The organism is Bradyrhizobium sp. 132 (assembly GCF_023074185.1).
Classification (GTDB): Bacteria; Pseudomonadota; Alphaproteobacteria; order Rhizobiales; family Xanthobacteraceae; genus Bradyrhizobium.
The window spans coordinates 1-56,234 of the sequence record NZ_JADPKY010000146.1; the positions used below are offsets into that span (position 1 = coordinate 1).

At 60.4% G+C, this 56,234-nt stretch carries 55 protein-coding genes and 6 pseudogenes (1 of these 61 running past the window's edge); 31 read left to right on the forward strand and 30 right to left on the reverse strand.

Annotated features, from left to right (window positions below; translation table 11 throughout):
• A partial coding sequence (locus IVA74_RS31850; RefSeq protein ID WP_346730991.1) for a Ku protein occupies positions 1–336 on the reverse strand: 336 nt, incomplete at its 3' end.
• 170 nt (positions 337–506) lie between these two features.
• Here IVA74_RS31850 and IVA74_RS31855 point away from each other — a divergent pair.
• The 4 genes from IVA74_RS31855 to IVA74_RS31870 all read left to right on the forward strand — a co-directional run bounded on the left by IVA74_RS31855 (position 507) and on the right by IVA74_RS31870 (position 1,463).
• Positions 507–719, forward strand: a complete 213-nt coding sequence (locus tag IVA74_RS31855) for a hypothetical protein (protein WP_247350898.1) — start codon at positions 507–509, stop codon at positions 717–719.
• A gap of 5 nt (positions 720–724) precedes the next feature.
• Positions 725–973, forward strand: coding sequence for a hypothetical protein (locus IVA74_RS31860; RefSeq protein ID WP_247350899.1), 249 nt, complete (start codon positions 725–727; stop codon positions 971–973).
• Positions 974–1,005: 32 nt separating this feature from the next.
• Complete coding sequence (locus tag IVA74_RS31865; RefSeq protein ID WP_247350901.1) at positions 1,006–1,164, forward strand: hypothetical protein; 159 nt, start codon at positions 1,006–1,008, stop codon at positions 1,162–1,164.
• Positions 1,165–1,253: 89 nt separating this feature from the next.
• Positions 1,254–1,463: a hypothetical protein gene (locus IVA74_RS31870; protein ID WP_247350903.1), complete on the forward strand. Its 210-nt coding sequence runs from the start codon at positions 1,254–1,256 to the stop codon at positions 1,461–1,463.
• Between the two features lie 33 nt (positions 1,464–1,496).
• Here the strand turns inward: IVA74_RS31870 and IVA74_RS31875 are convergent, their stop codons facing one another.
• The 9 genes and pseudogenes from IVA74_RS31875 to IVA74_RS31915 all read right to left on the reverse strand — a co-directional run.
• Entirely contained in the window at positions 1,497–2,039 is a 543-nt protein-coding gene (locus IVA74_RS31875; RefSeq protein ID WP_247350905.1) for a DUF4863 family protein, read from the reverse strand.
• 25 nt (positions 2,040–2,064) lie between these two features.
• Positions 2,065–2,811 (reverse strand): nitroreductase, encoded by a 747-nt coding sequence (locus IVA74_RS31880; protein ID WP_247350907.1) that lies wholly within the window; start codon positions 2,809–2,811, stop codon positions 2,065–2,067.
• Positions 2,812–2,840: 29 nt separating this feature from the next.
• Positions 2,841–3,482, reverse strand: coding sequence for an HD domain-containing protein (locus tag IVA74_RS31885; protein ID WP_247350909.1), 642 nt, complete (start codon positions 3,480–3,482; stop codon positions 2,841–2,843).
• A 177-nt stretch (positions 3,483–3,659) separates the two neighbouring features.
• On the reverse strand, positions 3,660–4,634 hold the full coding sequence (locus IVA74_RS31890; protein WP_247350910.1) for a GlxA family transcriptional regulator: 975 nt from the start codon (positions 4,632–4,634) through the stop codon (positions 3,660–3,662).
• Between the two features lie 94 nt (positions 4,635–4,728).
• Positions 4,729–5,139, reverse strand: a complete 411-nt coding sequence (locus tag IVA74_RS31895) for a cupin domain-containing protein (protein WP_247351016.1) — start codon at positions 5,137–5,139, stop codon at positions 4,729–4,731.
• Between the two features lie 104 nt (positions 5,140–5,243).
• Positions 5,244–5,888 carry an HD domain-containing protein gene (locus IVA74_RS31900; RefSeq protein ID WP_247350913.1) on the reverse strand — a complete coding sequence of 215 codons (645 nt, stop codon included), beginning with the start codon at positions 5,886–5,888 and terminating at the stop codon, positions 5,244–5,246.
• 77 nt (positions 5,889–5,965) lie between these two features.
• Complete coding sequence (locus IVA74_RS31905) at positions 5,966–6,955, reverse strand: NADP-dependent oxidoreductase (protein ID WP_247350914.1); 990 nt, start codon at positions 6,953–6,955, stop codon at positions 5,966–5,968.
• A gap of 262 nt (positions 6,956–7,217) precedes the next feature.
• Complete coding sequence (locus IVA74_RS31910) at positions 7,218–8,252, reverse strand: hypothetical protein (RefSeq protein WP_247350915.1); 1,035 nt, start codon at positions 8,250–8,252, stop codon at positions 7,218–7,220.
• Between the two features lie 202 nt (positions 8,253–8,454).
• Positions 8,455–8,722: pseudogene (locus tag IVA74_RS31915) on the reverse strand (helix-turn-helix domain-containing protein); the annotation flags it as partial.
• A gap of 383 nt (positions 8,723–9,105) precedes the next feature.
• Between IVA74_RS31915 and IVA74_RS31920 the strand changes: the two are divergent.
• The 4 genes from IVA74_RS31920 (at position 9,106) to IVA74_RS31935 (ending at position 12,335) form a co-directional block, all read left to right on the forward strand.
• Entirely contained in the window at positions 9,106–9,297 is a 192-nt protein-coding gene (locus IVA74_RS31920; protein ID WP_247350916.1) for a hypothetical protein, read from the forward strand.
• A 72-nt stretch (positions 9,298–9,369) separates the two neighbouring features.
• Positions 9,370–10,458: an AI-2E family transporter gene (locus tag IVA74_RS31925; protein WP_247350917.1), complete on the forward strand. Its 1,089-nt coding sequence runs from the start codon at positions 9,370–9,372 to the stop codon at positions 10,456–10,458.
• 200 nt (positions 10,459–10,658) lie between these two features.
• Positions 10,659–11,852, forward strand: a complete 1,194-nt coding sequence (locus IVA74_RS31930; protein ID WP_247350918.1) for an acetate kinase — start codon at positions 10,659–10,661, stop codon at positions 11,850–11,852.
• Between the two features lie 33 nt (positions 11,853–11,885).
• Entirely contained in the window at positions 11,886–12,335 is a 450-nt protein-coding gene (locus tag IVA74_RS31935; RefSeq protein WP_247350919.1) for a potassium channel family protein, read from the forward strand.
• Positions 12,336–12,448: 113 nt separating this feature from the next.
• On the opposite strand, the gene IVA74_RS31940 is transcribed toward IVA74_RS31935, so the two are convergent.
• Complete coding sequence (locus IVA74_RS31940) at positions 12,449–13,132, reverse strand: helix-turn-helix domain-containing protein (protein WP_247350921.1); 684 nt, start codon at positions 13,130–13,132, stop codon at positions 12,449–12,451.
• Positions 13,133–13,442: 310 nt separating this feature from the next.
• Between IVA74_RS31940 and IVA74_RS31945 the strand changes: the two genes are divergently transcribed.
• Together IVA74_RS31945 and IVA74_RS31950 are read left to right on the forward strand one after the other, a co-directional pair.
• The gene (locus IVA74_RS31945) at positions 13,443–14,066 is read left to right on the forward strand and encodes a response regulator (RefSeq protein ID WP_247350922.1); all 624 of its coding nucleotides are present in this window, start codon (positions 13,443–13,445) and stop codon (positions 14,064–14,066) included.
• A 187-nt stretch (positions 14,067–14,253) separates the two neighbouring features.
• Positions 14,254–14,622, forward strand: coding sequence for a response regulator (locus IVA74_RS31950; protein ID WP_247350923.1), 369 nt, complete (start codon positions 14,254–14,256; stop codon positions 14,620–14,622).
• A 14-nt stretch (positions 14,623–14,636) separates the two neighbouring features.
• On the opposite strand, the gene IVA74_RS31955 is transcribed toward IVA74_RS31950, so the two are convergent.
• Genes IVA74_RS31955 through IVA74_RS31965 form a run of 3 tightly spaced genes read right to left on the reverse strand, consistent with a single transcriptional unit; the run spans position 14,637 to position 17,832 of the window.
• Positions 14,637–15,221, reverse strand: coding sequence for an invasion associated locus B family protein (locus IVA74_RS31955; RefSeq protein ID WP_247350924.1), 585 nt, complete (start codon positions 15,219–15,221; stop codon positions 14,637–14,639).
• A gap of 22 nt (positions 15,222–15,243) precedes the next feature.
• Positions 15,244–16,131: a dienelactone hydrolase family protein gene (locus tag IVA74_RS31960; protein WP_247350926.1), complete on the reverse strand. Its 888-nt coding sequence runs from the start codon at positions 16,129–16,131 to the stop codon at positions 15,244–15,246.
• A 12-nt stretch (positions 16,132–16,143) separates the two neighbouring features.
• A complete protein-coding gene (locus IVA74_RS31965) occupies positions 16,144–17,832 on the reverse strand; it encodes a transporter (protein ID WP_247350928.1) in 1,689 nt (562 codons plus the stop codon).
• A 134-nt stretch (positions 17,833–17,966) separates the two neighbouring features.
• Between IVA74_RS31965 and IVA74_RS31970 the strand changes: the two genes are divergently transcribed.
• The 5 genes from IVA74_RS31970 to IVA74_RS31990 all read left to right on the forward strand — a co-directional run bounded on the left by IVA74_RS31970 (position 17,967) and on the right by IVA74_RS31990 (position 25,409).
• Positions 17,967–18,647, forward strand: coding sequence for a YoaK family protein (locus IVA74_RS31970; protein ID WP_247350930.1), 681 nt, complete (start codon positions 17,967–17,969; stop codon positions 18,645–18,647).
• A complete protein-coding gene (locus IVA74_RS31975; protein ID WP_247350931.1) occupies positions 18,644–20,344 on the forward strand; it encodes a SulP family inorganic anion transporter in 1,701 nt (566 codons plus the stop codon). Before IVA74_RS31970 ends, IVA74_RS31975 begins: the two co-directional genes overlap by 4 nt.
• A 133-nt stretch (positions 20,345–20,477) precedes the next feature.
• A complete protein-coding gene (locus IVA74_RS31980) occupies positions 20,478–23,231 on the forward strand; it encodes a decarboxylase (protein WP_247350933.1) in 2,754 nt (917 codons plus the stop codon).
• A gap of 11 nt (positions 23,232–23,242) precedes the next feature.
• Positions 23,243–24,943, forward strand: a complete 1,701-nt coding sequence (locus IVA74_RS31985) for a transporter (protein ID WP_247350935.1) — start codon at positions 23,243–23,245, stop codon at positions 24,941–24,943.
• A gap of 31 nt (positions 24,944–24,974) precedes the next feature.
• Complete coding sequence (locus IVA74_RS31990) at positions 24,975–25,409, forward strand: hypothetical protein (protein WP_247350937.1); 435 nt, start codon at positions 24,975–24,977, stop codon at positions 25,407–25,409.
• Between the two features lie 38 nt (positions 25,410–25,447).
• Here the strand turns inward: IVA74_RS31990 and ppk2 are convergent, their stop codons facing one another.
• A complete protein-coding gene (gene ppk2, locus IVA74_RS31995) occupies positions 25,448–26,248 on the reverse strand; it encodes a polyphosphate kinase 2 (protein WP_247350938.1) in 801 nt (266 codons plus the stop codon).
• Between the two features lie 40 nt (positions 26,249–26,288).
• Positions 26,289–26,744, reverse strand: a complete 456-nt coding sequence (locus tag IVA74_RS32000) for a hypothetical protein (protein WP_247350941.1) — start codon at positions 26,742–26,744, stop codon at positions 26,289–26,291.
• A gap of 169 nt (positions 26,745–26,913) precedes the next feature.
• On the opposite strand from IVA74_RS32000, the pseudogene IVA74_RS32005 reads away from it, so the two are divergent.
• From IVA74_RS32005 to IVA74_RS32035, 7 genes and pseudogenes are all read left to right on the forward strand, one after another.
• Positions 26,914–27,330, forward strand: a pseudogene (locus IVA74_RS32005) (hypothetical protein).
• Positions 27,323–27,465: pseudogene (locus IVA74_RS32010) on the forward strand (HlyD family secretion protein); the annotation flags it as partial. The pseudogenes IVA74_RS32005 and IVA74_RS32010, both read left to right, overlap by 8 nt.
• A 449-nt stretch (positions 27,466–27,914) precedes the next feature.
• On the forward strand, positions 27,915–29,588 hold the full coding sequence (locus IVA74_RS32015) for a DUF3300 domain-containing protein (RefSeq protein WP_247350943.1): 1,674 nt from the start codon (positions 27,915–27,917) through the stop codon (positions 29,586–29,588).
• Complete coding sequence (locus tag IVA74_RS32020) at positions 29,585–30,499, forward strand: DUF2950 domain-containing protein (protein ID WP_247350944.1); 915 nt, start codon at positions 29,585–29,587, stop codon at positions 30,497–30,499. Before IVA74_RS32015 ends, IVA74_RS32020 begins: the two co-directional genes overlap by 4 nt.
• Before the next feature lie 19 nt (positions 30,500–30,518).
• Complete coding sequence (locus IVA74_RS32025; RefSeq protein WP_346730992.1) at positions 30,519–30,950, forward strand: hypothetical protein; 432 nt, start codon at positions 30,519–30,521, stop codon at positions 30,948–30,950.
• A gap of 44 nt (positions 30,951–30,994) precedes the next feature.
• Positions 30,995–32,605 carry an MASE4 domain-containing protein gene (locus IVA74_RS32030; RefSeq protein WP_247350955.1) on the forward strand — a complete coding sequence of 537 codons (1,611 nt, stop codon included), beginning with the start codon at positions 30,995–30,997 and terminating at the stop codon, positions 32,603–32,605.
• A 34-nt stretch (positions 32,606–32,639) separates the two neighbouring features.
• Positions 32,640–33,098 (forward strand): KilA-N domain-containing protein, encoded by a 459-nt coding sequence (locus IVA74_RS32035; protein ID WP_247350957.1) that lies wholly within the window; start codon positions 32,640–32,642, stop codon positions 33,096–33,098.
• A 1,093-nt stretch (positions 33,099–34,191) separates the two neighbouring features.
• Here the strand turns inward: IVA74_RS32035 and IVA74_RS32040 are convergent.
• From IVA74_RS32040 to IVA74_RS32055, 4 genes are all read right to left on the reverse strand, one after another.
• Positions 34,192–34,683 (reverse strand): hypothetical protein, encoded by a 492-nt coding sequence (locus IVA74_RS32040; RefSeq protein WP_247350959.1) that lies wholly within the window; start codon positions 34,681–34,683, stop codon positions 34,192–34,194.
• Positions 34,684–35,220: 537 nt separating this feature from the next.
• Positions 35,221–35,757: a hypothetical protein gene (locus IVA74_RS32045; RefSeq protein WP_247350960.1), complete on the reverse strand. Its 537-nt coding sequence runs from the start codon at positions 35,755–35,757 to the stop codon at positions 35,221–35,223.
• A 469-nt stretch (positions 35,758–36,226) separates the two neighbouring features.
• On the reverse strand, positions 36,227–37,732 hold the full coding sequence (locus IVA74_RS32050) for an adenylate/guanylate cyclase domain-containing protein (protein WP_247350961.1): 1,506 nt from the start codon (positions 37,730–37,732) through the stop codon (positions 36,227–36,229).
• A gap of 1,704 nt (positions 37,733–39,436) precedes the next feature.
• Positions 39,437–39,835 carry a hypothetical protein gene (locus IVA74_RS32055; protein ID WP_247350962.1) on the reverse strand — a complete coding sequence of 133 codons (399 nt, stop codon included), beginning with the start codon at positions 39,833–39,835 and terminating at the stop codon, positions 39,437–39,439.
• A 323-nt stretch (positions 39,836–40,158) separates the two neighbouring features.
• On the opposite strand from IVA74_RS32055, the gene IVA74_RS32060 reads away from it, so the two are divergent.
• Together IVA74_RS32060 and IVA74_RS32065 are read left to right on the forward strand one after the other, a co-directional pair.
• Positions 40,159–40,782, forward strand: a complete 624-nt coding sequence (locus IVA74_RS32060) for a response regulator transcription factor (RefSeq protein WP_247350963.1) — start codon at positions 40,159–40,161, stop codon at positions 40,780–40,782.
• A 262-nt stretch (positions 40,783–41,044) separates the two neighbouring features.
• On the forward strand, positions 41,045–43,102 hold the full coding sequence (locus tag IVA74_RS32065; RefSeq protein WP_247350964.1) for a response regulator transcription factor: 2,058 nt from the start codon (positions 41,045–41,047) through the stop codon (positions 43,100–43,102).
• A gap of 980 nt (positions 43,103–44,082) precedes the next feature.
• Here IVA74_RS32065 and IVA74_RS32070 read toward each other — a convergent pair.
• Positions 44,083–44,895: a hypothetical protein gene (locus IVA74_RS32070; RefSeq protein WP_247350965.1), complete on the reverse strand. Its 813-nt coding sequence runs from the start codon at positions 44,893–44,895 to the stop codon at positions 44,083–44,085.
• 560 nt (positions 44,896–45,455) lie between these two features.
• Positions 45,456–45,635, reverse strand: a complete 180-nt coding sequence (locus tag IVA74_RS32075) for a hypothetical protein (protein ID WP_346730993.1) — start codon at positions 45,633–45,635, stop codon at positions 45,456–45,458.
• A gap of 288 nt (positions 45,636–45,923) precedes the next feature.
• Between IVA74_RS32075 and IVA74_RS32080 the strand changes: the two genes are divergently transcribed.
• Positions 45,924–46,160, forward strand: a complete 237-nt coding sequence (locus tag IVA74_RS32080) for a hypothetical protein (protein WP_247350968.1) — start codon at positions 45,924–45,926, stop codon at positions 46,158–46,160.
• 480 nt (positions 46,161–46,640) lie between these two features.
• Here IVA74_RS32080 and IVA74_RS32085 read toward each other — a convergent pair whose 3' ends face one another.
• The gene (locus IVA74_RS32085) at positions 46,641–46,967 is read right to left on the reverse strand and encodes a hypothetical protein (RefSeq protein WP_247350970.1); all 327 of its coding nucleotides are present in this window, start codon (positions 46,965–46,967) and stop codon (positions 46,641–46,643) included.
• A gap of 234 nt (positions 46,968–47,201) precedes the next feature.
• On the reverse strand, positions 47,202–47,507 hold the full coding sequence (locus IVA74_RS32090; RefSeq protein WP_247350972.1) for a hypothetical protein: 306 nt from the start codon (positions 47,505–47,507) through the stop codon (positions 47,202–47,204).
• Positions 47,508–47,827: 320 nt separating this feature from the next.
• On the opposite strand from IVA74_RS32090, the gene IVA74_RS32095 reads away from it, so the two are divergent.
• The 3 genes and pseudogenes from IVA74_RS32095 to IVA74_RS32105 form a co-directional block, all read left to right on the forward strand.
• Positions 47,828–48,028: a hypothetical protein gene (locus tag IVA74_RS32095; RefSeq protein ID WP_247350974.1), complete on the forward strand. Its 201-nt coding sequence runs from the start codon at positions 47,828–47,830 to the stop codon at positions 48,026–48,028.
• A 34-nt stretch (positions 48,029–48,062) separates the two neighbouring features.
• Positions 48,063–48,355: pseudogene (locus IVA74_RS32100) on the forward strand (hypothetical protein).
• 644 nt (positions 48,356–48,999) lie between these two features.
• Positions 49,000–49,089, forward strand: a pseudogene (locus IVA74_RS32105) (NUDIX hydrolase); the annotation flags it as partial.
• Between the two features lie 531 nt (positions 49,090–49,620).
• On the opposite strand, the gene IVA74_RS32110 reads toward IVA74_RS32105, so the two are convergent.
• The 3 genes from IVA74_RS32110 to IVA74_RS32120 all read right to left on the reverse strand — a co-directional run bounded on the left by IVA74_RS32110 (position 49,621) and on the right by IVA74_RS32120 (position 51,650).
• Positions 49,621–49,848 (reverse strand): hypothetical protein, encoded by a 228-nt coding sequence (locus IVA74_RS32110; RefSeq protein WP_247350976.1) that lies wholly within the window; start codon positions 49,846–49,848, stop codon positions 49,621–49,623.
• Positions 49,849–50,027: 179 nt separating this feature from the next.
• On the reverse strand, positions 50,028–50,465 hold the full coding sequence (locus IVA74_RS32115) for a response regulator (RefSeq protein WP_247350978.1): 438 nt from the start codon (positions 50,463–50,465) through the stop codon (positions 50,028–50,030).
• A gap of 987 nt (positions 50,466–51,452) precedes the next feature.
• Complete coding sequence (locus tag IVA74_RS32120) at positions 51,453–51,650, reverse strand: hypothetical protein (protein WP_247350979.1); 198 nt, start codon at positions 51,648–51,650, stop codon at positions 51,453–51,455.
• 193 nt (positions 51,651–51,843) lie between these two features.
• Between IVA74_RS32120 and IVA74_RS32125 the strand changes: the two genes are divergently transcribed.
• Positions 51,844–52,233, forward strand: coding sequence for a response regulator (locus IVA74_RS32125; RefSeq protein ID WP_247350981.1), 390 nt, complete (start codon positions 51,844–51,846; stop codon positions 52,231–52,233).
• 82 nt (positions 52,234–52,315) lie between these two features.
• On the opposite strand, the pseudogene IVA74_RS32130 reads toward IVA74_RS32125, so the two are convergent.
• Positions 52,316–52,461: pseudogene (locus IVA74_RS32130) on the reverse strand (SOS response-associated peptidase); the annotation flags it as partial.
• 166 nt (positions 52,462–52,627) lie between these two features.
• On the opposite strand from IVA74_RS32130, the gene IVA74_RS32135 reads away from it, so the two are divergent.
• Positions 52,628–52,864, forward strand: a complete 237-nt coding sequence (locus IVA74_RS32135; protein WP_247350983.1) for a hypothetical protein — start codon at positions 52,628–52,630, stop codon at positions 52,862–52,864.
• Between the two features lie 433 nt (positions 52,865–53,297).
• Here the strand turns inward: IVA74_RS32135 and IVA74_RS32140 are convergent, their stop codons facing one another.
• Together IVA74_RS32140 and IVA74_RS32145 are read right to left on the reverse strand one after the other, a co-directional pair.
• Positions 53,298–53,507 carry a hypothetical protein gene (locus tag IVA74_RS32140; RefSeq protein WP_247350986.1) on the reverse strand — a complete coding sequence of 70 codons (210 nt, stop codon included), beginning with the start codon at positions 53,505–53,507 and terminating at the stop codon, positions 53,298–53,300.
• A 193-nt stretch (positions 53,508–53,700) separates the two neighbouring features.
• Positions 53,701–55,098 carry an OpgC domain-containing protein gene (locus tag IVA74_RS32145; protein ID WP_247350988.1) on the reverse strand — a complete coding sequence of 466 codons (1,398 nt, stop codon included), beginning with the start codon at positions 55,096–55,098 and terminating at the stop codon, positions 53,701–53,703.
• A 499-nt stretch (positions 55,099–55,597) separates the two neighbouring features.
• On the opposite strand from IVA74_RS32145, the gene IVA74_RS32150 reads away from it, so the two are divergent.
• Positions 55,598–56,234 carry the 5' portion of a response regulator transcription factor gene (locus tag IVA74_RS32150; RefSeq protein ID WP_247350990.1) on the forward strand. 26 nt of this gene lie beyond the right edge of the window, so 637 of the gene's 663 nt are visible here — the first part of the coding sequence; the start codon lies at positions 55,598–55,600; its stop codon lies beyond the right edge, outside the window.

Consider the following 56,234-nt stretch of genomic DNA (forward strand, 5'->3'; position numbering starts at 1 on the left):
GGGGCGGATCAGGTATCGCGGGTCAATATCGGTCTTGTCGACGAACTCGTCGATCTCGATGGTCCGCGTGGACTCCAGCGCGATCTCTTCGAGCTCTTCTTTGGAAACCTCGATGAACTGGTCCTTCTCGAGCTGGTAGCCCTTGACGATATCCTCGTTCGGGACCTCCTCGCCGGTGTCGGCGTCGACCTTGAGGTACTTGATGCGGTGGCCAGTCTGGCGGTTCAGCTGGTTGAACGAGATCTTCTCGCTCTCCGAGGTCGCCGGGTAGAGCGCCACCGGGCAGGTGACGAGGGACAGACGAAGGAAGCCTTTCCAGTTCGCGCGGGGGGCCATGGGTACGCAACGCTCCAGGATACGGGGACCGGACTCAAGACGAACGGGGCGGCGCGGTTCCGACACCGCCACGGGCCGTCCACGGAATTCAAGCCTGCCCCCCGCAGCGGGCGCCAGCGAAACAGAGCGCCGACGCTTGACTCAAGCGAACAAAATGAGAACATCATTCGATGACCCCCAAGCCAACCAGATCGGCCGCCTTCGACCTGGAGGCCGCCGCCGACCAGGCCATCGCGGCCTGCGGCGGAGACGCCCGGGAGGCGCTCAGGGCACTGCTCGTCGCCATCGACTTTCTCGAGGCCGAGGCCGACGAACTCCGGACGAAGGTGTCGAGAGGCTACGCCCGGGGATGGCTCCCAAGGGGGGCGCGAACGCAAGGATGAGGCAGATGTCTGAAGTGACCTACTATGTAGCTCTGCCGTTCGTTTTCTCCGACGACCGCATGGCCGCCGGCGAGGCGGCGGAATGCCTGAGCGCCAACGCCGCGGTGATGCGGGCGGAGGCGCTCTCCCGCAAGCCGGGGCATGCCGGCGCCATCGCGTTCTCGCGGACCGGGGATCCCTCGAGCGGCGACTTCAGCGACGCCAAGCTGATCCGGAAGTTCGGGGACGTTCCGGGCGATCTCAGCACCCTGTGAAACTCCACTGGGTCCGGAACGAGATCGCCCGGATGCGCGGGCAGATTCGCGCCCAAGAGCGCGAAATCCGGATGCTTCAGCGGGCCGGCCTCGCGACCGCCTCGGCCGAGCTGCTGCTCTCGAGGATGCGCGCGAAAATCGACGATCTCTGCCTGGAGCGGGACGCACTCCGGAGAGCGTCGACCGCCTGACCACCACAGCACGGGCGCGTCCGGTGCCTTGACTCCTCGGCCTCTCACGTACTCAATTCCTGCAATCGGTGATGTTTCGGGGTTGCGTCATGGAGCAGGAATTCTATCGGGGTCTCGCCGACCGGGTCCGGACCATCGCCGAGAAGGCCGACCCTTTCACCAGACGACGCCTGCTGGATCTGGCCAAACGGTACGACACCAAAGGAGGCTCGCGCCCCGCGCACTCGGTCGAGCGCCCGCTTCCGCTGCCGCGCACGACACCGCCGGCGACGATCTTCTCCGGACCTGGCGAGGCCTGACGGCGCAACAGCCTTCGTTTGCGCTGTTTGCACCTAGCCGGCGGGAGCCTTGAAATCGTACGAGATGCGTCCAGCCGGGAGATAGAACAGCGCGATCACCGCACCGCCCCTGACCTCCGGAAAGTGCCTGCTGCCCGGTTCGGGCGCCGTCCAGCCGGGTCCCTGCCAGCCCTGCAAACCCTTCAACTCCGCGCCCGCGTCCAAGGGCACCACGAGGTTGATCTCGCCATAGGGATGACCGTGATACTGCCCGCGCAGCACGTCGTGGTCGTCCTCGTCCTTGAACCGGCGTGGAGCAGCGCTGTTCATGTAGACCGCCGTGAGGCTGAACTGGAAGGTTTCGGCAGTCGGCTCGACGATGCGGCTGCGCCGGTAGTTCAGGCCGTCCACCTCCTGGTTCGCCGCCCAGCCCTCCTCGACCCCGATCTTGATCAGACGAGACAGATCCCGATAGAGCGCGCTGCTTTCGCCGTACGCCTCGTTGAGCCAGCGCTCCATATCGGCTCCGGGCGTCATGTCCTTCACTTCGCGGAGAAAAGAAATGCTGCGCTGGATCAGTTCTTCTCGACTCGCCATGACGATCTCCTCTGTTGATTGTCTCTTACGCGTCCAATCCCAAGAACGTCGCGAACTCATCTACATGCGCCCGCGGCATCAATCGCTGCCCCTCGACTGCGGGCCTCCCAACCGAGATGCCGCACACCACTATCTGCTCCTCCGGAATCGAGAGCAGGGGGCGCAAGATCCGGTGATATCTCGAGAACGTCTCCTGCGGACACGACTGAAGTCCGCGTCCCGCTGCGGCGAGCATCACGTTCTGGACGAACATGCCGAGATCGAGCCAGCTTCCGACTTCCAGCCGGCGATCGATCGTCACGATCAGTCCCACGGGCGCTCCGAAGAACGTGTAATTCTTCGCGGTTTGCCTGCTTCTTGCCTCGGCATCGGCCTGGCGGATTCCTAGCGACCCGTAGAACAGCCGCCCGAATTCCTGTCGTCGCTTCAGGTACGGATCAGGTAACTCGCTGGCGTAATATTTGTATTCCGAGACGTGCTCGTCCCGGCATGTTTCATGCGCGTTCAGCAGCGCCGCCAAGATATTGGCCTTGGCGGCGCCACTCAGCACGTAGACATGCCAGGGTTGAATGTTCGCACCGCTTGGCGCGAAGCGCGCGACGTGGAGGATCTGCTCGATCGTCCGTCGCGGGACCGGAGCATCGCAAAAGTCACGGCACGCGATCCGGCGGGTCATGATCTCGTCGATCGGGCTCTGCGCAGCGCCGCACTCCTCGCTCGGTCCGATCACGGCTTCTTCAGGTCCGCACATCCTGGCTCGGATGACGCTCATCTGGATTTACTCCGGTCCAGCAACGAAGGTCAGTTCGGCCAGGCCGAACCGAGGATGATCGAACAGAAGTTCTGGCGGACATAGCTCATGTCCTTCAGCGCAAGGACATCAGCCTTCACGTTCCCGAACGTGGTCAGCGGCTTCTTGATGATGCCTTTGGCGAAGTGATCTATGATGTTCTCCTTGAAGTTCGTCTCGCGCGGATGATGGACGCAGACATGGTCACGCTGTTCATGCGTGAAGTCGTGATAGGCGATCCCGAGCACGTCCATCTCGACACCCGCGGTCACCAGCGAGATGGTGGGTCGCATATGTTCGGGAATACCTGGCGTGGTGTGGAGCGCGATCGCGGTCCAGACGTCCTCGATCTCACGCTCGGGCAGGCCGTAGCTTTTCATGAAATCGCGCGCGGCATTGGCACCGTCGACCTCGAAGCGCAGGTTGGGACTGGAATACTTCTCTGTGAGGCCCATGTCGTGGAACATCGCGCCGAGGTAAAGTAGCTCCGGCTCGTACTTAAGGCCGTGGCGCTCAGCGGTGAGCGCACCCCAAAAGAAGACGCGGCGACTGTGGTTGTAGAGTAGGTCGTCTTCGGTATCGCGCACGAGCTGCGTGGCGGCGCGGGCGATGGCACTGTCGGGCAGGCGGATGCCGGCGATGATCTCGGACATGGAGCGCTCTCCTTTTTTGCCTAGCGGGCTGGTTGCTTGTGCCTATTTGCCAACCGGGCACCGCTCCGCACAAGGAAGGGCATCCCGCGGATCAGGACAGCCGCACGTCTTTTCCTGACATGACGCTTTGTAGGGAAAGCAGGATCGCGAGCGTTGCCTTGGCGGGGAGCGCGCGGTCTATTCCGGTGTCGCCCGCCGGAAGCTCGCGCGATATTGGATGGGGCTGACGCCAAGGCGGGCGGTGAACACGATCCTCATCCGATCCGCCGAGCCGAACCCGCAGTCGAATGCAACCGCCTTCAGCGGCCGGTCGCTTCCCTCCAGCATCATGCGCGCCGCATCGATGCGGGCGCGCTCGATGAATTCGTGCGGCGTGATCCCGGTCGCCTGCACGAAATGCCGGGCCAGATTTCGGGCGCTCATCCCGACGACGGCGGCAAGGGACTCCAGCGAGTGGCGATCCCCGACGTTCGCCATCACATGGTCCTGGATACGGGCGATCGGCGATTCCGGATCGGCTGGCGCGGTGAGATAGGGGCTGAACTGAGACTGTCCGCCTTGGCGCTGGGCGACTACGACCAGCCGCTTGGCCACTTTGAGCGCCGTTTCCGCACCGTGGCGCTGCCCGACCAGCGCCAAACCGAGATCTATTCCCGCCGTTACACCCGCGGCGGTGATCAGCCGCCCATCGCGGACATAGATCAAATCCGGTTCGACTTTTGCCTTTGGGAACCTGGCCGCCAGCGCCTGCGCATCCTGCCAATGGGTCGTGACACGCCGATCGTCGAGCAGACCGGCATAGCCAAGGACAAAAGCCCCGGTGCAGATCGAACCATAGAGGCTCGACCGCCACGGCAGCTCCTTGACCCACTGAAGCAAGTGCGGGTCGGGCTCCGTTTCAGGTGGGGTGGGTGTGCCGGCCACCAGAACGATGTCGAACCCACCCGTCGCCTCCTCAAGCGTTAGATCGGCAATAAGCCGTATGCCGTTCGAGGCGCGCAGCGGATTGTGGTGAGCAGCAACGAGGACGGATTCATAGCGGTCGGCACTGTCGAGAAAAATGTTCGCTTCGCTGAACACGTCCATCGGCCCTGCCACGTCCAAGGCCTGGACCCCCTCGTAGACGACGATCGCGACGGCTTGTACCGGCACCTTTAATGCCTCTCCAGTCGGGCGCCTTATTATGAATGTGATTCACACAGTGCAAAGGGCGGGCGGTGTCTGGACAGGCGAGCCTGTCGCGCCATTATTTCGGTGCTGCGTCCTTGTCGGGGATCGTCAATGCCCCGTCTTTGGAATCGACCACGAAGACCGCGAGCAAGCTGGCGGGCTCCGTGTCGCTCGCGTTCTCGCTGATCCTGTGATGAGAGCCTTGGGTTTCATAAAAGCCCTCGCCTATGTGATAGACCTGCGCAGGGGCATTGCCGACCTGGCTGCGGATGGCCCCGGACAGCACATAGGCGTAGATAAAGGCCGACTCCGCGTGGCGGTGAGGCAGCGATTTGCTGCCGGGAGGATAACTCACCAGGAGGGCAGCCATTCTCTTTCCTTCGACGTTCGGCAGCGCGTGCTCGAAGACAAGCTTGACTTGCTCCCGATCCTGAGCGATGGCGGGCGAAGCTCCCGCAATGGCCGCTGCTACGATCGCCAAGAACATCGTGCGTGGCAATTCTATTCCCGGTCTGGGCGTGATCGCTGAACGGCGTAACAGCGCGGCTATTCGATTGGTGAATGCACTGATCGACATCATGACCTCCTCTTCTAGTGAGACCAGGGCGAACCCGCGATCAAGTCGCAGGCGTTGGGGCTCTCGAACCCCGGCATGAAGCGTTCGCAGACCGCGGCGTTGACGGTGCCGTACGTGGTCGCCGGCTTGTGCGCAAAACCGGCGAAATACTCCTGAACGAAGCCTTCCTTGAAATTCGTGCGGGGATATTTGGCGACGATCTCCTCGCGAAGCTCCGCGGGAAACTGGTCGAAGCCTACCCCGACGACATCGAGCAGAACACCTGAATTGAGGAGCGCGACCTCCGGACCCATGTACTTCGGGATGCCGGGAGTGGTGTGCAGCGCGATCGCTTCCCAGACCGTCTGCACCTGGTCTTCGGCGATGTTGTGCGCGCTCAGAAACTGCCGGGCGGCATTTGCACCATCGACCTCAAAGCGTTCGTCTGCGCTCGCGAATTTCTTGATCAGGCCGAGATCGTGGAACGCGGCGGCCACGTAGAGAAGCTCAGAGTCGAAGCGCAGCTTTTTCTGACGACCCTGCTCCGCCGCAAACAGGTACACGCGGATCGAGTGATTGAAGAGCAGATCGGTGGAATGCTCGCGCAGGACGTCTGTCGCCTCTTTCGCCAGCAAGGAATCGGGAATGACGAGGGCCGGGGCGGGAGTTCGGGGTGTCATTTTTTGTCCTTTCAACAAAAATCGATGGGCTTGGCTGGCGCTCCGGACGCGTGAGCGCAAGAGAGGCGCGAGATCGGTCAGTCCGCTCCAACCGCGAGCACGATCTTGCCTTTTGGCCGGGGCCGCGCGTCCTCCAGCATGAAGTGAGCCTCGCGCGCATCCGCGAGGGGCAAGACCACGCCGACGTTCGTTCGCAGTTCTCCACCATCGAGGAGGCGAGCGATTTCCGTCAGACACCGGCTCGTGACGTCGACCAAAAAGAAGGTGGCTTCCACACCGTGCTGTTTTGCGAGATCCTGATCCGGGCGGGACACTGCCGAGATCAGCTTGCCGCCTCGACGAAGGACCTGGAACGAGCGGCTTTGCGTCTCGCCGCCGACGAGATCGATGACGGCGTCCGCATCCCGCACTTCCTCCTCGAAGCGCTGGCTCCGATAGTCGATCACCGTGTTTGCGCCAAGGTTGCGCACTAAGGAAGCGTCGGCCGTCGATACCGTTGCGATGGTCTGCACACCCGCGTGACGAGCCAATTGGACCGCGTAGGATCCCACGTTGCCAGCCGCCCCGTGAATGACCACGGTTTGGCCCGCTCTGAGTTGCGCGTGGTCGAACAGCGCCTGCCATGCGGTGACGGCAATGACGGGGGCGGAGGCGGCTTCGGCGTGAGTTAGCGAGTTCGGCTTGCCTGAGACCATCTCCGCGGAAGCCAACGCGTACTCGGCGTAGCTCCCGACAAACCGCGGGTTCGTAACACCGTAGACCTGCTCTCCCGCACGTCCTTGCGAGACACCGGGCCCAACGGCGACGATTTCACCGGAAAGGTCCGAGCCCAGAGTGAGCGGGAGCGGCTGCGGCAAGGCGCTCTTTCCGGCTCTGATCCAGCCGTCCCATGGCCCTACTCCGGCAGCTGCAACTTTGACCAGGACCTCGCCGGGCCCGGGCTCCGGACGGGAGAGGGTCTCGAACTGCATGACCTGCGGCGGCCCGAACTCATGTACGCGCCACGCCATCATCGTCGATCCGGTCCGCGCTTCCGTAACTTGAGTAACCATGCTGCTCGAGGCCATCTCACTCTCCTTGCGCTCAGCTCGTCGCGAGTACCGCCGACACTCTCGGAGCCTTGCTGCGGTTTTCCCGGTTGTCTCCTCGGCCCAGACGGGATTGCCCGTATGTCGCCATGGAGCCCTGCTTTGGACAACGGACAAGATCCTACGGATCAGGACAGCCGAACGTCCTTTTCTGACAAACGGCGGCCGGAGAGTTCGCCGCAAGAGGTTTCGACACGCTGGGCTCCGAGATCGCTGGAGAGGCGGTCCGATGGAGGACCGATCAGGGCACGCCAGGCGAGCAAGAACGGGTGGCAAGATAACTCGGACCTCCGCAGGAGCGCCGCGCCTCCAGAAACTTCACCCCGCAACAGTTTGGAATTGCACGACACTCCCGAAAAGGCCGTGAATTGCCTGTCTTTCGGATACCGGCCTCCCCGGTACCCAAGGCTTCGATCTGGAAGCGAGGGTAGCGTTCGATCTCGTTGTACATCGTCTTGACCCAAGGGTCGCCGTATTCGATCCCGGCGTTGGCATCCTTGGGGCGGTGGCCGGTGATGAATGCTTCGACCTCGCGGTCCATCTTGACGTGCCGCGCCACGCTCTTGAACAGGTGGCGCCAGGCGTGATTGGGTTTGACGCCTTTCGGGATTCCGAGACCATGCACCCACTCGCCGATCCGCTCGGCGACCTTCTTGAACTGCGGATTGCCGGCCTTGCCGCCGCGGCTGCGCTCCGGGTCGTAGAACAGCGGCTTGTTGAGCTTCCTGCGCTCCTCGACGTATTCGAGGAAGCCCGGCTGTTCCAGGATGTGGGAGTGGATGGGAACGGCGCGCCACTGCTCGGTCTTTTCGAGCGACGGCTTGATCACCATGCACCGGATTCCATGGCCATGTTCCGTGATGTCGTAGGGATGGAGGCTGGTTAGCTCGTTCGCGCGGGCGCCGCTGTAGGCGCAGAGCCAGGGAGCCAGCGCTTGGCGGCCTTCATCTCCGCCGAGGTCAGATGGCTCGGCGTCGCGAGCGTGGCCGTCAGGATGATCCGAGCTTCGTTCTCGTTGAAGCCCTTCCTGGGAGGCGTTCTGGGCTCGACCTTGTTCTCCTTCGTCGCGCTCGGATCGTCCTTTCGGACTTTTATTCCTGCGAAAGGATTCACGTTCAGTTTCGTCTGTTCCACGAAATAGCCCGCCGTCGCCTTGATGGCGGCGATCCACACGTCCCTGATCGAACTTCTGCGGGTATGTCTTCCTGAGACTGTTGATCCACCGGTAAGCATCCGTGGTCTTCATCTTCGTCAGGTCGCGGTGTTGATGATTCACTTTATCATCTCGAATCGGCGGAGACGATCATGCGCGGCAGGTTTACGGATCAGGGCGGCCTGTTTTCGTACATCGCGCCGGATAAACGTGTGCCAGCGAACCATCCGCTGCGGAAGGTCCGGGAACTTGTCCGGGATGTTTTGAGTGATTTGAACCGCAGCCTTGGAAAGCTATACGCCAGCGAGGGACGTCCTTCGATCCCGCGCGCGCCCCAGTGCGGCTTCTCGCCCTTGAGCCGGACAATCAGGCTCTCGAGCTGCTCCGGCAGCTGGTTGGCGTAGCGCACCGGCCCGCCGCGAGCGATCGCTCAGGGCCTCAAGACCGTGCTCCTTGTAGCGATCGAACATCTTGTAGCCGGTCTTGCGCGAGACGCCGAAATCCCGGCACACGTCCGTCATGGCCTCCCCGTCCAACAGGCGGGCGACAAAGCGCAGGCGTTCTTCCATGACCGAACTCGCTTTCCACGGCATCCACACCTCCTGCTCGCAAAAAAGCGAAAAGTGTAACCCATGTGTCCGGTACGAAATGTCACCTATGTCTCGGGCCGCTCACCAATAACATACTGAATTTCTATCTTAATTCAGCCCAGATTGTCTTTGCCCTAGCAGGAAAAGCGGCGGGCGAGGGTGCTGAGACCTTGCTGGCACCTCGTTAGAAGGTCCGTAAATCCGAATTCAAACAACAGGATGGCTGTGCTCGTTATTCGCCGCGGGACACCGATGGTGCGCGGCACGGACTGGGATGAACGCAAAACGGGACAGCGATCGTGTTACGAATTGCGAACGATCGTTGTGCTCGAGATGCGCGCGTTCAAGCTCTTAGGCCTTTTCTCAGGACCCGGGGAGGGACGCTCATGGAAGAGATGCCGCTGAAGACCCTCGAAGAACTCGAGGCAGAATGCCTCCGGGCAAAGGTTGGTAAACGCTGCCTAGATGCGCAGTCGGCCCAAATCACTATTCGTCGGTTTTTTGGCTTAGGCATCCGCCGTCGGCGCTGCGAGCGCTTCATCATTCCATCCCGGGAGGATCGGCCCTGGCAAGCTTGATCTGAATCAAACTACCGCTCGATTAGGGCCGCATGACTCCTCGAGAGCGTCTCCTCCAGATCGGAGCGGTCCTTGAAGACACTTCGCCAGCTCCTCCCCGCCGAAGACATCATTCAGCTCGTGATCCGGCTCGGATTGTTGGCGCTGCTGATGTTCTGGTCGTTCCTGATCATCCGGCCGTTCGTGCCGATCCTGACCTGGAGCGGCGTACTTGCGGTGGCGTTCTACCCGGCCTTCAGCTGGCTCGCCAAGCGCCTCGGCGGCCGTCCTCGCTTGGCCGCAGCCCTCCTGACCCTGGTCACGCTGGGCATCATCATTGGTCCTGCGGCTTGGCTGGGCTTGAGCGCAGTCGAAGCGATCAGGGATCTCGCGGGCCAGATCGGCACCGGCGAGATCGTGCTTCAGTCCGCTCCCGAGCAGATCAAGAGCTGGCCGGTGATCGGCCCGCAGCTCTACGACCTCTGGAACCTGGCGTACACGAACATTCGCGCCATGCTGCGCGAGGTGGCGCCGTATCTCAAGCCGATTGCTGGGATGATGCTCTCATTCGCGGGCGATGCCGGCCTCGGCACGCTGCAGTTTCTTGTGTCGGTGTTCGTCACCGGCTTTCTTCTCCCATGGGGGCCGCAGCTCGTCGCCGCGGTTCGCGGCTTCCTGTTCCGCATCGTGCCGGAGCAGAGCGAGCACTTTCTGGAGCTCGCCGGCGCCACCATCCGAGCTGTGGCGCAGGGCGTAATCGGCGTCGCGATCGTGCAGTCGTTGCTGGCCGGCATCGGCTTCAAATTCGCAGGCATCCCGAGTGCCGGGTTGCTTGCCGTCATCGTCCTGTTGCTGTCGATCGTGCAGATCGGGGGGTTCCTCGTCCTCTTTCCGGTGGTCATCTGGATCTGGATGGACAAGGACGTCACCATGGCGCTGCTACTCACCGCGTTCTTCGTCGCCGTCGGCCTGCTCGACAACATCCTGAAGCCACTCGTCATGGGGCGCGGCCTGACCACGCCGACCCTCGTGATCCTGATCGGCGTGATCGGCGGAACGCTCGCGCATGGGATTATCGGTCTCTTCATCGGTCCAATCATCCTGTCGGTCGCCTGGGAGCTGGCGGCGGCCTGGGTCCGGAGCGATCGCGTCGCGGCTCAAGAGAAGACCGGCAAGCACTGAATGCCTGCGCGGCACGGCATCTGACCTACCTTTGACATAAGTCAATCGCTGGGTTTCCGGCACGCCTTGAGTACGTGAAGGTGAGGCATGACTTCGGGCACGTGGATGTCGATGGCTAATCAGACGTCGCAGGATGACTGCGCACTCGGGCAGGTGTCCGCGGTTCGCGGCCGGGTCCCGATGGCTGGTGACTGACAGCCATGGACACGATCCTTGCTATTGATGCTAACGCAGCGGGCGTGAGCTTCCAGCTCTTCTCCGTGCAAGGCGACGGGCGGCTGGAAGGGCAAATCAACGGAAGGCTCGAGGGGGTAGGCGGCTGCCCGCGCCTGAAGGCGCGCCGGATGAACGGAGATTCGTTGGCGCATCGCGCTTACCGCAACGAGGATGTAGGTGACGTCGCCGCGGCATTCGCGGCTATCGACGCATGGCTGCGCGATGAGTTGAGGGTCGGCCCGTTGGCCGTGGGCCATCGCATCGTTCAGGGCGGGCCCGAGCACGCTCGACCGATCTTGATCGATGACGCCGTGATGGTCCGGCTAGAACAGCTGGTAGCCTCGGCGCCGCTGCATCAGCTGCATAATCTCGCGCCGATCCGTGCGATCCGGGCCGATCATCCAGCGCTACCGCAGGTCGCCTGCTTCGACACTGCATTTCACCTCAGCCGCGCGGCTGCGAGTGACGGCAGCGTCAGCCCGTATCAGCATCACGCAGGCACCGTAAGACCTTCCGGATTGCACGGTCTATCCTACGAGTCAGTTGCGCGAACCCTGTCGCTCGTGGCGCCCGGCATCGCAAAACGCCGCGTGATCGTTGCGCGCCTCGGCGACAGCAGCTCGATGTGCGCGCTCCGGGACGGGCGCAGTGTCGAGTGCATCCCCGCACGCTATGCCTTTGGTCCGCTGCCGGCCGATGATTTCGCCAGCGAGATCGACCCCGATATCGCCCAGTTGCTCAGGTCGGAGAATGGCATGCCGACCGAGGCGCTACAGGACGCTTCCCGGCGCAGCTACGGGCTCAGCGGCCCCGCTGGTGCAGGGGAGGTCGCATTTGAGCTGGAGGGGGCCCGCTCTCCTCAAGTCAGACATGCCGTCGAGCGTCTGGGCTACCGGGCCGGCCTCGATGCCGGTCTCCTTGCGGCCGCGCTGGAGGGTCTCGACGCATTCGTCTTCACCGGCGAGATCGGTGAACGCTCGGCCGCCATCCGCGCGTCCATCGCCGAGAGGCTGAGCTGGCTCGGTGCGACACTGGATGCCCCTGCCAACGCGCAGCACGCACGGCTGATCTCGCGCCATGATGGTCGCATTCCGATCTATGTGCTCCCGTCGGATGACGAATTGACGATCGCGCGGCATACGTTGGCGATTTTGTTGAATGGGCCGTCGCCACACTGAGCAGGCGCCCGCCGAAAAACTGGTTGGTTCCTTATGCTGCTTCAGCTTCTCGTCGGCGCACTGGTCGGAATGACCAATATCGGAATTCATGCGCTGGTGACCGTCGTCGCCGTCTCGATTGCTCGCAGGGCCGGCCTTCGGACAACCGTGAGACCAAGATTGCACTTGATGGGCGTAATGATTGCGACGGCCGCGGTGTTGACGGTCGCCCACACGCTGGAAATCCTGGTGTGGGCCTGGACGTATGGCATCGTCCAGGCCGCGGCGCCCGGCAGCGATCTGCTCTATTTTGCTTTCGTCAACTACACCACACTCGGCTACGGCGACATCACGCCGGTGCGTGAATGGCGGCTCATCGGCCCGCTGACCGCCATGAACGGCGTGCTGTTGTTCGGCTGGTCGGCCGCCATCCTGTTCGAAGTCTTGCGCAAGACACTCGAGCATCTCGGCGTGACAGAAGCGCCGGGCTTCAAGCGGTCCTGACCGCAACCGCGACGATCTGCCACGCCGCTCAAAATGGAGCGCGATGGCTGCGCCTGTCTGAGGAAGAGGGCGCCAGCGTGGTGACCAAACTGTCAGCGTTCCTGCTCTTTGCCCTAGGACTGCAGATCGAGGTCTGCGAGCTGATGGCGGTCCAAGAGCACGATCTGGCGCTGGGTATTGCCGACGAAGCCGAGAACGCCGAGTTCATGCAGCCGCGACAGGGCGCGGGATACTGTTTCCAGTGTCAGGCCTAGATAGTCGGCGATATCGCGCCGCGACATCGGCAACGCCATGATGCCGGATGCCGTCAAGCGCTTGTCCATTTCGAGCAGGAACGCCGCCACCCGTTCCAGCGAGGTCTTGCGTCCCAGCAGGAGCATGTGATCCTCCGCGTGCTGGAGGTTGATCGTGGTCATGCTGAGCAGGTTTTTGGCGACCATTGCATCGCTTTCGGCAACCATTTCGAGGCTTTGCCGCTTGACCAGCCGCACCGTGGTATCGACTATCGCTTCCGTCGTGAAGCGGTGCTCGATGCCGTTTCCCAGACCGAAGATGTCGCCGGCGAGGTGAAAGGCCCCGATCTGCCTGCGGCCGTCCGTCAGCAGCTTATAGCTTCGCACTGCACCAGATTTGACCTGGTAGACATATTCGGCGGGTTCTCTCTCGCCGTAGATTTCGGTGCCTTTTCTGTAAAAAAAGTCAGTTAAACTGATGAGCGCGTTGGAATGGCTGGTCATTCCGATGTCACGGAGTGAATTGGGACGCAGCGCGGAATCCGTCGTGGTGCGAACGAACATAGGCCAACTCCTTAGCTCATCGCCGGATTGGTCCGTCGGACGACGCAATTTCCTAGTAGGGAATGCGCCGCGCTATTCCGCTCCCGCCCAAGTTGATTTACGATCATGGCGGTATTTCAATCCATTGCCATAAGGTTCATTGTACCAAGGGACATCAGGAGCTTTTCCTGCGCAAAATGAGAAGTCACGACAATTGCCGGAATACATCTGCAGACGCAGCGGATGTTTTCATTTTCGAACTATTTGAAGACAAGATTCGCGAGTGACGAACGTTCATTTGATCTCGGTGGCTTCTCACGAGAGGTGACGCTTGCCAGGTCTCGTTCACGTAGTTGACGATGACGAGTCGTTTCGAACGGCGGTCGCGCGCCGGCTGAAGCTCGCCGGCTATGACGTGGCGACGTATGCCTCGGCGGAGGACTTGCTGCACGCCGGGCCGGACGACGAGCAGGCGGGATGCATTTTGCTCGACGTATGCATACCCGGGCTGAGCGGCCCGGATCTCCAAGGCCGCCTGATCGAGCAAGGCTCGGCGCTGCCGATCATATTCCTGACCGGGCACGCCGACACACCGACCACGGTGCGGGCGATCAAGGCTGGTGCGGAGGATTTTCTGACCAAGCCGATTTGCTCGGAGCAGTTGATCGACGCGATCGAGCGCGCGCTGGCGCGTCAGCACGCCGGCCGCGCGCAACGCGGCAGGCTCAATTCGCTTCGTACGCTCCTTGCTACGCTGACGCACCGCGAGCGGCAGGTGTTTGATCTCATGGTGCGAGGACGGATCAACAAGCAGATTGCCCATGAGCTTGGAACGACCGAGCGCACCGTGAAAGCGCATCGTCACCAGGTCATGGAAAAGATGCAGGTTCGTTCGTTTGCGGAACTCGTTTCGATCGCGGAGCGGCTGGGAATGCTCGATGCGGATGGCGATTGACTAATTTGTCGCTACGGTTCCCGCAATGTGACTGCCCCAAGGGACAATAGAAAAAGTCATCGATGCGGTGCTGTTATTGGCGCGCAGCGGATGTGGCGTTCTGCCTTCAAAGCCGGGAGGCAGAACGCGCGTTAAAAAATGCGGGTGCAAGCTGCCATTTGTGGCGCCCGACGCGAAAGATTGTCACTTGCCGACACGCCGGTCCATTCTCGTCGTCGACGACGACCCGTCCATTCGGACGAGCATATACAGATTGCTGCGTGAGCATGGCTTCATTGCGAGTCAGTTCGCATCCGCGAGCGCCTTGCTCGACTATGGCGGCTTGGATAGGGCGGTCTGCATCGTGCTCGACATCAATCTCGACGGACAGTCCGGCATCGATTTGCGCCGGAAACTCACCGAGAGAGGTGTCACCGCGCCTGTGATCTTTATCACCGGCAATGACAGTGCGGCGAGCCGCGCTGCTGCAATGACTTCGGGCTGTGTCGCCTACTTGACCAAGCCGTTTTCGGCGCAGTCTCTCATCGAGTCAGTGACGCGTGCGTGTGCCGCGTAGCAGTGCAAAGAATTTCATTCGTCGACATATTGCTCGAGCGTCTTGACCGGTGCGCCCTTGTGGACCGACGCGAACTGCGCCAGCGGCACCATGGTCGTCAGCGCCAGCAGGCTGGAATCGACGACCTCGAGCGCCAGCGTCTTGCCCGATTCCATATCCTTGACGATGTCGTGATCCACGACGTCGGCCGCAATGCACGCGTTGGTGACGCACCAGCTATAGGGGACGCGGAAAGGTGCGCCCTGATCGACGGTCAGCTTGGCCGGCTGTTGCAGGTACATGCCGACGGGCACGAACACTTGCAGCCGTTTCGTCGCGGTGCCTTCACGTTCGATCAGGTCCACGCGCACGGCGATCTGACCGGTCGGCAATTTGCCGGTGATTGAGGTCCGGCAGAGCGTCGGTGCACCGCCGGCCTTGAAGCAGAGCTTTTGCCAATCGCCGTAGGTGATGTCCTTGGCCTCGCGCTGTCCACGCGTTGCGACTTCTGCCGGCCTGCCGGCTTGCGCCGCCTTCGATGCTGCGCGGGCGGGGAATGTTGCGGTCGCTGCGATCAAGACGACCAGAACTCCTGCGAAACAATGATGGCGACCAGACATGTTGTGCCTCCAAAGCTGAGCCCTATTTCCGCGCATCGAGGAATTTCGCTACTAGCGGCGACCAGAGCGGGATCGCGTCCGGCGAGCCGATGAAGAAGTGACCCTCGTTGCCGAACGGGGGCATCAGGTGATACTCGGCCTGGCCACCAGCAGCGGTAAACGCTGCATGCATGCGTTTCGACAGATCGGGGCCGAAGAAAGTGTCGTTCTCGATATAGATCCACAGCATCGGGACGCGCGAGGTCCGGCCGAAATCCGCGGTCGCCTCGACCAGCTTGTCGGGGGCGCAATTGTTGTTGGGCTTGCCGCCGACGCGACCGCCGCGGCCCGCGGCAAACGTGATGATGGCTTTCACCTGAGGCGGGTTTGCGCTCGATAGCGCGATCGAGGCCCAGCCCCCCGCGGATTGACCGACCACGATGACATCCTTCGGGATGATGCGCTTCTCGGCTGCCATGTAGTCGATGATCCAGAGATCGACCTGCGCGACCGCCAGGCCCGCATCGTGGAAGTTGGCGTTCGTGCATTTGCCGACCTTTGAGAAAAACGGGCCGTAGAGCGCGCGCTCGGGAATGTCGATCGCGGCTGCGCCATAGCCGCTGCCGACTGGCGCGACCACGAGATAGCCGCGCTTTGCGAACCATTTGGCGGCGTCGCGGAATTCAACCAGCGGAAAGAAGCTGCGATCGGTCGGGTTGAGCGAGACGCCATGGTTCATGATGACAAGCGGGAAGGGGCCGTCGCCGACCGGGCGCACCAGATAGGCGAACATCGGCAGCGGCAGGGGCAGCGCCCAGATCTCCTCCTGGATGCTTACGGCGTCGGTCGTGTCTGCTGAACGTGCCGGCCCGGCGACACCGATGGTGACGAGAATTGCGGCCAGCCATCGAAACAGATCAGCGGATCGCATCGGCATCTCCCGTCAACCAACATACGTGGCGGCCACGATGATCGGGCCGAGCACCGTCAGCACGACGTTACCGACGGCGTAAGGTACGGCGACCCCGAGCACCGGCGTCTGGCTCTCGGCGGCGTCGCAGGCACCGGTCACCGCGGCGTCGACCGTCATGGCACCAGCCAGCGCGCCGCAGGTGATGACCGGGTTCATGCGCAGCACGTAATGGGCAAACAGCGTCGCGACGATCAGCGGCACCAGCGTGATGACGAGACCCATGCCGACCAGCAGCATTCCATGTGCCTGGATCGCGGCCCAGGCTGCGGCGCCGTTGCCGAGCCCGATTGCCGCGATAAATCCGCCGAGACCGAGATCGCTCAGCGTCTGCTGCGCGGCGGGCGGTAGCGCGCCAATGGTCGGCCGGCGCGAGCGGAGCCAGCCGCAGGCCAGGCCCGCGATCAACGCGCCACCGCCGCCGCCGAGCGTCAGCGCGACGCCGCCGACCTTGAAGCTGACAAGGCCGGCGAGCAGGCCGGCCGCGATGCCGGCGGCCAAGAACGCGATATCGGTGCGGTCTCCGGCGCGAAGGATCTGGCCGACATTGGCAGCGGCCCGCTCGATGTGGCGGGTGCTGCCGACCAGGGTCATGACATCGCCGATATAGACCCGCGTATCAGGGCTCAGCGGCACTTCGCGGCCCATCCGCGTCAACGCGCGCAGGAACACGCCACGCGCATCGCCGCCGACGCGTTCGGCCACGTCCTTGATGGAGCGGCCGTGGAGCTGGCGATTGTCGACCAGCAGCTCGATCACGTTGCCGGGAATCGCTTTGAGGATCTCATCGGCGTCGATCTCGGTGCCGATGACTGCCCTGGCGGCAACCATGGCTGCAGTGCGCCCGGCGACGATGACGTTGTCGCCCGCCTCAAGCAAGGTATCCAGATGGGGTTCGACATCGATCCCCTGGCGAACGATGCGCTCGACGACAGCGCGGCTGCCGATGTCCTCCTCGATCGACCTGACGGAGCGGCCCGCCGCGGTTGAGACCAGATAGGCGCGCCCCTGAAATTTCCGGTAGGCGAGGTTCTCGGTCTGTGGCGCGGCATCACCCGAGAGCTCCGCCTCCAGCCTCTTCGCTTCGGCCTTCAGGTCGATCCTCATCAATTTCGGAGCCACGAATGGGACGAACAGCAGGGTCAGGATGTAGCCGAGCACGTAAGTCACGGCGTATCCGGCTGCAATGTTGGCTTCCTGCTGCTTCAAGGCGTCACTCGGCAGGCCCAGTTGCGCCAGCGCGCCCGACGCGGTGCCGATCACGGAGGATTGCGTCAGCGCACCGGCGGCGATGCCGGACGCGGTGCCGGGATCCAGCCTGAAGATGAAGGCAAACGCCAGCACGATGACGAGTCCGGTGCCGCCGAGCACGAGCGCCATGGCGACCTGCGCCAGCGTGCGCATGCTGAGCGAGGCAAAGAACTCCGGTCCGGATCGGTAGCCGATCGTGAACACGAACAGGCTGAATAGGATCACCCGCAGCAGGGACGGAAATGCGAAGGTGCCGAGCTGTCCGATCAGGACGGCGACGATCAGGATGCAGGCAGTGGTTCCGATCGCGAAGCCGCGAATCTTGATCCGACCGAGCAGCGTGCCGATCGCTATGGCCAGCAGCAAGAAGATTTCCGGTGCGGTGGTGATGATCCACCTGACGGTATCCATGGTCGACTTCCCCGCCGCTTTGCGCCGATTTGATTTGCGCCCGGCAGCGATGGCTTGATCCAAATCAAGCCTTGCCGCCGATAAGGCGCCGCCAATGACGGCATGCAGAACTCGCGGCAGCCCTCGTCGTCCTCATGAGCACTCTGGAGGTTGTCACGGAGGCGGTGCGTCCCGATGAAACGGTCGTGATCGCTTTGCTGCTCGCCTTCGCCGGCGGCTATATCGACGCTTATACCTGGATCATCCACGGCGTGATGGCGAATGCCCAGACCGCCAACCTGATCTTTCTCTGGGTCTATGCGACTGCCGGAAATTGGGTCAAGGCACTTCACTTCGTGCCTCCGATCCTCGCCTTTGCGGCCGGCATTGTCGTCGCTGCATGGCTCCGCCGCGCTGCCGGCGATCGGGCCAGTGCGATCAGCACGTTGATCGAGATCCTGCTGCTGATCACGATCGGCATTTTGCACAACCGCTTGCCGGATCTCGCCGGCACGCTCGGCATTTCGCTCGTTGCCGCCATGCAGGCGGCGGTTTTCACCAGGGTCGAGGGTGTTGTCTGCAGCACGGTGATGATCACCGGCAATATGCGCCAAGCTATCGAAAATATCTTTGCAGTCGCATCCGGAGGCGCGCAGGGCGGAACGCTGCGCCTTTCGGGCATCTTTTTCGCTTTATGTGCGGTGTTCGGCTTCGGTGCGGCGGTCGGGGCCTTCGCCACCAAAGGCATTCCCGATCTCGCGCTCGGCATTCCCGTGGTGGCGCTCCTGATCGTCTTGCTGCGTTGCGAGGTGCCGCATCAGGAGGCGGCGCGATGAGTACGCCGTCCGAGTCCAAATGGAAGCGTTTCTTTCCGCCGGCCGGCTGGCTTGCGGCCTATCGGCGTGAATGGCTCCCCTCCGACGCCGTCGCGGGCGTCACGCTCGCCGCCTACGCTATCCCGGTTTCGCTCGCCTATGCGGCGCTGGCCGGTCTGCCACCGCAAATTGGTGTCTATGGCTACATGCTCGGCGGTATCGGCTATGCCTTGCTGGGATCGTCGCGACAGCTTGCGATCGGCCCGACCTCGGCCATCTCCCTGATGATCGCTTCGACCGTCGGGGCGCTCGCCAGCGGTGATGCGGCGCGTTATGCGCAGATCGCAAGTCTCGCGGCCTTCGCCGTAGCGGTGCTGTGCTTCATCGCCTGGCTGTTCAAGCTCAGCGTGCTCGTGCGCCTCGTCAGCGACAGCATCCTGGTCGGGTTCAAGGCAGGAGCGGGACTCACCATCATCATGAGCCAGTTGCCGAGCCTGCTTGGTGTCGCCGGCGGCGGCCACAATTTCTTCGATCGGGCCATCGAGCTGACAGGGCAACTCGGCCAGATCGACCCGTTGGTGCTGGCGATCGGCACGGTCGCATTGCTGTTGCTGCTGGTCGGCGAACGCCTTCTGCCGGGCAAGCCGGTCGGCATTACCGTCGTCGCGCTGGCCATCATGTTGGCAACGCTCCTTGGCTTACCGACCATGGGTGTGCCCGTGACCGGGAAGATACCGCAGGGTTTGCCGGCCCTGGGATGGCCGACATTCGGGCTTTTGCAACTCGACGACCTTTTTCCGCTCGCCGCCGGATGTGTGCTGCTGGCCTACATAGAAGGTGTCTCGGCGGCCCGCGGCTTCGCCGCCAAGCACGGTTATCCCCTCGACGTGCGGCAGGAGTTTCTGGGGCTCGGCACCGCGAACCTTGCCGCCTCATTCGGCCATGGCTATCCCGTCGCGGGCGGCTTGTCGCAATCGGCGGTCAACGACAGCGCCGGCGCGCGGACGCAATTGGCCCTGGTGATCTGTTCGATGACGCTCGGGCTGTGCCTCTTGTACTTCACGGCGCTGCTGACCAACCTTCCCAAGGCGGTGCTGGCAGCCATCGTGTTTGCCGCCGTGTACAGGCTGGTGGATGTCCGGAAGCTGTTGCGGATGTGGCAGGTCAGCCGGATCGATTTCTACGCCGCCGCAATCGCGTTGGTATCGGTGTTGCTGCTCGGCATCCTGCAGGGGGTCCTGCTTGCGTCGATCGCATCAATCGTCCTGCTGCTGGCCCGAGCCTCCCGGCCGAACGTGGCGTTCCTCGGCCGTTTGCCTGGCGGGCGATATTCGGACCGTGCGAGGCACGTCGACGTCGAGCCGCTGGTCGGTGTCATCGCGTTTCGCCCGGAAGCCTCATTGCTCTATATCAACGCCGAGACGATCCTAGATACCGTCCTGATGGCGCTACGCACAGCACCGGATATGCGGCTGGTGGTCTGTGACCTGTCCGCGTCGCCATACATGGATCTCGCCGGCGCGCGGATGCTGCACGACCTCCATGACGAGCTCACCTCCCGGCAGATTGCCTTCTGCATCGTCGGCGCGCACGCACAATTGCGCGACCTCTTGCTTGCCGAAGGGCTGGCGGAGAAGACGGACAGCGGCCATTGGTTGCGGTCGCTCGACAGCGTCTTGGGCGACGATCAGGCCAATACAACGCAACGAACGTCCTGACGATCGCATCGCGAGGCAAAACAGCGCGGCTTCGTCGATCAGAATGAGCCCGACCGTTGACTTGGATCAATAGAGCGACCGGTGCCGCACCCACGATCCGCATCAGGTTCGCCTCAGGGGATCGGAGAGAAACATGTCCAAGGACGCCAAGCCCGCGCAGAAGCGCATCGATCAGTTCCTTTCCGGCCCCGGCGGGCGAGCGGATGATTGGCGTGATCTGGTGGAAGCGGCAAAGGTGTGGGCCCGAGGCGGAGATCGCGCGAAGTACGATGCCGCGCTGGCCGATGTCTCAGTCACGGAAGAGTTTCACGGTTATCCGGGGCTGCAACTGATGGCTGCCCTGCGGGAAACGGCCGCGACTGGCGATGCGGCCACGTCGTTCGCTCTCGCCACGCGGCTGACGCAGGCGCTGATGACGAGGTCTTTCCGCCAGCATGCCGGTGACTGGAGTCTGAATGACGAGGGCAACGGCGGGGCGTCCGACCTGGTGCCGCAGATGTTCGGACAGCACACCGCGCGTCGTCCCTATTTTGAAACCCTGATCGTCACGGGTCTCTCGTCGAGCAACTGGCCGGGGCTCGCCAGCGAATGGCGCAAGCTGCGACGTCCGGTCGATCAGTTCATCTATGAGCCGGTTATTGTCGGCAGCCTCGAGGACGCCTTCTGCGCGGCGATGCTGAACCCCAACCTCGCAGCCGTCGTCATCAACGAAGGCTTTGCGCTGCGCTCAAGGCACGATGCGCCGGTGCTCCGCACGCTGACTGCTTCGGCCGGATTGCATGACGAGTCCGACGCCTCGGCACTCCGGCTTGCCCATATCATCAATCGGGTCCGTCCCGAGCTCGACCTCTATCTCATGTCCAACCGCAATGTCGAGGAGATGGCCGGAAATCCGCAAGCAAACGTCGCCCGTCGCATCTTCTATTCCATCGAGGATCTGCTCGAGCTTCATCTCTCCATCCTCGAAGGGGTGCAGGACCGCTACGACACGCCGTTCTTCGACAATCTCAAGAAATACGCGCAGCGTCCGATCGGGACCTTCCATGCGCTGCCGATCGCCCGCGGCAAATCGGTCTTCAAGTCCGACTGGATCCGCGACATGGGCGAATTCTACGGCCTGAACCTGTTCCTGGCCGAGAGCAGCGCGACCACCGGCGGCCTCGACAGTCTGCTGGAGCCGACCGGCACCATCAAGAAGGCGCAGGACAAGGCGGCGCGCGCGCTTGGTGCGGACCGCGTGTTCTTCGTGACCAACGGCACCTCGACCTCGAACAAGATGGCCGTGCAGGCGCTGCTCGGGCCGGGTGACATCGCGATCGTCGATCGCAACTGCCACAAGTCGCACCATTACGGAATGGTGCTGGCTGGCGCCCAGCCGATCTATGTCGAAGCATTTCCGATGACGGAATATTCGATGTACGGCGCCGTGCCGCTGAAGACAGTCAAGCAGGCGCTCTTGGGCGCCAAGGCTGACGGCCGACTCGACCGCGTAAAGATGCTGGACCTGACGAACTGCACCTTCGACGGCCACATCTACAACACCCGCCGGGTGATGGAGGAATGCCTCGCGATCAAGCCCGACCTGATCTTCCTCTGGGACGAGGCCTGGTTCGGCTTTGCGCGCTTCTCGCCTTATCTGCGAAAGCGCACCGCAATGGGCGCCGCCAACGACATCGAAGCCTGGATACAAGATCCGAAATCGGTCGCGGCCTACGAGAAGCAGCAGACCGAACTCGGCAAAAACCCCTCGGACGAGATGCTGCTTAAGACCCGCCTGATTCCCGATCCGCGGCAGATCCGCTTGCGTGTCTATCAGACCAATTCGACCCACAAGTCGATGTCGGCAATCCGGCAGGGCTCGATGCTCTCGGTCAAGGACGTCGAGTTCCACACGGTCGAGCAGCAGTTCAAGGAAGCTGTCTTCACCCACGCATCCACCAGCCCGAACCAGCAGCTCATCGCGAGCCTCGATGTTTCACGGCGCCAGATGGAGCTCGAGGGATATGGTCTCGTGGCCAATGCGATAGAGATCGCGCTCGCCATCCGCCAAGCCGTCAACAACAATCCGCTGATCTCGAAATATTTCCGTATCCTCGGCGCGGACGCCATGGTGCCAGCGCAGTACCGGCAGAGCGGCTTCACCGACTATCTCGCGGCCGGCACCAATTGGGCCAGCGTTCTAAAGAGCCTGGACGACGACGAGTTCTGTCTCGATCCGACCCGCATGACCCTGGTGTGCGGCACCGCCGGTTACGACGGCACGCAGTTCAAGGGCATTCTCGCCAACGACTACAACATCCAGATCAACAAGACCTCGCGCAACTCGGTGTTGTTCCAGTCCAACATCAACAATACCCGCAGCGATGTTGCACATCTGGTGAGGGTTCTGGCCGAGATTGCGGGCGAGGTCGACCGCGGACTCGTACAGGGCGGCGCCAACGCGAAGAAGACCTTCGAGGCGAGGGTCAAGAGCCTGATGACTGATGTGCCCGACCTGCCGAATTTCTCGCGTTTCCACGACAGTTTCCGCGGCGATGCCGGCACCAAGACCAACGAGGGCGATATCCGCACCGGATTCTACTCTGCGTATGACGCGGCGGGTTGCGAATATATCCGGCTTGGCGACGCGGAGATCGACCGCCGCCTGAAGGCCGGTCCGGATCTCGTCTCCGCCAGTTTCGTGATCCCGTATCCGCCGGGCTTCCCGATCATGGTCCCGGGCCAGGTCATTACCCAGGAAACCATCGACTTCATGCGTAAGCTCGATGTGAAGGAAATCCACGGCTACGACGCCAAGGAGGGCCTGAAGCTGGTGCGCACCGAAGCTCTGGCGAAAATCGGCAGGCCCAAGCCCAGCGCCACACCGAAGCTGAAGGCGGCGTCTTAAGGGGAACGAACATGCAAGCTTTCTTTGAATTTCTGCAGCACAATCCGTTTCTGCTGCTGTTCTTCGTCGTCGGGCTCGCGGTCTGGATTGGACGGGCGAGCATCAAGGGGTACGGCCTCGGCATGGTGGCCGGCGCCATCGTCGTCGGCGCCGCCCTGTCGGTGTGGGCATCCACCTACGGTGTGAAGCTCGAGCTGAACACATTCGCCAAGAGCCTGTTCTACTATCTCTTCATGTACGGCGTCGGGCTGCGCGTGGGACCTTCCTTCATCAACAGCCTCAAGGGCGACGGCCTCAAGTTCTGTGTCCTGGCACTGATATCGAGCGTGCTCGGCCTGGCACTTGTCGTCATCTTCGCGAAGCTCTTCGAGCTTCCAGTCGGCGCGGCCGGCGGCATGCTGGCGGGATCGCAGACGATGTCCGCCGCAATCGGTTCGGCCGAGCAGGCGGTGACCTCGGGTGTCGTCAAGCTTCCCCAAGGCATGAAGCCCGAGGATGCCTCGGGCATGATCGCGCTGTCCTACGGCATCACCTATATCTGGGGTACCGTCGGCATCATCCTGATCTGCAAATATCTGCCCCGCTGGTGGGGTGTCGACGCCAAGGCGGCGGCCAAGCAATTCGAGCAGGAATTTGGCGTCAAGGATCTCGAGGGCGGCGGGCTGACCGGGTATCGCCAATTCGGTCTTCGAGCCTATCGGCTGGAAAATCCAGCGCAGATAGGCATGAGCATTGGCAAATTCCGTACAGTCAACCCGGAGTACCGCATCGTCAACGTGGGGCGCCGCGGCGAACCGCAGGGCGCCGATCCCGACTTCGTTCTGCAAAAGGGTGACGTCATCGCACTCGGGGGCTCGACCGAGCATCTCACCGACAAGATGGGCTTGATCGGGCCCGAGGTCGCGGATGCCAAGGCACTCGGCATTCCCATGGACCAGGCGGACATCCTTGTGACCAACAAGGACATCGTCGGACGGACCTTCGAATCCTTCCGCGAGACGGCGATCGCCGGCCAGTTGCAGGTCACCAAGGTCGAGCGCGGGGGGGTTCAGATCCCGGCCGGTCTCAAGACCAAGATCGAGCGGATGGACATCATCTCGGTGGTCGGCCTCAAGTCTGCCGTCAACGAGCTTGGAGAGATGTGGGGACGCATCGCGCGGACCAACACCTCGACCGATCTCTTGACGCTCGCCGCCGGCATGATCATCGGCTTCCTAATCGGCATGATCGAATTTCCGGCTTTCGGCGCCAAGATCGGCCTCGGCAATGCCGGCGGTCTGTTGCTGTCGGGCGTGATCGTCTCGTCCCTGGTCTCACGGCTACGCTTCTTCGGCAACACGCCGAATGCGGCGCGCAACGTGCTGGAGGACCTCGGCCTCGTCGTCTTCGTTGCGATCGTCGGTGTCAATGCAGGCGCCGGTTTGCTGGCTCAGCTCACGGGCGGGGTTGCCTTGAAGATATTCGTCGCCGGCTTCATTGCCTGCACGATCCCACCCTTCATCGTCTGGGCGATCGGATTCCACGTCTTCAAGATCAACCCGGCCGTGCTGATGGGCGGCGTTGCGGGCGCGCGGTCCCATTCCGGCCCGTGCCGCGAGGCGGCGGTCGAAATCCAGAGCTCAGTGCCCTGGATTGGATTCCCGGTCGGCTACGCCGTGTCGGGCATCCTGCTCACCGTGTTCGGTTACTTCGCAATGATCCTTGCCCAATAGCTTGGCGCCATAACCCGAGGGGAAGAAAGTAATGAGAAAGTCTGTTGTTCTTGCCGTACAGTTGGCCTTGACCATTGGCGCTGCCGGTTTCGTTACGCCGTCACACGCTGATACCGGCCAGGTTGCGGTCGTCTTCACCAAAGGCGGGTTCATTGTTGGCGTTGGCGGCGGGGAGGGCGTCCTCTTGCTCCACGGCAAGAAATATCCGTTCACCGTATCCGGCATGAGCGTGGGCCTTACGATCGGTGCCTCCACTACCAAGTTCGTCGGCCGTGCTCTCAATCTGAGGGGGCCGGCCTCGATCGAGGGCTCCTATGCAGCCGGCGGAGCAGGTGGGGCGGTTGCAGCGGGTGCAGGTGCCGTGCAGTTGCAGAACGGCAATGGCGTCATTCTTCAGCTTAGCGGCCCGAAGATTGGCGCCGAAGTGTCGGCGGCCGTCGGCGGTGTCACGATCCGTTTGAAGTAGGACAGGCAATCGGGCCGCGTTGCCGCGCGGCCCGATTTTCAGTATCGCTCTTGGACGAACTTCATCCCACGCAAACCGGCCTGGTCGTTGTAGCGTCCCTTGTCGGAGCGCCGCGGGAGCTTGACCTTATCCTTCTTGATCCGCTTGTGCGGGATCGCCTTCAACAGATGTGCGATGCAGTTCAGCCGCGCCCGGCGCTTGTCGTCGGAGCGGATGATGTACCATGGCGCGTGTTTCGTGCTCGTCTTCTTGAGCATGAGGTCTCGCGCCCTCGAATAATCGTACCAGCGCCCGTAGGATTCCAGATCCATCGGGCTCAGTTTCCATTGCCGCACCGGATCATCGATACGGGCGTGAAAGCGGCGCTCCTGCTCGTCCATGCCGACCTCGAGCCAGATCTTGATCAGGATGATGCCGCCGTCGACGATGTATTTCTCCAGCTCGGGGCAGAGCGTGAGAAACCGATCGTGGTCGGTGGGTGTGCAGAAGCCCATCACATATTCGACGCCGGCGCGATTGTACCAGCTCCGGTCGAAGATCACGATCTCGCCGCCGGCGGGAAACTGCTGCATGTAGCGCTGGAAGAAAATCTGCGTCTTTTCGCGATCCGAGGGCGCCGGCAACGCCACCACTCGAAACACGCGCGGGCTGACCTTTTCGGTGATCGCCTTGATCGTTCCGCCCTTGCCCGCGGCGTCCCGGCCTTCAAAGAGGACGATGACCCGAAGCTTTTTTTCCCGCACGAAGTCCTGGAGTTGGCAAAGCTCGATCTGAAGCTTTTCCAGCTGCTTTTCATAGTCCTTGCGCTTCATCCGCTCCGCGGGCTCGTCCTTGGCCATGTCTGTCCTTGTCGTTGCTTCGGATTCGAAGCCGTCGAGCTCAATCATCTCCCCAGGAGATCGTGACGCCGACATCGCCCGGCATGCCGCCCGGAAAATCAATGATCTGGTAAGCTATGCGATAGCCGCGCGGCTTCAGGTAGTCGGTCCAAAGCTGGAATATCTCTTTGGGGATTCCCGTCAGCGTGTTCTCCCAGCCTTTTTCCATCTGGTTGATGGCGCGACCCTTGTCCGTGCACAGCGTGTTGGAGAAGCGATAGACTAGGACCTCGGTCAGACCGTTTCGCACCGCACGTTGGATGATGGTCGAAGCGAGCTTGATCTTTTCCTCCTCGGTCTTGCCGGAGGGCTTGCTCAGCCGGTCAATGAGCGCGCGCTTCTCGGCCTCGGCAGCCGCTGCGATGCGGACAAATTCCTCGGCCTTCTCGGCCTCCTTGACAGCGGCTTCTTTCCGGATCTGGGCGGCGTTTGGAATGAGATCATCGAGGCCGGACATGGCTGTGGCTCCTGACAGACTGTGCACGATCAGCATTCGCGTAAGGCTAGGTCGGGCAACGGGCGTTCCCTTGATTCAAATCAAGCAAACGCAGGATGCGGTTGCCCACATTCGGCTCAGAGCGATTTCCTGATTGGGAGAGAGTTAGTTGAGCGACCAGATTCATCCGATGGCGCCGTCTCATCTGCCCTTTTATCTCGCACCGAGAAGCGGGATCGATACTCTGATGTTGGTGATGGCGCTGGTCCTGATCGGCATCATGTTTTGAGCCGGCACGCTCTACTGGCGCCTGCACAGCCTGCCGGAACGGATGGCGTACAAGTCGCAGAAGCTACAGTTCGAGATCGTGGCCGTGCTCGGCCTGATCTCGCTGTTCGCGCAAATGCACGTCTTTTGGATTGCGGGCTTGCTTCTGGCCCTGATCGACGTCCCGGATTTTGGAACGCCGCTGCGCAGCATCGCCGATTCCGTGGAGAAGATCGCCGATGCGACGCCTGGAGAGGACGAGCCAAAGGGAATCGGCTCAGCTCCCGCTCCTACGAACAAGCCGGATAAGACCAGGGAAAGTGAGCATAGCCATGCTTGAGCTCATGATCTGCTCCCTTTTGACGATCCTGCCCGACTACCTCTACCGCCGCTACGTTCAGGGTAAGCGCTTCGGCAAGGAAATCACTTCTTCTCGATCTGCTACGAACTGCCATGGGGCAATACCGGCTACCTATGGCCAAGTGGTGACGCGGTGCTGACAGTTCGGCCATTGAGCTGTCCCCTGCCGTTACGCTTATGCTGATTGTGTGCGTATGGCGGTAGTTGGGACGTCTGAGGCTGCCGGATGAAGGCATGAGCTGAGACACCTTCGTTGCTGGCATCGACGAGCTCTGGTCTGCAGGACGAGAGCCTCTTCGCCTTGCTGCTGCTGTTTCTCGTCATCCTGGATCGGCGACCTCCCGGTGCAGTTCGCATCTGGCTTGAGCTCGTCATCAAGGTGCACGGCAAATGTCCTCGGAGTGCCGGCGGCAGGCCGGGGTTTGGTGGAGGCCGAATTGCTCGAAGGACGCGCCAATCTTGCGCTGCAGCGGTGCGTCGGGGCCCGTTTCGTTGATCTCGATCAACAAGCGCCCGTGCCTCGGCTCGATCCTGCCCGACAGAAAGTGCAATGGAGGCTCTGTGATGTTTAGCTCCGGCAAAACCCTGATGGCGCTCGCGCTGGTGGTGGCGGTCCCCGCAGCTGCGACGGCGCAGACGACGACGCCGGCGGCCCCGAGCGCGCAGGCGCAGCCTGCAAATCCGCCGGCACCGACCGCCGAGCTTCTGAAGCCCGAGCAGATCGAAGCGCTGGTCGCGCCGATCGCGCTCTATCCCGACGAACTCCTTGCCAACGTGCTGGCTGCCTCGACCTATCCGCTGGAGGTGGTCCAGGCCGACCGCTGGCTGAAGGAGCACAAGACCTTGAAGGGCGATGCGCTGAAGGGGGAGGTCGACAAGCAGGCCTGGGACGACAGCGTCAAGGCGCTCGCAAGCACCGCGGACGTGCTCACGATGATGAGCGACAAGCTCGAATGGACCAAGAACCTCGGCGATGCCTTTCTCGCCCAGCAGCCCGATGTGATGGACGCGATCCAGCGCCTGCGCACAAAGGCCTATGACAACAAGAAATTGGTAACCACCAAGCAGCAGAAGATCAGCGTCCAGACTCAGGATAACAAGCAGGTCGTCGTCATTCAGCAGGCCGATCCCGAGGCGGTTTACGTGCCGTATTACGATCCGGCGACTGTTTACGGCAGTTGGCCCTATGCCGAGTATCCGCCCTACTATTTTGGGTATCCGTCCTATATCGGCGCCGGCGTGGTGGCTGCAGGTCTCGCGTTCGGCACGGCCTGGGCGATTGGACGCTGGGGCAATTACTGGGGTGGCGGCTGCAATTGGGGCAATCGCAACGTCTACGTCAACCACCGAACCGCCAACATCAACACCGGCTGGCAGCACAATGCGGCGCATCGGGGGGGCGTGCGCTACAACAACACCAATGTTCAGCAGCGTTTTGGCAACAACAACCTGAAGGCCGGGGCTTCGGACCGGCAGGATTTCCGCGGTCGCGACGGAAATCAGGTGCTGCGTCCCAATCAGGGTGCGGGAGACCGAGCCGGCGATCGCGCAGGGGATCGTGGAGATCGTCCCGGAGCGGGCGACCGTGCGGGCACGCGGGACCGGCCCAGTGGCGGCGACCGCGCCGGCGCCGGCGATCGCGCCAAGAGCGGTGATCGCGCCAAGAGTGGTGGCGATCGCGCCAAGGGCGGTGGTGATCGTGCCAAGGCCGGCGGCGACCGCGCAAAGACCGCCAACCGCGCCGGCGGCGGTGCCGGCAACCGGCCCAGCGGCGGCAACCGCGGCGGCGCCATGAACGTCTCCTCCGGCCGGTCGGCAGCCGCGGCATCGGCGCGCGGACGGTCCAGCATGGCGAGCATGCCACGTGGCGGCGGCGGCGCACCGAGCTTCGCCGGGCGCGGGGGCGGCGGAGGTGGCGGATTCCACGGTGGCGGCGGCGGAGGTGGCCGCGGCGGTGGGGGTGGTGGCCGCCGGTCCGACATCGCGCTGAAGCACGACATCGTTCTGCTCGGGAATCTCGCCAGCGGGCTCGGCTACTACCGCTTCTCCTACATCGGCAGCCATAAGGCCTATGTCGGCGTCATGGCGCAGGAGGTCGAGCGTGTGATGCCGGATGCGGTGACCCGCGGCAGCGACGGCTACCTTCGGGTCTATTACGAAAAGCTCGGGCTGAAATTCCGCACCTACCGCGATTGGCTCGAGGGCGGCGCGAGGATTCCTGCGGAGGTGTCGCCATGATCGGCCTGAAGTCGCTTTGTCGCGCCGCATTGCCGGGCATCATCACGGTCGCATTGATGAGCACGGCGGCTCTCGCGCAGCAATCCTATCCGACACCGGAGGAGGCCGCATCGGCACTGGCCGCGGCGGCCAAGAGCGGCCCGCGAGATATTCTGAAAGTGCTCGGCAGATCGGCGGACGATATCGTCTCGTCCGGCGATGAGGTCGCCGACGCCGACATCCGCGCGCGCTTCATCTCGATGTACGACGCCAGGCACGCGATCAAGGCGGAGGGCAACAAGAAGGCCACGCTGCTGCTTGGGACCGACGACTTCCCGTTCCCGATCCCTCTCGTCAACACCAAGACGGGCTGGGAATTCGACGCTGACGAGGGGCGCATCGAGGTGCTTCGCCGCCGCATTGGCCGCAACGAGCTCGACGCGATCCAGACCGCACTCGCCTATGTCGATGCACAGAACGAATATGCCGACAAGGATCGCGGCGAGGGCGCTGGCGTCTACGCGCAGCGCTTCCTGTCCGCGCCCGGCAAGAAAGACGGCCTGTTCTGGCGCGACGACAGCGATCCCAGTCCTCTGGGTGCCCTGGTCGCGGAGGCATCTGCCGAAGGGTACAAGCCGGGCGAGGGGCCGGCGCCCTATCACGGCTACTACTTCCGCATTCTGAAGGGGCAGGGGTCTGATGCCCCCGGCGGCGCGCTCAACTACGTCGTAAAGAGCAAGATGATCGGCGGCTTTGCGCTGATCGCCTGGCCCGCCGAGTACGGCAATTCGGGCGTAATGACCTTCCTGGTGAACCATGCCGGGACCGTCTACGAGAAGGATCTCGGCAGCCGGACCGATTTCGTCGCCCCGCGCACCACGTTGTTCGATCCCGATCAAACCTGGAAGAAGGCGGATGCCGCAAAGCCCTGAATCGAGGGCGCGCCCGCGGGTGTCTCGCCTGACCACGATGCTCCTCTTGGTACTCGGGCTTGCCGCGCCGTGCACGCAGGCCTTTGCACAGGCCGCCGGCCATGTCCGCGCCAGGATCGTCAAGGCCGGCCTCTTGGTCGGCGGTGGCGCCGGCAGCGGCGTGCTGACCTATCGCGGCAAGACCTATCCCTTCAAGATCACCGGCATGAGCTTTGGCATCACCGCAGGCGCCACGATCGGCCGGCTCGATGGCTGGGCGTCTGGCATCCGCGACGTCGGCGATTTCGCTGGCACCTACAGTTCCGTCGGAGGTGGCGCCGCCCTGGTCGGGGGACTGAACGGCGTTCACCTGCGCAACGACAAGGGCGTCCTGATCGTGCTGCAAGGTCCAAAAGCTGGTCTGGAGTTCGCCGCCAATCTGAGCGAGATTACCATATCGCTGAAGGAGTGACGATATAGTCAATCCAGTTGCTCGGTGCGAGGCGGTGCGATCCAATGCTGAAAGCTGAAGCGCTCCGGTATGCATCCGCAACAGAGCGCGATCTTCCCGCCGTAGTCGCATTGATTCCCGCGACGCCGCGACAGCGGGCCATAGCTGTTGGCGTCGTTATCGCTATTGTCACGGTCGCGGCGCTGGTGGCGCCGTTTGCGCACATCCAGATCGGCAGAATAGACAGCTTCGTTCCGGTTCTTCAAACGGTCCTGAGCGCAGCCGATCTTCTCACGGCAATCCTGCTATTCGCCCAATATTCGGTGCAGCCGCATCGCGCGTTGCCGGCCGTTGCGAGCGGCTATCTCTTCAGTGCCTCGTTTGCATTCTTGCAGACGTTGAGCTTCCCGGGCGGCTATGCCCCAAATGGAATCATAGGTGACGGCTACAATACCCCGGCTTGGTTTTTCGTTCTGTGGCACACCACATTCGCCCTCAGCATCCTCGGGTACGTACTGCTGAAGGAGACGAACGAGACCTCCTCCAGGTCGACGCCCCCAGGAATAGCACTCACACTTGCGGGCGTGATCGGGACAGTGGCTGTGCTGTCGTGGCTTGTGACCGCCGGTGTAGAGCATCTGCCCAGCTTCTACACGACAAGCGTCACGACACAGACTCGGCTTGGCAATCAAATCAACGTCGCGCTGTTCTTTCTCGGCGCATTTGTGCTCTTGCTGCTGTTTATCCGCAGGGGGACAGTGCTTGATCTGTGGCTGATGGTGACCTTGTTGGCGTGGCTGCCCAACTTTCTGGTCGCCGCCGTCGCGAGCTCGGCGCGGTTTTCCGTGGGTTGGTATGCGGCTCGCGGCTTCGCGCTGGTCGCAAGCTGCTTGCTGCTCTCGGTCTTGCTGACCGAAATGACCGTGCTTTACGCGCGGCTGGCGAGCGCTCTGACATTGCAGCGGCGAGAGCGAGCCAACCGCCTGGTGAGCATCGACGCCGCCACCGCGGCAATTGCGCATGAAATCAGGTCGCCGTTGGGTTCGATCACGTTGAATGCTAGTACGGTTCTCAAGCTGCTTCTTGTCAAGCCTCCGCCATTGGAGGAGGTCGGCGTCATTCTCAAGGACATCGAAGACGCAAGCCTCAGGGTTGACGCGACAATCGCGAGCGTTCGCGGGCTGTTCAAGGATTCCGCCGATCAACTGGCCACGATCAGCGTCGAGGATGTTACGGGGCACGTCTTGAGGTTGCTGCAGCACGATCTGCAGTTCAACGAAGTGTCGGTCGTGACCGATTTTCGAGTTGAAAGCCCGCTGGTCCGAGCGGATCCTGCGCAATTGCAGCAGGTGATTTTGAACTTGGTGAAAAACGCAATCGAGGCGATGAGCTTCATGCCCCCTGATGGCCGCCTATTGAACGTCGGGACCCGCCTCGAAGGAGGATCATCCGTTGTCCTGTTCGTCCAAGACTCCGGGGCCGGAGTGCATCCAGAGGACCAGGGCCGCATATTTGAGGCGTTCTTCACGACCAAGCCAGCGGGCATGGGACTAGGCCTCGCGATCTGCCGCACGATCGTCGAAAGGTACGAGGGCAGCTTGGTTCTCGCTGAATCGAGCTCTCGGGGTTCGATTTTCGAGATTTCCCTCCCTGTGAGAGCGCCGAGCGCACCGTAGCAGGCATCGTGGGTTGGCACGAACCGCTTGTGGAATGGGGCGCGCAGAAGCTCGCAGCCTCTCCTCAGCTTCACCCGCGCCCCGTGATGGCTACGTTAACGCAACGGCGGTGTGTCAGGCCGCGGGACGAGAGTTCAAACACTATAACGAGAACAAGACGACCAAGGACTTCGTCGCTGCGCTTTCGGCCGAAGTCAGAATTCCGGCTTCGGGTCTGATCCAAATTATGAAAGGTGGCGATATCCGGATCCAGGGCAGCTGGGTTCACCCACAAGTCGCGATCCACCTTGCGCAATGGCTATCGGTAAAGTTCGCGGTACAGGTGTCGCATTGGGTGTATGGGCTACACGCTGCCGGAGCACTGGTGCCGGACATTTCGCATGGAAAGATGTTCTGTAAGTGGTTGTGTGATGTGCACGGCATAGATACCGACGCGCTTCCAACTTATCTGCACGTCTACGAGGACCGGTCGAAGGGTTTGGCCGAATCCTGAGCAGCTGCTTGCTGATTTCCGTCGGCATTTTCGAGAGGAGTGGCTGCCGCACCGAGCGATCGACTATTTCCGCGGACGGGATAGCGAGGCTCTGCAATATCTGCCGAAGCTAATCGTGACGAACAAGCCTAAGAAGCTGAACTGAGATCTTTTGGCCTTACAAGGAGTGGGCGCTGGACTCCGTCAGATCGGCGCCCACGGGACAGCATCAGCACGGACGTCAACAAGCTCTCGAACATGGAGGCGCATCTGCCCCGGATCTGGCGGGGCCGAGCAGGCAGGCGCTAAGCGGGCTGTCCCTATTATCGGTTGCGAGCGACTACCGCGCCGCCATCCTCAATGCTTAGGACGCCAGTCGATTTGCCAACACAGTGCCCATACGGGGATTTCTCGGGGGCCCGGAAGTTCGCCATATGTCTTTGATTTTGCTTGGTGAGCGCGCTGGGCTCGAACCCAGGACCCCGTGATTAAAAGACATGTGCTCAGGTCGTTCGTGCGTCCTTAGATCCGCTCCCTCGGGCATTGCGAACGAAGGTTGGGGGCAGGCCACAGGGCAAGTTCGCGGGCGAAACTACGGTTGCGATGGTGCTGAGGCGACCGTTGCAAACACCGTAGCTATTATTGCGGGGGCGTAAGAAAAAGCGAGTTAGATCAATAAGGTTGACAAGACACCCCTGGATCCAAAAGCACCAAACCTTTAGCGCTTTACCAAGAGCTCAGGTGGCTGCTCCATACGTCGTTTGCCTCGACTGATAAGCTTTGGTCGCAAAGCTTATCAGTCGGCAAAATTCCATAACATTCGTTCGCGAATCTCCGTTCTTGCTCGCGTAGCAGCTCGGATGTTCTTCAAACGAAGCTGAATGCTTGCTCGCGAGATGCCAAATGCGTCAGCGACCGAATCCGTCAAGGCCCGGGACCCGCTTGCGCCGCAGGCGGATTTCCTTGGCAAGGAAGACCGCCCATGCGTGCGCAAAGGGCGACCAACACCTCGCAAGGACCTTTGTTCTGTCAGGCGGTTTTCAGCCTTGACCCGGGCCACGTCCCAGGCGCCGCGGCAGAATGTACTCGACGTCAATGCTGATGCCGTCCCCGCTCAGGGGGGTCGCTGTGTAGACCGCAGAGACGGCCAATTCGAAGAAGCTCCCGATCGTGAGATAGCCGATCGTGAGCGCCGACTCTCCGCTTGGGGGCCGCCGAGCAGCAACTCCGCGATGTGGCAGCAATCGTCCATCGTCGCCGCCAGCGGTGGAAGGGTGATGAGCTCGCCGGTGTGTTGAGAGATTTTGGCTGGATCGGCGAATTTGGGCTCGCGCCCAATAACCGCGCCCGCGTTGATCAAGGGTACGAAGAATTTCGCGACCTGCGCCGGCTGACCGGTAATATTTTGAATGTTGACCTCGGTCGCGTACACGCCCGGCCGGGCGCCTGCGGTACAGCAGCAGTTCGTCTCGGTTTGTCTGCCGCACACGACCTTCACGCTGTGCACGAGGAACTCGGCTTGCGGCGGTACGGTGGCGGCGGCGAGCAATTCGCTGAACGGATGCGGGAGACGGTCACTTGCAGAGCCCGTCGGATTTTTGGCCATTTCGATCTCCACGATGGTTTGCGGAAGGCGACCTACACGCCGAACTTACGCCAGACTCGACGCAATCTTGTGAGAGATGGCTCACACACTTGGAAGAAACCGCGACAGGCCAAAGTTCCTCGCAAGCAGTGCAACGGATCGTCAGGCGACGATCACTCGATTATCCTTTGAAGTGCGACAAGAGAGGCTAAGACGAGCGCCAGGGCTCCGGCGAAAGTGATGCCAAGGAAAACATTGTGCATGGCGCCGCATCTCCTATTCATCGCTCCCCCAGCCACCTTGTTGGCGACGGAGACGAGATCATCAAATGATCCCCTCAGCCGTGTCGTCATTGGTTGCGCGCTTCAGTTCGACGACGGACCCCTCCGACAGATCGTCGGGATCGGTGCGCTCGCAGGCTGGAAAAGACAGCCTCGTGCTGGTGCAGTATCTCGCTCGAGGAACGCTTGCGCCCCTTCGGGTGCCTCATCTGTCGTGTTCGGCATTTCTGTAGGTGCGATCGCGGTCAGCGCCCAACGACGAAGTTGGGTAGTAGCATCATCGCAGTTTCTCGAGCCGGAACTTCGAAGCGTTGGTAGTCAGGGGCTCGAGGCTTGCCATCAGTTTTTCCTGCGCTCGCCCCAACCCTTCCTTCAAGCTGTCCAACAGAGTCAATTCAGCGACTGCAGGCGGAGTCGTGGCTTTGTCGTTCCTCGAGGGTTCGATATTCGTCTTTGACGCTGCATGCTGAACAGCAACCTTTTTCGAACGTTCTCGGTTTGCGAGATTCGGCCTTATCGGTACGTCACCAACCGGCGCCGGAGTTGCTGTTCTGGGAGGAGGGACGACAGCTGCAACAGCTGCTTGTGGCCATCGTTCAGCAAACTCCACGCTCGGCGGCGAGACAATCGTCGGCAAACTCGTGTCGATAATGACCCGCTCGGGTAACCGTTCGGCCGAGGCGATTCTTATGGCTGGCCTGTCGGTGGAGCCACCGGTAGGTTCCGCCTTTTGCTGCGGCAAACACCACCCCAATCCGATCAGCAATAGGACAAGGGCGCTGCCGACAAACCCGAAATATTTCGTCAACGGCATGGGTCGCCTCCCATTTGAGGCGACCTTGAAACCGGAATTCTTAGTAGATCGCTAAAGATAGATTAAAAATGGAAACGTGGTTATCAGCGATGTTGCGATGCACAAGCGACGCCATTCGACCGAAGAGGGAGACGAGCCTTATGCGCGTGGAGAGGATTCGCTCTCTCAGGCACGCAAAGGTCGGCGTCACCTCCGCTCACTTGCAAGCTAATGGCTTCGATGGCGTACAAATGCGAATGTTGCGCTGCTTACGTGTGCGGCTCCTGGAGCGAGCCTAATCACCCGAAGGCCGACTTCCTCCATAACATTGGATACCCGAACGATCCCGCGGCTTGGGAACGCAAACACGCTGATGCCTGGTGGCGTCGTCCGCCCAGGATAAACAGGCACCCACCGCCGCAGCGCGAAATCGGCGCACAAACCGGCAGCCGAGATCCGGTCTGCCGCTGCGCAGGACGCGCGCGGTCGTTCATTTCTGCGCCGGAGGAATTTTGATCCGATGTATTTCCATTTTCTGCCCGATGCCCTTCAAGTTCTGGTAGTCGCGCGACGCCGGGCATCCTTTGACGATGTCACTGACTCCGGGAGCCTCCATCACCATTTCTGTCAGGCATATTTCGTTGACACCGGCTAGACCTTGCACACGGGCGGCGATATTCACGTCCTGTCCGAAGTAGTCGATCCGGTCGTTGAGCCTTACGGCTATGGCCCTGCCTCTGTGCACGCCGATTTTAAGGCCGAGCGGCTGCGAAGCGGTTTTGTTGAATCGCGACAGCTCTTCGATCATCTCGACGGATGCAAGAACGGCATCCTGTGGACGCTCGAAGCCAGCCATGACTGCATCACCGATCGTCTTCACGATCGTGCCAGATCGCTTCCTAATTATCTTATTCAAGATGTCGAAGTGCTGACGGACGAGAAAGTAGGCATTCACATCGCCGATGCTTTCGTACAGCGAAGTCGAATCCTTTAGATCAGTGAACAGGTAGGTGATGTCGGAAACGGCTAGACTATCGCGCTCATCCACCAGTTGGGTCTTATAGAGTTCGCCGAAGCAGGGGGTGAGCAACAATCGCTTACCGGAAAGAAACGGCTCATACTCGACCAGATGGGGCTGGAACTGGGAAGGGTACTGGAGAAACCAGAAGCGGCCTCGATCCTTGGTGCGGTTCTCAATCTGGATAATATGTTTGCCTGGGCTAAGATCGGCCGTCTGTCGAAATGCAAAGCGTCCGTCGCCAAGAATCATATTCCTCGGCCCAGTGGGCCGATCCGCAACTACGAACCGGCCCGATTCGAGCTGGACCAGCGTTTCCTGGCGCTCCGCCGGTTCACCGTTCGCGAAGAAAACCAGAAGAAGCTTATGGCTAAGATCGAGCACCTCGAAACGGCCGGCTGTTACGTCGAATTCCAAGTTCAACCGCTGACCCGCCTCGATATCGGCAAATCCCCGCGAGAGTGCCGCAACGAGTCGCTCGTGTGTCATTCCGTGCGGGGGCTTGAAGTCCTTGGAGAAGTTGTAACGCAGATAGTAGTCCTGGACGGACAGCATGTCCGGATGACGATATATGACGTCGCGAACCGAACTCGAGACGGTAAAGGTGACCTGAATGTAGTCGTCAAGGGCCGCCTCATTGAGGGCGTTGCAGAATTCGCATTGGAAACGTGGATGAACCTGGTCTAGCTCACGAAAAGTGCCTGCGACCTGCGGACAGTAGGCGCAGATGAGCAGCCACTCCATCTCGAATAGGCCAACCTTCGCGGCGTGCACAAACAGCTCGATTCCTTCGGCGTCACTTAGGCCGTTGGCAGTCGCGTATTGGATAGGATTGACGCGAAAGAGATCATAGTCGCCGGAGGCGTGAATAAAACCTGCGAGATCCGGAAGGATCCGCGGCGCCCAGCTCGCTGCCGACCCGAGCTCTATGAGGCGCTGACTCAGGAGGTCTTCGTTGACTGGGGAGGGCCCTTGCATATCAGTATGATACCTCGCTCCATGCCGGCAATACTGGTTGGTCGGCCATTCGATTAGCCACGCGACAATCGACGCGGACGCTCTTTTGCCCAATTGTTTTAGTCGAACCGAGCCGGATAAGAAAAGTCAGCTCTATTGGCCTGTATCAGTCGGCAATGCGACACTTTGATCGAATAGGCAATGTCTGGTCTCCGTCCAACATGTCCATGAGAGCGGTGCAGCGCGGTTCTGGAGTTGAAGTCTAGAGCGGGCCGTCGGCGCTACGCTATGAAATAAGCTCAAGGCCCGGGCAGATGCCCCTCCCGCCCATTTCCGTCAACATTGATCGCCATATGAGCTAGATAGTCATCAGCTTGGCTCGGAGGGTCATGCGTCAACGGGTCAAACAAAGCCGTTTGAAGGACGCGGATGAAAAGCGTGACGCTCTTGGTCTTGGCATCGTGTCTGCTGGCGTTTGGTTGCAGGGCAGCGCCCAGAGGCCGGACCTTAGTCGCTCCGCCGCTTTCGCTTGCTCCGCCCTCTACTGAATAGGAGCCGGCGCCTCCGGCCACCCCTAAGAACGCTTGGCCGACAACGGCGGCGGGCTAAAGTGTCGCCGCCACGAGCGCTCGCCAAAAATTTGAGGCCTTCGGCAAAGACCAATGGCGGGCCGTTATCGCGGACGGACGCTCTCCCGCCGGGAGCGTCCGACAAGGCTTGGTCTACACCAGTGATCGGTGCGCCTTCGTCGGTCCTCAGCCCAGCCGTGGACTACGATGGCTTTAGCGTCGGCACGGTCCGACGATATTGACATGTCGGGTTATGCGGCGCGAACCATGAAGCCCCGCGTAGCAAGAGGTTCCAAGCCCAATTCGAGGGCGGATAGCATCGTGGCGCAGCACCTGGTCGAACAAGAAGATGAGGCATTAAAACGCAAGCTTTACGATCTGCCGCGGCTGCAAGTAGGCTGTCGGCAATGACGGCAGGCGCTGTTGATCCATAGCAAGCGCATTTTGATCATCGCGCAGGCCTATTGTCGGATGAAGACCTTGGCATGTGGAGGTCGCGGAGCAACGTAAAACCGTGCCTCACAGGCGAGGCACTCAAAGTGCTCCGCAATGTCAACCCGCAATCCAGATGACATTCTTCTGGACCAGCAATCCGGGCATTCTCTCTTGTTCAATGCGTCAAGAGCAACTGCGTCAGTCATTTCGAGCTCGTGGAAACTGGCTGCATCAGACCCCGAAAGAGCGACTGATGTGCTTCGCCATGACGATGGCAACATCCGTATAGCGGCCGTTTGACCAGAACTGATCGCAAATCAGCAAAAAGAATAGCGCAATAAGCGAAATCAGAATTCCCTTGCACATAGCGGACTTGTCCCTTGAAGAGACTGCCAACCGAGCAGGTATGAACTGAGAGAGACGATATGCTTCTGAAGTCGCCGCTGCGACGATCTGCAATGGCTATAGGCTGGCAAGAAGCCGTTACTAATCCGTTAACTGACCGATCCGATCGATCTTTGCCGAAGGTTGGCCTCTCGTCCGAAGCTGCTGATCTCGGAGGTCCGCTATTCGATGGCTATCCCTCGAACCTTTGCGTGCTCTTCCTGGGCGTCAACAACTATACATTCGTGAGTCGGCCGACCGTGAACTCTGAACTAAGAGCAAAGTGTGAATGTCTCGGGCGACTTGGTCAAACGAGGATAGAGTCCGCCCGGGGTGCTCAAGGTGTAACGGTCACCCTCTTGAAGACGGTGCCGCCATTGTTGGACCGGCCGCTGAAGCGGACGGTCTGCGGACCTCGCGAGGTGGCACTGAATTTCCAGATGGCAGAGCGCGTATCAGCCTCCGTTACCGTGCCAAGTGTGAGGCTGGCCGCATTTGGGAAATCCATCGCCACCCCATCCTCGCGAGTGGTCGAGACCCCGAGCAGGCTTAGACCGCTAGACGCTGCCGCCGCTGATACCTGAACCCCATATGCCTCGTAACTCGGGTTGGAAATGGTTGTCTTGATTGTGAAGGTCGAGCCGATCGCGGGGGATGTTGTGCTCGGAGTCGCCGTCATCAAAATCGCAGGCGTTGGATCGCCGCGAATGATTTTAGCAGCAATTGCCACCGGCAAGCCAAATGAGGGAGCTCTCCAGTTGATTGCTTTGAGCCGAAGAACGCCAGGAGGCGGATTGTCGATGATAAGATATTCGATGTTGTCGATGTTAGACTGCGAGGCCCCTGACGATCAAGTCCGACTTTCCAATCTGGGTACGCTAGGCGACGGCGGTCGCGGCCATTCTGGCCGCCGCCTACCTCATCCCGGGGCCGCCTGCTGCACTTCGTGCTCCAACGGTTGGATCGCCCGACGTCACGCGCGGACACAGAACCTTTCCAGCGCTCGCGACGTTTGCACAACTGGAGGAAGTGAGGACGTGTAATGAGGGCCAGAACGACATGCGGATACTGATCGTCGACGACCATCCCGTTGTCGTAACGGGCTGCCGGGCCTTGTTCGCTTCGGACCCTTCCGTCGAGATCCTGGAAGCTTTCGATGCAAAGGACGGCCACCGTGCGTACTTGAAGAAGCATCCCGACGTCACCGTGGTTGACGTGACGCTTCCCGACCTTACTGGCTTCGAATTGTCCCGGCGAATCCGCAGGGATGATCCCGCCGCCAAAATAGTCATGTTCAGCGTGAGTGAAGATCCAGCGTTCGTGGTGCGCGCTGTGGAGATGGGCATTCAGGGATATGTCTCAAAGAGCGATGATCCCCGTCTCCTGGCCAAGGCCATCCGGAAGGTTGCCGCCGGGGAGCGCTTCGTCTCACCGCGTCTGGCTGAAGCGACGACCTTCGTGGGTGCGGCGATCAAGGCCAGTCCTTTGACGCAGATGAACCGACGCGAACTCGAGATCCTGAGGCTTTTGGGTCGCGGCGACCGCATCTCAGAAGTCGCGTCCGAACTCGGCATCTCCTACAAAACTGTTGCCAACACGACTTCCATGCTGAAGTCCAAACTCGGCGCTAAAAATCACTCCGACCTCGTCCGGATTGCAGTCGAGATCGATTTGTACCGGTGAAGAGTCGTCGACTGGGATCCAGTTTTTCGGCCGTTTTCGCGCAATAGCGACATCGGAGAGAGTTCTGCTCATCAAATGCCATCGAGCGGTACGACCTCTGGACGGCCAGGGTGAGCCATATGGAGCTATCCGCACGGACTGTTTGAACTCATCGTCAGAAGCATCCGCACGAACTCCATTATCACATTAGGAACGCAATCGGCCGAGCGGAGTTAAATCGCCGCTTCTCATTTTGTGTTGCAAGGCCGAGCGAAGGAAGCCCATGCGTCGCGTTCGACTTGTGATAGCAGATCGACATCCCATTGTTCTGCAGGGTTTTGTATCGCTACTCGAAGCGCAGCCCGATTTCGAAGTGGTTGCGTGCTGTCTTGATGGAGCTAGTTGCCTTGCGGCTATTCGCAGCTTGACCCCCGATGTGGTGTTACTGGAGGACGGGTTCACAGATGTAACCGCCTCCGACATCCTCGCCGTCGTGGACGACGAAGGCCTTTCCTCCCGGCTGGTGTTCTTTACTGCTACTGTCGCCTGCAGCGATCTTGCCAGGGCACTGGCGACCGGTGCTTGCGGCGCGATTTCGATGAACGCCAAACCAGAAGCGCTGGTGCAGTCCCTGAGGCTGGAAAAACCCGGGTCCGACCTGGCTAGGGTCGGTAACGAAGCTAATGGGATCGCCTCGTTCGGCAATAACGTTCTGGCGGTTCTGACCGTCAACGAGCAGACGATCATGGATCTCGTCGCCGAAGGTTTGTCGGACAGTGAAATTGCTCGGATGCTCGGTGTCTCTCCGGAGATCGTCAGGATTCACATCGACCACGCGCGACAGAAGCTCGGAATCAAAAGCCGGACGGAGCTCGCCGCGCTGGCACTGTCGCGCCGTTATGGCGCGATGAGTATCCTGGCAGTTGCGATCTTGGCAGCATTGGACGATTCGCTCGGTCACGCCGCAACCGAAAGTTGCACGGTCATGGCCGAAAACGCGTGCGCGGAGGTGGTCACCATCAAAATCAGTCGCAAGGAAGCAGTATCAGGCGGGACCCCGGCCAGAGGCGCGACCAAGGACCGCGCCGGCGCCGCAACTGGGACGTCATCGCCGACCGGCAAAATCGTCGATCCCTTGGCCGAGATTGCCGCGAGCCTATTTGCGCAGGCAACACTCAACGCGCCGAGGCCGGGTTCGAGCAGCTACAGCATCTTCATGGCTGCAGCTTTCGCCGCCTTGATCTACGAGCTCGATGGTGCCAACCACGCCGTGCACGCGTTCGATTTCGGCGATGAAATCGTCACTTCATCTACCGCAAGCGACGCCAACGGACTGGCATCCGCACTTCCCAGGTTCGCAAATTTCGGCGGCACGGCCGTGTACGATGGGGCGTTCGCATTCGAGTTCGCTCAAGGCGATACAATCGCCACAGGCGGCAGCGAGCTTTATGTCGGCAATGCCCATGCGGAGGGTGGCGGCAGCGACCGAGAAATCACTATTCCCCGAGGTTCCGGGACTGTTGACGTTGTTGCGGCGGCCACGAACGAAGCCTCGCAGCGTGACCCAACGCAAACAGGCCGGGATAACGGGTCCAATCAGGATCGATCGCAATCGGACTTGCGCGCTTACGACAACAGCTCCGAGGCCGCTAAGCGCGAGGCCCCAGGAGACGGTCTAAATCACGGTCAATCGCAGAAGACCCTACATGAATCCGACAACAGCTCCGGAGCCGCCAAAGAGCACGCCAAGCATGAGGCCGCGGGAGACGGTTTAAATCACGGTCAACCGCAGAAGACCCTACACGAGTCCGACAACAGCTCCGGAGCCGCCAAGGGGCACGCCCAGCATGAGACCGCGGGAGAAGATTCGAATCGCGGACAGGCGCACGGCGATTTGCAGGCTTTCGAAGATGGCTCCGGGGCCGGCAAGCAACACGCACAGCATCCACAGGTAGGTGATTTAGATACTGCCAAGCTGCAGCGGGATATACCAACGGCGTCCGTAAATTCTGCCAACGACGCACATTCGGCGTTGAAGATTGCGACTGCAGGAAAGAGCGGGCCTTCTTCCGGCAGCGCAGATCAGGCCAAATCAGCGGTTGGCACCGAACTTGGCGATTCCTTTCACTTCAAAAATGGCGCCGACAATACGTTTTCAGACATGTATGACCTACAGCAACTGAGCCACGGAAATGGAAAAACCTATGGAGATGGTCAGCATGCTGTTGCACGCGAGGGGCCGGAGCCGGTCCAGGATGCTGACGGGATTGATATTTCAGATGCGCACCACGATCACTCAGGGCACGCCAATCTCCATGCGGCTCACGATTTGATTGTGTAGCAATTACTGATCGAATGGGCCGTGCTGCCTTCAGAACAGCAAGATCATCCGTGTCGGCCAAGTCGGCGTTCACCACAGCATTCGAGCATCCCCTCGAGGCGCTCGCGACGCCATCAAGGCGACCCACGATAAGATCAAGGTATCCAGGGTCGTAGAGGAGCTGCTCGATGGCTGGACGGGACCTACAAGCCGAAGGAGTAGCCGTCGCCTCGGGACCTCTCGGCGCTCTCCCGCGACATCACCCGGCTGCTATATTCCTGAACAAGCTCAGACAACGCCCACTGGATGCGGGCATTAAAGGTCAGACCAGATGGTGAGCGACGGCTTGAACGAGGGAGTGGTAGGCGACACCGCGAAGCTGGTGGCACATCGGCTGATAGCGCGGAGCTTCGTCGCGCCCCTTCGTTGGTGGAGAGGGCGAAGGCCGCTCATGCCCGCCAGGCCAAGCAGTTCGCAGCTGGCCCTTCGTACGCGAGTGGGAGGACCGAAGCAGGTTGGACGCGAGGCCCTTCACGACGCCCCCGTCGTTGAGCCGTCCAAATGGACGTCCTTTTTGCTGTCCAATCCCATCCCAAACCTCCGTCCAAGCCGGCGGCTTCTTTCGCACAGCTATACCGATCCCTAAGCAAGGGTTCCGGCTAAGCGGTTACAGCCGTTCACCGCACCCGCCGGCTCAACACCTGAGCGGCTGCCATTCGGCCTGTTCGCCGAGATGCAGAAGAAGCGGAAAGAGGGACTCCAGGTTGGTTTACCGCGAAAGACAGTGAGTCCGAATTATCGGGCAAGATCTGGCGCGGATTAGCAACTCCGAGTTATCGAGCAAGGTCTGGTGATCTCCGCTCTGCACACAATGCCAAACCTTATCACTGCGCTGATTGAACCTCTCGCCGAGGTCCCTATAGCTGCCTTCGAAAGAGCCAAGCCGATTGAAACCGGGAAAGGCGTTGATTGACAATTACGTCTCGCCCGGGTGCCTCGAATCATTCTGTGGCCTTCGAGTGCACTGACCATGGCCATGCCAATGACGGTTGTGGTTTTTTGGCTTGCGGCCGCGCCGGGCTCGGCGTCGGCTTTTGCGTCTGGGCGACATTGGCCGACTGCCGCCGACGCGGCAGTGGTATTTCGGGCATCACCTTTGGCTCTTCAGGCATCACAGTTGGCTCTGAGGCATTGGCGATGATGTGGGCGAGTTGTTCCTGGCTTGCGTTGAGCCGCTCCGTAAGCGTCTGACCGTCGCGCGCCATCTGCATCTGGGTCGCCTTGATCTGGTCGATGGTACTATTGCTGCGTGCCATTTCTTCCCGGCTCGCCTTGATTTGGCTCACGAGATTTTCATTGTCGCGGACCAATTGTTCTTGTCTCACCTCGAGCTGGTCGACCGTTTGCCTCAAGGCAGCGAAATCGTGTGCCATCGGTTGGAGCTGTCGCGCAAACTCGGAAGACAGGGCAACAGCAGTCGGCGCAACGTCTTTCGGCGCGGCGGCGTCCGGCGCGGCCTGTGTCAGGGGTGCCGGGTTTGAGGGGGCCATCTTCGCCGTATCAGCGGAGGATGACCACCGCCAGGCAGCGACACCAATGGATGCTGCCAACAGAGAACCGACGAAAGCCACGTAGCGCCGACCCGCCGAGCGATGAATCGTTGCCGGCGGGGCGCGAGACGTCTTCCTCCTGGTCGGCGGGGCCAAAGGACCGACTTCCTCTTCGTGCGCCAAGTTGACCCGGTTAGAAAACTGCTCCTCCAAGCTTTTCGTGATCTGCTCTTCCGCGAGCTTGTCGTCCAGCGTGGAATCCATTTGGTGCTCCATAAAATGCAATGGCACCCACCTGAGAGCGATCCGCGCATCTGCGCTACGGCGAGCTAACATTCGACGGGATGCAGATGGTTTTTGAGCCTGCGAAGCTTTCCAAGGGATGAGCATGGAACTGCACGTCACGTCTTTTTTTGCCAGCTCACCACAGAACTATACGGGAGCTTTTAACGCAGACGAGGAGGCGAAACTATGTTGACGGCCGGACAACCAGGGAAAGAACCTTGACCCTTCGCAAGTGCTGTCCGCCATTCGGCGCGGGGTGACGTGTGATCGCGGAGCCTGGTCGGGGTTGCGCAGCCGGCTGAGCACCGGCGGCGCGCTGAGTGGCGCAAGGCCGAGGTGGAGGCCGAGCGCTTTCGCGCAGAATGTGAGCAGCTCGATGCCGCGCGGTCGCCACATCTTGCCCAAAATCAAGCGGCGTAATCGGCGACATCAATGATCAGAAGACACGGCGGTTGTACCCGAGCCTGATGATCTTGAACGGCCCCGGAGTGCTTCACGCGCCGGGGCCGTTTTCGTTTTGGTTTGGGTATGGCCTGTGGCTACCGCTGATGACCGAGACCGACACCGAGCGCGAGCGCCTTCTGTCTCAGCGAACCTTCCGACCTCTTCATCAGTTTTGAAAGTTTGGCGACCGGGGTGCGAGCTTTGGAATGCGATTTGATCAGTTTCACCTCTTCATCCGTGTACTCTTTGCGCTTGATCTTGGACTTTTTTGCCACTTGATGCTCTCCGAGCCAATTAATGGGGGTGCGTAGTAGCACGCCGAATTGCTTCATCAAGAGCAGTCCGAGATTTGTTGATGCCTGACGGTGATTATCGTGGTGGTGCTGTCCATCGTGTTGCGGATCAAACGCAGCTCGACGGTGTTGAGATCGACAAGATCATCTGGGGCGTTGCTTCCACATTGCAATGATGGTGAACGCCTGTTCAATAAAGTTTCGCGGCTGTTCCCGGAACGGCGACATTCCCCACTGGTTGGTAATCGTAACCAGCAAGGGAGATGCACAATGAGGAAGCTTTGTTATGTTCTCGCCGCTGTGACGGCACTCAGCGTGGCAGCACCGACGCTCGCCGGTGCTCAGGAGTTCGGTTTCCGGATCGGTGGCGACCACGGATATTATCGCGACAGGGACTACGGATATGACCGTGGCTTTGATCGCGGATGGCACCACGGCTGGTACAATCATAATCGAGACCGCACGGTAGTTATTAGGCGTCAGCATCATTGGGACTACGACGATTAACGAAAATGGCCCCGACATTCGGGGCCATTTTTTTGCTTGCGCTATCAACCGCGAAGGGCCCTTCGCTGCGAGCAGGTTCGCGCTACATCAAAGGAATGTGGACTGCTCCGCCTACGCAATATCGGATCAGTATCGCTGGCTCTGAGTTCTTCGCCTTGGGCCCATCAGCGAAGTGACGGCGCGCCCCGTTGAGGTCCGCTTATTGAGGCACGGCGGACTTGCTCAGGTTGACTTCTTCGCATTTTCACCCAGAGCTGAGTCAGCGGACTCGTCACGATGAGCTAAGCACACGGCCACACAGCATGCTAATCTCAGCCGAGATCGTCCTAAAGTCACAGGGATTCTCAAACCGCCGCACGTCCTTGAAGCGGTGGGGAATAGCATCAGCACCGTAGCCGGTTACAAAGATGAAGGGCTTCCCCAGACGAATCAATTCGTCAGCAATCGGGTAGGCTAAACATTCGCGCAGGTTTATATCGATCAGGGCAAGGTCAAAGGAATCCGTCTGGATTGACATTGCATCCCTAAGTTCGGCGATGGGCCGATCACCTTGCAGCCAACTAACCGAAGCGCCTTCGCCAAGTCATCTGCCAGGAAGGATTGCTGGATATCGGATGCATGCTTCTTTACGCAGCGATCTTGTATTGAGCTGCCCGTGCATTCTTTGTAGTGCTCAAGAAGCTCCCCATCGGCTAGGTGGTCCCAGTACTCCGCCTCGGCGAGCAGCTTCCAGCTTCTGTCAGGATGATATGCGGCGCTCTGTCGGCACAACGAGGCCATCGCGCGCAAGCGGCGTACAGGTTTCATTCCCTTCCTCCCGTCCTTCTTCTATTTTTCCCACCTTAATTTCTGTTTTTGCGTCAGCGTTATCATGATTATGATCCAGAAGTATTTTTAGGTTTTTCCGATCGCCGACCAATCGGTCGATGGCGCGCTTGCTGCGAGAAACTTTCGTTTGGGCTTCGGATCGCGCATTCGTTCACTCGCGGTGCGCTGCCGGTGGGCATTCGTTCCGCACTTGAAACATTGTAAGTCACTGCGCTAATGAACCGACCGGCAGTTTGTGTCTGGTCTATCCGTATCACCAACCCCGGCCCGCCATTCGGCGGCGCTGCTGCCTCGATAAGGCAAAGGGCCAGTCTCAAGCAGGCGTAGCTCGCCAGCATGCGCGACCTCGAACTTGATGACCAACTCAATGATGGGCGAGAGGAGCGCTAGTCGCACGGATTGCTGGATCAGGTGCGGCTCGCCCTGCACCAGCAGGTCACCGCCGGGCGAGGGTGGCGCACGCACCCAGAAATCGTGTGCATCGTCTGTCGTCAGCGTTATCGCACGTCCAAACTTCATCCCGTTGCTCGCGCGGCCCGTCGGTGCCCCAATTTAGGAATTTGTCACCGGTTGTTGTCACCATCTCACCATTGCAGATGAGTCGCGGTTCGCGGCCATGGAATTGCTGAAGTGGTTTGAACGCGGGCAAGACCAAGGATTGGTGGTCTCTTTCAAGAGGGAATGCCCGGAGTATGGACTTCCCGGCTAGTGTGTGGCGCCGAGCAGTACAGCTCAGCTAATTGATCCCAACTTACGGTCGGTATACCGCGCCGCCAAAGCTATGCTGCGGCTATTGCTAACGTCTGTGTTTTTGAACGTTGTTTTGAGCGAGGCGCCTAATGAAAGACATCTCATGGTCTGATCTCGATAACGATGAACGGCGCGCTATCGCAGTATTGGGAGCCGGGCTCTCCATCGAACTGTGCGACCCTCTTGCGCTTCTGACGTTGCGGCGGATCGGGCTGATCGAGGGGTCCCATTTGACGGCTGCTGCAGACGATTTGCGAAGAGATGCCGTTTCGAAGAGTGTCGCGAGCTAAGCCTTGCGATGGGTGGTAGGAGTTGGATCGGGGAATGCCAAACGCAATCGAGCTCATTGTGGACGGCTACGTCAGCTTAAATGACAGGAGGGCTCTTGACGATTTGCGCATGCAGCGCCGGAAGCTCGCCGTGGACTTGAAGGCGCTTACCGGTTTTGATTGCCGGACAGCGATCCAGCAGATCGAGGAAGATATCGAGACGTGATCGAGGCAGGGCTGGCGCGGTTGGATGGCGCAACGACGGGTAGCCGATCTGTTCGCGTTTCTATCTGCCGTCGATCTTCTTTGCCCCCACGCACTAGGATCATGAGCACACGGCCGTTGTAATTCTTTGGCCTCATCCCATGGTGCGCCATCCAGCCATCGCGTTTCCTCGTCGGTCGTCAGAATGACCGGGGCATTAGCTTGGGCGGATCAGCCGGCCACCTCATTTGGCGTTGTCCTTGCGAAGCCTGAGACCAAATGCGGCCCCGGCGCCTGCATCGAACCAACTTTTTGAATGGGACAGACATTAAGCGTGAACTTCGAGCTAAAATTTTCCGTAGTTTCCCTTTGCATCAATGGAGTACGCTGTTGTCCTAGAGCTGGGGGGCGCGGGGATGACGCACTACAGAGCATATCTTTTGGATCAGAAACGCCACGTTATAAGCGTGGCTAAATTGCAGTGTGCCGACGAGCAGGAAGCACGCGACCGTGCTCAGCAGCTAGTTGATGCCAACGACATCGAGCTATGGCAGCTTGATCAGCGCATTGCGGTGTTTGAGGCACCCACAAGCAGAACCTCGCAGGCGGCGGCAGAGGAAAGCGTTCAGCGGGCGCAACCTCCTAGAACGAAACCTAAGTAAAGGCTGCGATCAAAGTAGGCGCACAACTCGGTTGAGCGCGAGGATGGCGGCTCGGCTGGTAGTGATGCTGTCACCGGCGTCCGACCCTACGCAGTATTCTTCCGCACGGCAGGCACTTGAACAGGCGAGATCGATACAGCGGCATGGCTCAAGTCGCGAGGCATCAGACTGACGTCCACGTCGCGCTACATTCGCGATAAGCTATTTCCCTCGTGAGCGTCATGCTTTCGGCAGGGGGCCAGCAAAGGCTTTGAGCTTATTGGCTCCTCCCGGCATTTTCACTCCTTCAGTCGCGCTCCGGTAGCCTAAGCGCGTGGCGGATGCCCACGCGTACTCGGCGGCGGTTGATCATCCAATCGGCGTAACAGATTAAGCTGAAGTCTAAGGGTAGGTGTTAACTCGTCGTCCCCAAGACATGCTTGCAGTCTCTCGCCAATCTCTCGGAGGATTGCGCGGCTGAACGCCCTGTCGATGTCAATACGGGTTCGCATGGCAGAACTCCCTGTTCTGGCCGAAAGCCTGCTCTGCTATTGTCGTTCTGTCTCTTTCAGGAGTTGAGGCCGAGACCGCCGCCTTTGGCTATCTGTCGCGAGCCGTTGTGGACAGCGGGTGATGAACAACCATTGGCTATCCAGCGGGCGACGGTCTCGCAAACACAACGCCGTCGGCCGACAAAGGTTCACATAAGTTAACCTCGGAACGCGCTTTGGTAGCTTGACACCACCGATCCGGCGAGCGGCTCGCGGATCACCTTTTCGGCAGGCCCAACGCTTCGACGGCCCGAATGCAGATTTGAACTGGGTCTTTCAGGCTGGTCTGACCGATCTCAATGATCTTCTTGGCGATCATTTTGGAACGGGGATCGTTCCGCTCCTTTACGCCGATGGTCTTCAGGGCTTGCTCGGAAGCGTTCGCGAGCCGGATGACATCTTCCGGTCCAAGAGGTGAGTTCTGAAGTATCCGGTAAATGACCAAGCAAGCCCCCGCTGAATAGCAGCATCGCAGGAGTTCTTTCGCTGAAACTAGCGAATTGGGCGTGCGACCAGCACGCGCTCCATCGCAGGACGCCTGCGGCTCTTCACCGCCGAACAAGAGCGGGCACGAGATCAGCCGTAATAAAATCCGCGGCCCCCATGTAAGACCAGGCCGACGAGCTAATCGCCGTTCCGTCCGCACAATTGTCCGACCTCTTCGAGCACCTCAGACATATAGACGGGCTTCTCGCACCGTCGCGCACGTTGAAAGCGGACAGGTAATACCTCGGGGCTGTAACCCGTCACGAAAATAAAGGGGATACGACGGCGTATCAGTTCGTCCGCAATCGAAAATGATGGCTCTCCACGCAGATCAATATCGATGACTGCAACATCAAAGCCGCCGTTCGCAACCTGATCTTTTGTCTTAGAGATCTCGGCAAAGGGACCGACTACAATCGCTCCGCGAGCGGTTAATTCCTGCTCAAGATCACTCGCCAAGGAGTATTCATCCTCAAGAACGAGAACCCGGCATCCGGCCAGGTTATCTACCTCAGCAGTACACTTAAGCCTCGCCCGGCTCAGGCCGACGTTCTCAATCGTGGCGATGCCAGCCATCCTCGATCTCCCCGCTGCCTCACGCGACCTTGCGTCCATTTTCGCCCGAAACAGTCACACTCAATTTCAATGTCGGCTCGCGCCGTCGCATAGACTTGGCTCTAACCTCGGAACAGACGCTAAGCGGGAATGAGGCGATGTCATCCATTGTTGTTTGCGAAGAGCCGCCTGCCAGCTCTCACTAGCATTCGAAAGAAATGTGAAGCAGGAAACGAAACAATTTTGCGCGCAACCGAACCTTACTTGCGCAGCGCCAAGCAAGTGCAGAGACGCGATCAGTTGTTCTGACCGGCTGGCCCGAACGCGCCTCGTTGCGGAAGATCAAAACGAGGGTCGATCACTGTGCCTAGGCTGGATATTGTAGCAGAACGACCTTCTGTCAGGCTGCTGAGGTTATGAGGCTTGGCGCGGCATGTCCGTCAGGGCCTCACCCCGTCAGCGGGGGGATCGGCTCCGCTCCTATCGCAGAGAACTTACGTTTCTCCCGGTCTAGCGGCGGCTCGCCGCTAGTTCGACGCCGCTCCCGCGAAATAGTTCGTTAGGATCTGTGTGCCTAACTGAGAGCGTGCCGATTACCGCCGATTGCGGCACATGGAATGGGAATGTCGGCCCCGGCTGTCTCCCCAACCTGCGGCTGGGGCCGTTTTGAACTTGCGCAGCATTGTTCACCACCGGTCCACAACTATGATTAAGGGCATTGCTATCGCGCTATTTGCGCTGGGCATTTTATCTCAGTTCGATCAGGCGCTCTTCTATGGCCGCAATACTGACGCTGCGCTTAGGCCTGTGCGCGAGATCAGCCGCGCGTTTGGCGTGTAGGCCGGCATTCCATCGCGGAAGCGCTCGCCCGTTTGCTCTCGAATCTTGCGGCGTGGTCACCGCCGGACTGCGGTCTCCACAAACTCCTGCACAGAACTTGGCACGTCATCGTGCTCGACAAAACGCCCGACGCAGCTCGTCGGCAATATCCACCGTCACGTCGCGCGACTAGCCCTCGGCGGTATTGAACGCAACGATCTGCACCGGATGACTATATTGGTCTTCCAAAAGACGGCGGAGAAGCGATGCGCGGTCACTGTCTTTTTCGTCCGCCTCGCACCAGGCGCGCCCGAACCTGCCAAAATCGTTCAGCACAAGATAGGTGTCGTGATCGACATGCGGCACGATGGAGGGGGAGCGAGGCATACGCAGCAACTCCTGTTGGAGCGAATAGGAACCTTTACCGCGTTCCGGCCTCCCTGTGTAGGGGCGCACTCGGAAATTTTGAGGTACATCAAGCGGATAATTCTCTCGACAGCCCAAGCTGCCGCTTTAGCGGTAATTTCCGGAACAAGCGTTCACTTTGTAACTTAAGCTAAGGTCTCAGGGGAAGTTCGGTGTGAAAGAGTTGCTGCCGGTCGTACTGGTCGTCGAAGACGAGCACGCTGTTCAGGGGTTCATCGAGGACGCACTCAACGAGGCCGGCTTCGGCGCCGTATCCTTGTCGTCAGGCGAAGAGGCGCTGACGATACTCAGCGGCGACAAAGACAAGTTTCGCGCTCTGCTGACAGATGTCAATCTGGCGGGTCGATTGAGCGGTTGGAAGATCGCCAAGCGCGTGCGCGAGATCAAGCCCGACATGCCGGTGATCTACATGACTGGTGTCTCGGGCGACGAGTGGCCTTCTCACGGCGTGCCGGGCAGCATCCTTCTCACCAAACCGTTCGCACCAGTTCAGGTTGTCACCGCCGTCGCTCAGCTTCTGAACGTTGCCTCGACAGAACCATAGGTTCCAGTTGCAGCCATCCAGCCAACTGGATTGGCGGCTTCTACCAACGGACCGCCGCTTGGGACAAAATGGCCACTCCAATCCATGGCGCTCGCATCCAGACGTCGCGCTCCTTATCCGTCGTGAGGATCACTGGCATCGGCTTCGGATGGGTCGGTTCAACCATGGCGTTCGGCGTAGTCGTCAGGAACTATAGACAAGGTGCAGGCCTGAGACCGGCTTGAACTTGTGCCGTCGTCCGCCCGGAGCCGACAGGCTGTGCGATCTGTGTCTGTGTCCTAATTCCCACGGTTGCGAGGAAAAGCGCATCCGTTTGTCGTCTTTCGAACAGACGGGCCAAATCCACTCCGCTCCAACTTCACTACTGGAAGCAGCCATCAGTTGGGGAGGCGGAATGGAACGTTCCCTGTTACTTGAGATGACGCGCGACAAATATGTCGAGCGGTGCAAGCAGCGAGCTTTCGATCATCTCGAGCGAGGTGATCTTAAGAACTCGGTCGCCTCGTTTGTCGAGAATATCAACGCGCGTCCCGATTGCGAGCTGCCAAACTACTTGGAAAGGCTTGGCGGTTCGCTTCTGACGGCGAACGACGCGCTCGGCTGGAGAACGCTCATTGAGATATTGAGGTGATGGTCCGATGGATCAAGCCAGCCAGGATGTGGCGGGGACCAATTTGACAGGGAACAAGCCCAGCACAACGACCGGACACTGATGGATGAGGGGGTGGGATGGCGCACTACCGAGCTTACCTTTTGGATCACGACCGCCACGTTATAAGCGTTGCCAATTTGCATTGTGCCGACGAGCAGGAAGCACGGGAACGTGTTCAGGAGCTAGTTGATGCCAACGACATCGAGCTGTGGCAGCTTGATCGGCGCATTGCGGTGTTTGAGGCCCCCAGAAGCAGAACCTCGCAGGCGGCGGCAGAGGAAAGCGTTCAGGGGCCGCAACCTCCTAGAATGAAACCTAGGTAAAAGGCTGCGACCAAAATAGGTGCACAACTCAGTTGAGCGCGAGGATGGCGGTTCGGCTGGTAGTGATGCTGTCACCGGGGCGTCCGACCTTACGCGACCTCGATCATTCGCTCCTTGCTGGCCCGCAGGCTGCGGAGGTAATAGCCTCGCGCGTGAACCGCTGATTTGATTTCGTCGCTGACCTTGAGAACTCGTTTCCTGCTCTTGCGCCACTTGTGTGCAGAGTAAAGCGCAGGTACGGCACAGCCTGTACTTAGAACGAGGAAGTCGCGCTTGTCATTGCGATAGACATCATACACCGTTCGCCCCCGCCTAATTGTTTTGAACTAAGAATGAAATATGTTTCGTCGTCTCAATCAAAGAGATTAGTACCTCGAATGGCTGTGCGGGTTGTAAATGTGCAACGCCTCGAGACTTTTGCTTCACCTCGTTCCGGAATTGGAACGAACTGAAGCAGGTCCGGACCACCGCCAAGTTAGGTATGCTGCGCAGTTAGTTCAGCGAGGCCGTGAGCGGCACGAGACAGCGGTTCTCTGGCGTTCGCCACCTCGCCGTGCGGCGATGACGCATTGTCTGCGACGCGAAACACCCAGTGGGTTTGCCTATTCGCGAACCGGCAATCGATGACGGGATTCTGGCCGCCGGCCCATCCGAACTCGCGCAATCCTCGGCGAAATGCCTCCAGGGGGCGCCAGTCAACGGTGCCCCAGGGTCCGGCTGGGCGCGCACGCCCACAGGCAGTGCAGCGGTCGGCTGCAGCCTGGGCGTGGTCTTGACCAAGTTCAGCATCGTCGCCGCCACGATCATCATGAGGATCCCACCAACGCTGAGCGTGATCTGCATCGCGAGCCCTTCCGATACGTCGAGCAGCGCCAGCAGGCTAGCGAGCGTCAGCAGAACGCCGAGGCAAAAGATTGGCAACGAGTGCTTGCCACAGAGGATGGCGCCACGCATCGCCGGAGTCGTCAATGCTTGCCGATTGGGCGGCACGAACCACACCGCAACAACCGCAAGAGCCAAGAAATGCAATAGACGCAACGGATCGAGATTGGATTTGTCTAGCGGGTAAGCCAATTTGGTTAGGCCCTGCGGGATTAACGCTTCCAGCGGCTTGATTCTCCAGCTCAACGCGATGACAAGGCTGAAGACCAGATAGAGAGCGGCAGGCACAAGGGCCTTGCGAGACGTTAGCCAGGGGCGCACGCTTTCGCCCTCAATTACCATCCAGGCGCCAAGGACCGCCAGTAGCTGCCAGGCCAGTGGATTGAAAGCCCAGTGGCCGTTCGGCCACGCCGGCATGGACCAGCCGAACATATGCACCAGCGCATAAAGCGCCAGCGAGGCGCCAAGCGTCGCGTTCGGCATTCGGAGCAGCAACCACAGCAAAGGCGCGAAAAAGAGGTGGAGGAGCACGAAGATCGGCAATACGTCGGTATTGACCGGACGGTATTGCAGGATCGCTGCGTGCGCGAGCGCCGAGCCCGGCTGGTCCAACAGAATGCGCGTATTGCTCACGTCAGCAAGACGGTCCCCGCCTGCGAGGTGAACCAAGATGGCGCAGGCGAGCGTGAGCAGCAGAAACGCGACATAGATGTCCCAACTTCGCCGCAGTGTCCGGCGGATCACGCTGGTCCACCCCTCGCAGCTCCGTACCTTGCCATAGGCCAGCGCGCAGGTGACGCCCGAGACGAACATGAACACTTCCGCGGCATCGCTGAAGCCGTAGTTCCGTAGCGTCAGCCAACTTCCAATATTATTGGGGACATGGTCAAGAAAGATGCACCAGAGCGCGATGCCGCGGCAGGCATCAATGCGCAGGTCGCGGCCGTTGACTTTCAGCTCCGGCAGAGCGCCTGCAAATGGCTTTGGGGATGCGGTCCGATCCTGCATTGGCTTGCCTCGTCCAGGGTGCGCGCACGCTTCGAGAGGAACGATCGAGAGGAGCCGAATGTGACAAAAAAGCACGCTGCGGGAGTCTGACAGCGCCGCAGTCCAGAGTTGCTCCACACCGACCCGGCCACGACAGCAATTGCGACAATGATCGTATGGCCGCTCTGCGCACAACCTTCTGGTGGAGAGGCTGACCGTCGTCATCATCGTGCAAGCGCCGCAACCCTGTAAATCGGCCGGAGGTCGGTACAGAGAGGTGCCTAGGTCCTATGACCAAGGTACCGTCCGTCCTGCCGTCTTGGCCTCGGTCAGACACATGATGAGCAATTCATCGCTCGCATGGACCAGGGGCCAGCGAGCTCCGCGCTTCACGTAGTCCGCTCCCTTCTTACCTGACCGCGAACCGCTGGCCAGACCCGAGATGGAAGATGGACGATTTCGAAGGTGGGTGTATGATTTTCTATTGATCTCCGGGCGGTCAGAAGACGGAGAGCTTTTTATGAAGGTGCTTGTTGTTGACGATCACACATTGATTCGGGCCGCGTTGCACGCTGTCCTGAAGCAACTAAAGCGAGAAGCCGTCATATTCGAAGCTTCGAGCGGCCGAGAGGCCATGCACATCGTCGAGGAGCATCCCGACATCAGCCTCATTTTGCTTGATATCAATTTGCCCGATCGCGACGGCTTCTCTGTCCTTTGCGAACTGCGCGATCGCTATGCAAGGACTGCTGTCGTCATTCTCTCGTCCTCCGATGATCAAGACACGGTCAGGCGCGCTTTCAAACTCGGCGCGCTGGGTTTCATTCCGAAAACCACGGAACGCGAGGTGATGCTCAACGCTATTGAGTTGGTGTTCTCCGGCGGAGTTTACATCCCGTTGGAGATACTGGAGAAGACAGCGGGCCCACGGCATGCAAACAAGCCAGTGGCGCCCGACTCGCTCAAGGGGCTCGGGTTGACCGATCGGCAGATTGAAGTACTTGCGCTCCTGATGAAGGGAAAGAGCAACAAGGTCATTGCCAGGATGCTCAATATGGCAGTGCCTACAGTGAAGAATCACATCACGGTCGTTCTCAAGGCGCTCGGCGTCGCGACGCGCACCGAGGCCGTCATAAAGGTCGGAAAAATGGGCTGGG

Coding starts and splice junctions, on each gene's coding strand:
- IVA74_RS31855 (WP_247350898.1), top strand. CDS start 507: ATGACCCCCAAGCCAACCAGATCGGCCGCCTTCGACCTGGAGGCCGCC.
- IVA74_RS31860 (WP_247350899.1), top strand. CDS start 725: ATGTCTGAAGTGACCTACTATGTAGCTCTGCCGTTCGTTTTCTCCGAC.
- IVA74_RS31865 (WP_247350901.1), top strand. CDS start 1,006: ATGCGCGGGCAGATTCGCGCCCAAGAGCGCGAAATCCGGATGCTTCAG.
- IVA74_RS31870 (WP_247350903.1), top strand. CDS start 1,254: ATGGAGCAGGAATTCTATCGGGGTCTCGCCGACCGGGTCCGGACCATC.
- IVA74_RS31875 (WP_247350905.1), bottom strand. CDS start 2,039: ATGGCGAGTCGAGAAGAACTGATCCAGCGCAGCATTTCTTTTCTCCGC.
- IVA74_RS31880 (WP_247350907.1), bottom strand. CDS start 2,811: ATGAGCGTCATCCGAGCCAGGATGTGCGGACCTGAAGAAGCCGTGATC.
- IVA74_RS31885 (WP_247350909.1), bottom strand. CDS start 3,482: ATGTCCGAGATCATCGCCGGCATCCGCCTGCCCGACAGTGCCATCGCC.
- IVA74_RS31895 (WP_247351016.1), bottom strand. CDS start 5,139: ATGTTCTTGGCGATCGTAGCAGCGGCCATTGCGGGAGCTTCGCCCGCC.
- IVA74_RS31900 (WP_247350913.1), bottom strand. CDS start 5,888: ATGACACCCCGAACTCCCGCCCCGGCCCTCGTCATTCCCGATTCCTTG.
- IVA74_RS31905 (WP_247350914.1), bottom strand. CDS start 6,955: ATGGCCTCGAGCAGCATGGTTACTCAAGTTACGGAAGCGCGGACCGGA.
- IVA74_RS31920 (WP_247350916.1), top strand. CDS start 9,106: ATGGAAGAGATGCCGCTGAAGACCCTCGAAGAACTCGAGGCAGAATGC.
- IVA74_RS31930 (WP_247350918.1), top strand. CDS start 10,659: ATGGACACGATCCTTGCTATTGATGCTAACGCAGCGGGCGTGAGCTTC.
- IVA74_RS31935 (WP_247350919.1), top strand. CDS start 11,886: ATGCTGCTTCAGCTTCTCGTCGGCGCACTGGTCGGAATGACCAATATC.
- IVA74_RS31940 (WP_247350921.1), bottom strand. CDS start 13,132: ATGTTCGTTCGCACCACGACGGATTCCGCGCTGCGTCCCAATTCACTC.
- IVA74_RS31955 (WP_247350924.1), bottom strand. CDS start 15,221: ATGTCTGGTCGCCATCATTGTTTCGCAGGAGTTCTGGTCGTCTTGATC.
- IVA74_RS31960 (WP_247350926.1), bottom strand. CDS start 16,131: ATGCGATCCGCTGATCTGTTTCGATGGCTGGCCGCAATTCTCGTCACC.
- IVA74_RS31965 (WP_247350928.1), bottom strand. CDS start 17,832: ATGGATACCGTCAGGTGGATCATCACCACCGCACCGGAAATCTTCTTG.
- IVA74_RS31970 (WP_247350930.1), top strand. CDS start 17,967: ATGAGCACTCTGGAGGTTGTCACGGAGGCGGTGCGTCCCGATGAAACG.
- IVA74_RS31975 (WP_247350931.1), top strand. CDS start 18,644: ATGAGTACGCCGTCCGAGTCCAAATGGAAGCGTTTCTTTCCGCCGGCC.
- IVA74_RS31980 (WP_247350933.1), top strand. CDS start 20,478: ATGTCCAAGGACGCCAAGCCCGCGCAGAAGCGCATCGATCAGTTCCTT.
- IVA74_RS31985 (WP_247350935.1), top strand. CDS start 23,243: ATGCAAGCTTTCTTTGAATTTCTGCAGCACAATCCGTTTCTGCTGCTG.
- IVA74_RS31990 (WP_247350937.1), top strand. CDS start 24,975: ATGAGAAAGTCTGTTGTTCTTGCCGTACAGTTGGCCTTGACCATTGGC.
- ppk2 (WP_247350938.1), bottom strand. CDS start 26,248: ATGGCCAAGGACGAGCCCGCGGAGCGGATGAAGCGCAAGGACTATGAA.
- IVA74_RS32000 (WP_247350941.1), bottom strand. CDS start 26,744: ATGTCCGGCCTCGATGATCTCATTCCAAACGCCGCCCAGATCCGGAAA.
- IVA74_RS32015 (WP_247350943.1), top strand. CDS start 27,915: ATGTTTAGCTCCGGCAAAACCCTGATGGCGCTCGCGCTGGTGGTGGCG.
- IVA74_RS32020 (WP_247350944.1), top strand. CDS start 29,585: ATGATCGGCCTGAAGTCGCTTTGTCGCGCCGCATTGCCGGGCATCATC.
- IVA74_RS32030 (WP_247350955.1), top strand. CDS start 30,995: ATGCTGAAAGCTGAAGCGCTCCGGTATGCATCCGCAACAGAGCGCGAT.
- IVA74_RS32035 (WP_247350957.1), top strand. CDS start 32,640: ATGGGGCGCGCAGAAGCTCGCAGCCTCTCCTCAGCTTCACCCGCGCCC.
- IVA74_RS32040 (WP_247350959.1), bottom strand. CDS start 34,683: ATGGCCAAAAATCCGACGGGCTCTGCAAGTGACCGTCTCCCGCATCCG.
- IVA74_RS32045 (WP_247350960.1), bottom strand. CDS start 35,757: ATGCCGTTGACGAAATATTTCGGGTTTGTCGGCAGCGCCCTTGTCCTA.
- IVA74_RS32050 (WP_247350961.1), bottom strand. CDS start 37,732: ATGCAAGGGCCCTCCCCAGTCAACGAAGACCTCCTGAGTCAGCGCCTC.
- IVA74_RS32060 (WP_247350963.1), top strand. CDS start 40,159: ATGCGGATACTGATCGTCGACGACCATCCCGTTGTCGTAACGGGCTGC.
- IVA74_RS32065 (WP_247350964.1), top strand. CDS start 41,045: ATGCGTCGCGTTCGACTTGTGATAGCAGATCGACATCCCATTGTTCTG.
- IVA74_RS32070 (WP_247350965.1), bottom strand. CDS start 44,895: ATGGATTCCACGCTGGACGACAAGCTCGCGGAAGAGCAGATCACGAAA.
- IVA74_RS32080 (WP_247350968.1), top strand. CDS start 45,924: ATGAGGAAGCTTTGTTATGTTCTCGCCGCTGTGACGGCACTCAGCGTG.
- IVA74_RS32085 (WP_247350970.1), bottom strand. CDS start 46,967: ATGAAACCTGTACGCCGCTTGCGCGCGATGGCCTCGTTGTGCCGACAG.
- IVA74_RS32090 (WP_247350972.1), bottom strand. CDS start 47,507: ATGAAGTTTGGACGTGCGATAACGCTGACGACAGACGATGCACACGAT.
- IVA74_RS32095 (WP_247350974.1), top strand. CDS start 47,828: ATGAAAGACATCTCATGGTCTGATCTCGATAACGATGAACGGCGCGCT.
- IVA74_RS32115 (WP_247350978.1), bottom strand. CDS start 50,465: ATGGCTGGCATCGCCACGATTGAGAACGTCGGCCTGAGCCGGGCGAGG.
- IVA74_RS32120 (WP_247350979.1), bottom strand. CDS start 51,650: ATGCCTCGCTCCCCCTCCATCGTGCCGCATGTCGATCACGACACCTAT.
- IVA74_RS32135 (WP_247350983.1), top strand. CDS start 52,628: ATGGAACGTTCCCTGTTACTTGAGATGACGCGCGACAAATATGTCGAG.
- IVA74_RS32145 (WP_247350988.1), bottom strand. CDS start 55,098: ATGCAGGATCGGACCGCATCCCCAAAGCCATTTGCAGGCGCTCTGCCG.